The sequence below is a fragment of the Demequina salsinemoris genome, assembly GCF_000974805.1.
In the GTDB taxonomy this organism is placed as follows: Bacteria; Actinomycetota; Actinomycetes; order Actinomycetales; family Demequinaceae; genus Demequina; species Demequina salsinemoris.
The window spans coordinates 224,159-279,830 of sequence record NZ_BBQZ01000004.1; the positions used below are offsets into that span (position 1 = coordinate 224,159).

The following is a 55,672-nucleotide window of genomic DNA, read 5'->3' on the forward strand; positions in this document are numbered from 1 at the left end:
GGCGACGCCGGCGATGCCGAGCAGCGCGGGCCGTCCCTTGCGGCTGCGCCGGGGCTTCCGCGTCGCCGCGCCACTCGGGGTGGGGGGCGCGAGCGTGGCCTGGGTGGGACTCACGAGGACTCCGATTCGTCGATGAATCTGGGGTGGCCGGTGGATCTGACCTGAGGAGATGCCGGGGCCGCGGGGGGTCACGCGGCCCCGGCATCGTCCTACTTCAGGCCGGACAGGTCGGGCGCCTCGGCGAGGAACCCGTCGTCGATCGCGAGCTGCGCGAGCAGGTCCACGGTGTTGGAGTCGATCTCCGTGGGCCACGACGGCAGGACCACCGCCTGCTGCGTCGCCTCGTCCATGCTCGTGTAGTCGGCGAGCGCGGCGCGCACGGCGTCCGGGTTGTCGGTCGCGTACTCGAAGGACTTCGTGAGCGCCTCCTGGAAGGCCGCCACGATGTCGGGATTCGCGTCGGCGTACTCCATCGACGTGAAGTACTCGGCGATCATGAGGTTCGGATCGGTGAGGGCGAAGTTCGAGCCCACCTCCACGAGACCCTGGCCGGCGCCGACCGTCTGGAACGGCTCGACGACCTGACCGGCGTCGACGTCGCCGGACACGATGGCCGGGACGATGTCGGGGAACGCGAGCTCGACGTAGGTGATCGTCGACGGGTCGCCGCCGTCATCCATCACCATCTTGTTCGTGGTCGACGTGTTGATGTTGTTGAGAGTGTTGACGGCGACCTTCTTGCCCTCGAGGTCGGCGGGCGACTCGATGCCGCTGTCGGCGAGCACCATGACCGAGCCGAAGTCGGCGCCGTTCTCGCCCGTCGTGGACACTCCCGGCGCGACGGCCTGGATGTCGATGCCGGTCGAGGTCGCGAGGATCAGCGACGTCGTGTTGCTGAACCCGAAGTCGAACTGACCGCTCGTGACGCCGGGCACGATCGCCGCGCCACCCTGGGCGAGCTCGGTCGTGACCTCGAGTCCGGCGTCCTCGAAGAACCCCTCCGAGATGCCGAGATAGAGCGGCGCGACGTCGAGGATCGGGATGACGCCGACCGTGATCGCGGTCATCTCCATCGCCATCGTGGACTCGGTGGCCTCAGCGGTCATCGCGTCCTCGGACTCGCTGGCGGACTCGGACGTATCCGAGGATCCGGAGTCGCTGCACGCGGCAAGCGTGAGGGCTCCGATCGCGGCGACCGCGACGAATGCGGCCTTGGTTCGTGCGGATGTGGTCGTGGTGTGACGCACGGGCTCCTCCTCGAGACCTTCGACCCCTCCCCATTGAGTGGTCGTGCTCGCTCACGGTAACAGATTGTTGACAATCTTGTCAGCAGGATTGCTGACGCATTCACCGAACCGTGACATCCGGGGTTCGCGAACCTTTCCGCGGACCCGAACGCTCAGGCGATCGCGCGCAGCGCCTCGATCACCGAGGAGATGTGGGCGCGCATCGCGGCCTCGGCCGCCATCGGATCGCGGGCCACCACCGCCGCGATGATGTTCTCGTGCTGCACCACCGAGACCGACGGACGCCCGGGGACCCTGGACAGCGCGAACTGGTGGCGCACCATCTGACCGTGCAGGCGAGCGATGATGCCGTTCGCCTTGTGATGCTGCGCGATGTCGCGCAGCGAGGAATGCAGGACCCCGTTGAGCTCCGAGTACGTGCCGACGTCCCCCACCTCGACGGCCGCGCGCATGCGGCGCCCGACGTCGAGGAGCGCCTCCGCCTGCTCGTCGCTCACGCGCTCGGCCGCTCGCGCGGCGACGAGGCCCTCGACGACCATGCGCACCTCGGTGATCTCGACGGCCTCGTCGATGCCGATCTCCCGGATGCGGGCGCCCTTGTTCGGAAGATGCTCGACGATCCCGTCCGACTCGAGCGTGTGCAGCGCACGGCGCACCTGGAAGCGAGAGGCGCCGAAGTCCTCGCTGAGCTCCACCTCGACGAGCCGCTGCCGGGGCGAGAAGTCGCCGCGCAGGATGGCGGCCTTCAGCTCCTCATAGACCGTGCCGTCACCCGCCACCGTCGCCTCCAGTCTCACGCCCGGACCGGGTCGCCCCTTCGCCACCCGCACCGTCCGACGCCAACAATATTGTTGACAATATCAAGGCGAGGCACGATCTGTCCGCAACCGGTGCCGACAGTCTGAACCAATCTCGCCTGCGGCGCGCGAGCGTGTCGCAGGACGATGCGGCGTGTCACCGGGGTGTCGCGGCTGAGATTGGTTCGAACTGTCGGCAGGGAGGCGATCGGGCGGGGGCAGAGCCGGGCAGGGAGGCGGACGCGCGGGGTCGGGCGCGGCCGGGCAGGGAGGCGATCGGGCGGGGGCAGAGCCGGGCAGGGCGGCCGGGCAGGGCGGAGCCGGAGCCCCGCCGCCGCCGGAAGGGACGATGCGGCAGCCGGAGACGACGAAGGCCGCCCCCGTTCACGGGGGCGGCCTTCCGAAGAATCGGCGAGATCAGCCGGTGACGCGGACGTACACCGGGTTGGACTGCCAGATCGAGCGGAACTGCACCGACTTGCCCGGACGGGGCGCGTCGATCTGCAGGTTCGGGCCGGCGTAGATCGCCACGTGGCCGGGGCTCACGATGATGTCGCCGGGCTGCGGGCTCGAGACGCGCGTGCCGACGCTGTAGTAGGCGCCCGACTGGTGCGGGAGGCTGATGCCCAGCTGTCCGTACACGTACGACACGAAGCCCGAGCAGTCGAAGCCGGTCGACGGCGAGGAGCCGCCGGAGACGTAGGGGGTGCCCACGTACTTGGAGGCCTCTGCGATGACGGCGGATCCGGAGATCGCGGCCTTCACGGCGCTGGAGGACTTGGTGGAGCCGGAGCTCGACGAGCTGCTGCTCGAGGTGCTCGAGCTGGACGTGCCGGAGCTGGAGGTCCCGGTGGTCGACGTCGAGTTGGACACCGTCGTGCCGCTGGTGGTCTGCACCGGCTCAGGCTCGGGCTCGGGGTCCTGGGACACGTCGATCGACGGCTCCTGGAAGTCGTAGTCCGCGTCGCCCTCGGCGATCACGACGGTCGACGCGTCCGCGATGTCCTGCGCGAGGTTCGAGTTGACCTCGGCGACGACGTTGGCGTCTGGAGTCGTCGGTGACTCCTCGGTGGGGGTCATGAGCGCCACAGCGGCGACGCCCGTGAGCGGTGCGACCACGAGGGCGCCACCGGCGGAGACCGCGATGGCACGCGCTCGTGCGCGCTTGTATCCGTACCTCAAATTCCCGTTTCCTTCCGCGCGGGGGAGCGCGTTATCGACGTGGCCCCAACGAACGACGCGTGTCGTGCGTTTCCTCTTTGTGGGGGCATTCCCACGCCTGCGATTCGGTCGATGAACTGCGTCCACCATAACTGGCGAAGGCCGCAGATGCACGTTTCAGGTCACGAAATGGTTACGAAGACGTGCCTCGCGACCGACTTCGACAGGTGGATCTCACCCCCTTCGGAGGTCACGGAGACCCCGTCGTCGTCGCATCGAAGGTCGAACGAAGCCCCTGGAAGCAGACCAGAATCGAGCATCGGCTCAAGGACGTCGGGATGGGCCTGAGGGTGCTCTCCGATGCGCACCAATGTGGCCCGGGTCACATTCTGAGCACAAGCGTCGAGAAGAGAGATGCCCCCCGGCGTGTCGGGCGCCGACTCGCCGAGCTCCTCGAGGCCGGGCACCGGGTTCCCGTAGGGCGAGACGTGGGCGTCGTCGAGCATCGCCAGCACGCGCTTCTCGACTCGCTCGCTCATCACGTGCTCCCACCGGCACGCCTCGTCGTGGGCGTGCGCGAGGTCGAGCCCGATCACGTCCGTCAGCAGCCGCTCGGAGAGCCGATGCTTGCGCATCACCCGCACCGCGAGCCGCTGCCCTTCCTCGGTCAGCTCGAGGTGGCGATCGTCGGTCACCACGACCAGTCCGTCGCGCTCCATCCGCGCGACGGTCTGAGACACGGTCGGCCCCGAATGGCCGAGCTGCTCGACGATCCTGGCCCGCATCGGCACCACGCCATCCTCGACGAGCTCGTAGATCGTCCTCAGGTACATCTCCGTGGTGTCGACGAGGTCATTCACGCGAAGCGCCCGAGCCCGTGGTACTCCCAGCCCGCCTCGATCCACTTCTCGGCCGGCAGGCAGTTGCGACCGTCGATGATCTTCGGCGATGCCACCAGGCCCGCGACCGCGGCCGGATCCGCCTCGCGGAACTCCTGCCACTCCGTGGCGACCAGCACCACATCGGCGCCCTCGAGAGCCTCGGCCATCGAGTCCTTGAACGGGATCGTGGGCCACACGGCCTCGGCGTTGTGACGGGCCTGAGGGTCGTACACCTTCACATCCGCGCCGGCCAGGTGCAGGCGACCCGCGGCGTCCAGGGCCGGCGAGTCGCGCACATCGTCGCTGTTGGGCTTGAACGCCGCACCCAGGACCGCGACCTTCGCGCCCTTCATCTGACCGCCCGCGCAGGTCTCCACGAGGTTCACCACGTGCTCACGGCGGCGCAGGTTGATCTCGTCGACCTCCCGCAGGAAGCTCAGCGCGTCGCCCACACCGAGCTCGCCCGCACGCGCCTGGAACGCCCGGATGTCCTTGGGAAGGCAGCCGCCGCCGAAGCCCAGGCCCGCGCCCAGGAACTTGCGACCGATGCGCTCGTCGTAGCCGATCGCGTCCGCGAGCTGCGCGACGTCGGCGCCGGTGACCTCGCAGATCTCCGCGATCGCGTTGATGAAGGAGATCTTGGTGGCCAGGAACGCGTTGGCGGAGACCTTCACAAGCTCGGCGGTCGCGAGGTCCGTCACGAGGAACGGCGTGCCGCGGCCCAGGATCTCTGCGTACACCTCACGCGCCACCGCCTCCGCACGACCCTCACGGCCCTTCTCCACGCCCAGCACCAGGCGGTCGGGACGCAGCGTGTCCTCCACCGCGAAGCCCTCACGCAGGAACTCGGGGTTCCACGCGAGCTCGGCCTGGTCGCCCACCGGGGCGAGCTCACGCACCTTCGCCGCCAGGCGAGCCGCGGTGCCGACCGGGACGGTCGACTTGCCGAAGATCACCGCGGGGCGCGTGAGGAGGGGTGCGAGCGTGTCGATCACCGCGTCGACGAACCGCATGTCAGCGGCGTTCTCGCCCTTCTTCTGCGGGGTTCCCACGCCGATGAAGTGCACATCGGCCTGCGCCGCCTCCGACGCATCCGTCGTGAAGCGCAGGCGACCGGAGTCGACGTGCTTGCGCAGCAGCTCGGGCAGCCCGGGCTCATAGAACGGCACCTCGCCGCGAGCCAGGCGCTCGATCTTCGCCTCATCGACGTCGACGCCGATGACGGTGTGGCCGAGCTCCGCCATCCCGGCGGCGTGGGTGGCGCCGAGGTACCCGGTGCCGAAGACAGAAACGGTGAGTGACATGTGTATCAGCGTAGTAGTCGAGACATGTCGCGGGGGTTACCCACAGTCCCGCATTCAGGCGGAGGTCATCTGCGCGGGACGGAGGCGACCGCCGCAAGACCGGCCGTCTCGATCGCGGCCGATCCCTCGGAGTGCGCGATGAAGACCGACTCTCCCGCGCCCAGGAGCGCGGTGCGCCCCGCCGCGACGACCGTCGTCGTCCCCTCGAGCGCGAGGACGATGCGGGGGCCCGGCTGGGCGACGATCGCGCCCCTCCTGAGGAAGGACAGGGAGAAGTCCCTCGTGAGCGTCGCGAAGTGCGTGACGGGACCTTCGATGTCCACCGCGGGCAGATCCGGCTCGGACGGCACGGTGTGCGCGAGATAGAGGAGCTGGCCGAGATCGATCGGCTTGCTCGTGAGCCCCGCGCGGATGACGTTGTCCGAGTTCGCCATGATCTCGAGTCCCAGGCCGCTCTGGTACGAGTGCACGATGCCCGCGTCCGTGAAGGAGGCCTGCCCCGGCTCGAGACGCACCACGTTCATCGCGAGCGCGACAAGAGCTCCAGGATCGCCCGGGTGCGCGTCGAGCGCATCCGCGGCGGCGTGCATCGCGTCGGAGCCACGGCCCGCCGCGACCGCGGCCTTGAGCGAGACCAGGACCGGCATCGCGTTGAGGCCGCGCAGGCAGGTGTCCACGTACTCGGAGATCGCGTCCTCGTCGTCGTCGGCATCGTCCAGCACGCCCTCGAGCACACGCGCGCCTCCGTCGTCGAGCAGCGCGAGGTCGGCGCGCAGGTCCTCGACCGGGCGGAACCCTGTGAGCACGACCATCGGGGTCAGCGCGACGACGAGCTCGGGCTTGGCGCTCGCGTCCTTGAAGGTGCGTTCAGGGACGTCACGGGCGATCCCCAGATCCTCCTCGCGAGCGAATCCCGTCGCGGCCTGCTCGGGGTTCGGGTGGACCTGGAGCGACAGCGGCTTGGCGATCGCGAGGACCTTGAGGAGGTACGGAAGGCGCCCGCCGAAGGCCTCGGCGACATCAGGACCGAGCGTGCCGATGGGGTCGGCGGCGATCACCGCGTCGAGCCCTGTGAGGTCATCCTCGCCGCCGGTCATCGCGGGCGAGTTCGGGTGGGCGCCCCACCACGCCTCCGCGACCGGCTCCCCCGTCGCGGGCAGACCGAGCATCGAGGGGATCATCGTGGAGTCGCCCCAGTCGTAGCTCTGGAGGGCGGGAATCAGCGCGCGCACCGCCCTATCCTGACACGGCGCAAGGTCGCATGCGCGTACCCACCGCACTACTAGGCTTGCCGCATGCCCGACACGCTGACGATCCCGACCGAGCTGCTGCCACACGACGGAAGGTTCGGCGCAGGCCCCTCCAAGGTCTCCGCCTTCCAGATCGAGGCGCTGCGCGCCGCCGAGCGCACCCTCCTGGGCACCTCTCACCGCCAGGCGCCCGTACGGAACCTGGTCGGGGACATCCAGGCGATGCTCGGCGCCTTCTTCTCGCTTCCCGACGGCTACGAGGTCGTTCTCGGCAACGGTGGGTCGACGCTGGCGTGGGACGCCGCCGCGTACTCGCTCGTGCAGCGCAAGGCCCAGCACTGCGTGCAGGGCGAGTTCGGCTCCAAGTTCGCCGCCGCGACGCTAGGCGCGCCCCACCTCGACACGTCGAGCGTGCGCCAGGCCGACGCGGGCTCGATCGTGCTCCCGGAGCTCGAGGACGGCGTGGACGTCTACGCGTGGGCGCACAACGAGACCTCGACCGGCGCGATCTCGCCCGTGACCCGCGTCCGCGGCGCCTCGGACGCGCTGATGGTCGTCGACGGCACCTCAGCGGCGGGCGGCACCGAGCTCGATGTCACGCAGACCGACGTCTACTACTTCGCACCACAGAAGAGCTTCGCCTCGGACGGTGGCCTGTGGTTCGCGCTGATGTCCCCCGCGGCCATCGAGCGCATCGACAGGATCGCCGCGGGCGACCGCTACGTCCCCGCGATCCTGTCGCTCCAGGACGCGGTGAAGAACTCGCGGCAGAACCAGACGCTGAACACGCCCGCCATCGCGACGCTCGTGATGATGCGCGCACAGCTCGAGTGGCTGATGTCCAACGGCGGGATGGCGTTCGCCGCGTCGCGGACCGCGGACTCGGCGTCGCGCCTGTACGGCTGGGCTGAGGCCTCGCCGGTCGCGCACCCGTTCGTGTCGCATGAGTCGTACCGCTCTCCCGTGGTCGGGACGATCGACTTCGACCCCTCCGTCGACTCGAACGCACTGCGCGCGGTGCTGCGTGACAACGGCATCGTGGATGTCGACCCCTACCGCAAGCTCGGCCGCAATCAGATGCGTGTCGGGATGTTCCCGGCGGTCGATCCCGAGGACGTGTCGCGCCTGACCGCCTCGGTCGACTGGGTGCTCGAGCGACTGGTCGACTGAGCGTACGAAGAAGCCCCCTGCCACATCGGAGACGATGCGGCAGGGGGCTTCTTCGTACGTTCGTCCTGCTATTCGGCCGGCTTGTCCTGTTCCGCGGGAGCCTCATCCGCGGGAGCCTCGTCAGCAGCCTCGTCGTCAGCGACCTCGTCGGTCGTGGGCTCAGCGGCGCCGACCTCAACGATCGCAGGCTCAGCAGCATCGATCTCGGCGGTCGCGACCACGTCCTCGGTGGCGGGCTCGGCGGCCTCGGCCACCTCCGCGGTGGCAGGCTCGGCGGCCTCGGCCTCGGCCTCGACCGCTGTCTCGCTGTCAGGCGCCACGGCCTCGTCAGCAACGGCCTCGACCACGGCGTCGGCGACAGGCTCATCCACGACGTCATCCGCGCCGGCCTCGGTCAGGGCCTCAGGGACCGGCTCAGGCTCAGGCTCAGGTTCCGGAGCCAGATCAAACGGGTCGCTGGACTCGTCGATGTAGACCGGGTCGTTCGCGGGCCACTGGCTCCCGGGGCGCTCGACGTCCGTCTGGGAGTGCGCGCCGCAGCCATGATCGACCGACACGACGGAGCCGTCCGACGGCGACCACTCGTTCGAGCAGGCCCCGAACTCGGTGCGCATCGAGCCGGTCAGCGGGATGAAGAAGGCGCACGTGGAGCAGGCGGCGGTCGACGCGATCGCGGACGCGGCCGTCGGGCCGTGCGAGCCCCGGTACCAGCGCTCGGCGGCCTCGTCCCGCCCGCGAGGCGCGAGCACCCGCTCGCGGCCGAGGCCGAGCTCCCAGATGGCGAGAGCGTCGGCGTCCTCGTCGCCCGTGGCCTCGTAGCCGGGCATGAGCCGGCCGTCGTTGTCCACGCGCGGGAGCACCATGCTGGGCTCGAGGTCGCCCGGCTGGACGCGATCGGCCCACGGGATCCACGTGGGGGCGAGCAGCGCATCGTCCGCGGGCACCAGGTTGGCCTCGCAGATGTTCGGCGTCTTGAGCCGCGGAGTGCGGGACAGCGTGACCGACCACACCCAGCCGCGATAGCCAGGAAGGGTGCAGCCGAAGAGGTGGGTGACGAGCTTGTCGCCCTCATCGTTCGCCGAGAGGTGCTCACCGACCGCGGCGGCGTCTCCCGCAGCCTCGACGGCAGCCTCACGAGCGACGTCGACGGCGGCGGCCAGGACGGAGTCGACGGCCATCAGGCGTCCAGCTGCTCCGCGACGGCACGCAGCACGGCGGCGACCTGCGCGCCCTTCGCGCCCTCGGGGTAGCGCCCCCGACGCAGGGTGTTCGAGACGCCGTCGAGCATCTTGATGAGGTCCTCGACGATGACCGTCATCTCCTCGGGCTTCTTGCGCATGTTCTGCGACACGGATGCCACGGGCTCCTGGACGGTGACGGAGAGCGCGGAGGGTCCGCGGCGCCCGTCGGCGATCGAGAACTCGACCTTGGTGCCCGGCTTCGGGTTGGCGGCGCCGTCGGGCAGCGCGGAGGCGTGCAGGAACACCTCGCTGCCGTCCTCGCTCGCGATGAAGCCGAACCCCTTGTCGGAGTCGAACCACTTCACTTTCCCGGTGGGCACATCTACCTCGCTGGTCTCGTCGAAGCCGCGTTCACGGCCAGGGCAAGTCTAACGGTCCTGACCGACACGGATGCAGTCGATCCGCGGGGGCGCGCCTACCCTCGAGGGATGACGGTCCTGATCGATCCCCCGCTGTGGCCCAACCACGGCACGATCTGGGGCCACCTCGTGTCGGACGAGTCTCTCGACGAGCTCCACGCGTTCGCGCGCGAGGCGGGCATCCCGGAGCGGGGCTTCGATCGTGACCACTACGACTACCCGCTCGAGCGGCAGGCGCAGCTCGTCGACCTTGGCGCGAGCCTCGTCTCCACGCGCGAGCTGATACGCCGTCTGCGCGCGTCGGGCCTGCGCGTGACCGCCGCGGCCAGGCGCGAAGGCGCCTGACGCATCGTCCCCGCCCCAGCACCGTCCCCGCCCCAGCATCGTCCCCGTTCCGGCGAGAACCCCGCGGGGCATTTGCCGTACACCTGGCCAATTCGCGGCGAACGTGTTTGAGTTGGTATGCCAACCAACGCGCGACGAGGCGCAACCGGCGCCCTCCGCCACGCGTGCAATGACGCACGAGGAGTTCTTCTATGAAGGCATGGCAGTTCACCGGCACCCACCAGCCGCTCGTCCTGAACGAGGTCCCCGATCCGACGCCCGGCCCCGGCGAGGTGGTCATCGACGTCAAGGCCGCGGGCCTGTGCCACTCCGACGTCGGCCTGCTCGAGGACGAGGGCTGGATGGCCCTCATCGCGCACCTGCCGGTCACGATGGGTCACGAGATCGCGGGCGTCGTCTCCGCCGTCGGCGAGGGCGTGACCGACTATGCGATCGGCGACCGCGTCGGCGTGTGCCCGACCGGAGGGTCGGGAGTGGCCCCCGGTTACGGCCGGGACGGTGGCTTCGCGCCCCAGCACCTCGTCCCCGCCGTGGACCTGGTCCCGATGCCTGCGGGCCTGTCGTTCCCGCTCGCGGCCGCGGGCACCGATGCCGGCATGACGTCGTACCACGCGATAGCGGCGATCGGCGGCGTGAAGGCGGGCGACAAGGTCGCGGTCGTCGGGCTGGGAGGCCTGGGCCAGATCGGCGCGCAGATCGCGATCGTCAAGGGAGCCGACGTCACGGTGGCCGAGCCCAACGAGGCCGCGTGGCCGATGGCGAGGCAGATCGGCGCCACGCGCATCGTCAAGGACATCGCGGAGCTCGCCGGCGAGGGCTTCGACCTCGTGGTCGACTACGCGGGCTTCGGCACCACGACATCGGGCGCCGTCGACGCGATCCGCCGGGACGGCACGATCGTCGTGGTCGGCATGGGCCGGCTCGAGGCGACCATCAACACCCGCGACGTGATCCTCAAGCAGGCGCGGATCCTCGGCTCGAACGGCGGCACGCTCCAGGATGTCGCCGACGTCTACGAGCTGTTCGCCTCGGGCCAGGTGATCCCGCAGATCACGGCGATCGACTTCGACGAGATCCCCGACGGGATCGAGAGCCTCCACGAGGGGCGAGCGCGCGGCCGCGTGGTCGCGCTGCTCGACACCGAGGCCGAGACCGACGCCGCAGCCGCCCGGCTCACGGGCGTCGAGGCCGACGACTCGCACCACGCGCACCACTGACGGCGCCCGCCTGCCCGCCATGCGCTCCGCACGGATTCCCGGGAGACACACGAGCGTGTCGCCTCACACGCCGGCGTGTCGACTGCGTGTCGCGCTCAGATCCGTGCGCAGTGCATGGGACAGGGACGATGCGGCCGTCGCCCTGGCACGACGAACGCCCCCGGGGGATCCCCGGGGGCGTTCGCGCTGGCTTGGATCAAGCGGTCGGGCTTAGAAGCCCATGCCGCCCATGTCCGGGCCGCCGGCCGGCATGGCCGGCTCGGGCTCGGGCTTGTCCGCCACGACCGCCTCGGTCGTGAGGAACAGGGCCGCGATCGAGGCGGCGTTCTGCAGCGCGGAACGGGTCACCTTGACCGGGTCGTTGACGCCCGCGGCGAGGAGGTCCTCGTACACACCGGTCGCGGCGTTGAGGCCGTGGCCGATCGGGAGGTCCTTGACCTTCTCCACGACGACGCCACCCTCGAGGCCGGCGTTGACGGCGATCTGACGCAGCGGGGCCGAGACGGCCGCGGCGACGATCGACGCACCGGTGGCCTCGTCACCCTCGAGCACGAGGCCGTCGAAGGCGAGGTTGCCGGCCTGGATGAGCGCGACGCCACCACCGGCGACGATGCCCTCCTCGACGGCAGCCTTCGCGTTGCGGACGGCGTCCTCGATGCGGTGCTTGCGCTCCTTGAGCTCGACCTCGGTGGCCGCGCCCGCCTTGATGACGGCGACGCCGCCTGCGAGCTTGGCGAGACGCTCCTGGAGCTTCTCGCGGTCGTAGTCCGAGTCCGAGTTGTCGATCTCGGCGCGGATCTGACGCACGCGGCCCTCGATCTGCTCCTCGGCGCCGGCGCCCTCGACGATCGTGGTCTCGTCCTTGGTGACGACGACCTTGCGCGCCTGGCCAAGCGAGGTGAGGTCGGCACCGTCGAGCGACAGACCCACCGACTCGGAGATGACGGTACCGCCGGTCAGGATCGCCATGTCCTGCAGCATCGCCTTGCGGCGGTCACCGAAGCCCGGCGCCTTGACGGCGACGGCCTTGAAGGTGCCGCGGATCTTGTTCACGACGAGGGTCGCGAGGGCCTCGGACTCGACGTCCTCGGCGACGATCAGCAGCGGCTTGCCGGTCTGCATGACCTTCTCGAGGACCGGGACGAGGTCCTTGACGTTGTTGATCTTCGACTCGACGAGCAGGACGTAGGCGTCCTCCAGGATGGCCTCCTGGCGCTCCGGGTCGGTCACGAAGTACGCCGACAGGAAGCCCTTGTCGAAGCGCATGCCCTCCGTGAGCTCGAGCTCCAGGCCGAGGGCGTTCGACTCCTCGACCGTAATGACGCCCTCCTTGCCGACCTTGTCCATCGCCTCGGCGATGAGCTCGCCGATCGTGGAGTCGCCGGCCGAGATGCCCGCGGTCGCGGCGATCTGGTCCTTGGTCTCGACCTCCTTGGCCGCCTTGAGCAGCTCGGCGGTCACGGCCTCGACAGCCTTCTCGATGCCCTTCTTGAGGGCGATCGGGTTCGCGCCGGCCGCGACATTGCGCAGGCCCTGCGTGACGAGCGCCTGAGCGAGGACGGTCGCGGTGGTGGTGCCATCACCGGCGACGTCGTCGGTCTTCTTGGCGACCTCCTTGACGAGCTCGGCGCCGATCTTCTCGAAGGGCTCCTCGAGCTCGATCTCCTTGGCGATGGAGACACCGTCGTTGGTGATGGTCGGCGCGCCCCACTTCTTCTCGAGCACGACGTTGCGGCCCTTGGGGCCGAGGGTGACCTTGACGGCGTCGGCGAGGGCGTTCATGCCCCGCTCCATGCCGCGGCGGGCCTCCTCATCGAAGGCAATGATCTTTGCCATGAGTGTGTTCCTCTTCCGATGGGTGGTGGCTCCCGCATCGCCCGCGACGGACGGCGCTCGCCGCGGGATTCCTGTCACCCCGGGGCTCGCGCCTCGACCGGAAGCCGAGGTCTAGTTAGCACTCGAAAGGGTCGAGTGCTAACGCCGATTCTGGCACTCTCACCCTTCGAGTGCAAATGCCGATCGTGAGACCGGGGGCCGGGCGTTCGGCCGCGTGAGCGATGCCTGCTACGCGGCGGGATCCGACGCGAGCAGCACCTCGATCGCGGTGCCGCCGGGCGTGTCCTGCTGAAGCACAGTGTCGATGCCGAGCGCGTCGGCGATCTCCGCGGCGGTGTCCGCGAGAGCCTCATCCGAGTACACGACGGTGTTCTGACCGTCGGGGATGAGCGACAGGTTGATGTTGTTCGCCTCGACGGAGGTGAAGCCCTCACCCTCGAGTACCGCCTGCTGGGTCGCGGCGAGGCCCGCGACGCCGGAGCCGTTGCGGACGGCGATCGCCGTGCCGTACTCGACCACGGGCTCGGCGGTCGCGCTCGCCGAGGCCGAGGCGCTCGGCGACGCCGACTCGGCTGCCGACGCGCTCGGCGTCGCGCTGGCGGACGACGACGCGCTCGCGGACGAGCTCAGGGTGGCGGTCGCGGACGAGCTCACCGTGGCGTCGTCACTCGAGGAGACGTCCTGGCTCCAGTTCCACGCGACGATCGCGAAGGCGAGGAGCGCCGCGAGCAGGAAGACGATGAGTGGCGGCAGCAGCCTCGTCCACCAGGGCCGCGGCGCGCGGTGCACGCCGACGGGGCCCGCCTCCCGGGCGAGCGCGTCGAACTCGTCCTGCTCGTACTTAGCCACGCGCCGATGCTACCGCGCGTTCAGGCGCCCGCGGCGCGGCCCCTGCCGCGCTGACGCGCGGCGCGCATGCGGCGCAGGCGCTTCACCAGCATCGGATCGTGCGCGAGGGCGCGCTCGTCATCGATGAGGGCGTTGAGGATCTGGTAGTACTCGGTGCCGGACAGCGAGAAGAGCTCCCGGACGGCGTCCTCCTTGGCGCCGGCGTACCTCCACCACTGGCGCTCGAAGTCCAGGATCGCGGTGTCACGCTCGGACAGACCGGTCGGAGGAACCTCCTGGCGCTCGAGACGCACCACGGATCCGCTCATGTTCCCCTCCTTCGTACTGCCCCCAGGTTATCCGCGAATCACGTCGATGTCATTCACCGCGGGCGACGACTCCGTCACCCGGTGCGACGCCCGGCGGGAGTCCCGGCGGGCGCCCCGGCGGATGCGGCGCCGAGCAGGGCGCCGGGCGGGGCTCCGAGCGGGGCTCCAGGCAGGGCGCCGCTACCCTGAGCAGATGCCGACGATGTGGCGAGAGCAGGTGGCTCCTGACTGGCTCCCGGTCCTGGCCGAGGTCGAGCCGACGCTGACCTGCCTGAGCGCCTTCCTGAGCGACGAGGTCGCCGAGGGACACGGCTACCTTCCCCCGTCCGCCGCGATCCTGCGCGCCTTCGAGTCCCCGCTGGCGAGCGTGCGCGTCGTCGTCGTGGGGCAGGACCCCTACCCGACCCCCGGGGACGCCGTCGGCCTGTCCTTCTCCGTCCCGCCCGGACACCCGCAGCCTCGCAGCCTGCGCAACATCGCGACCGAGCTGAGCGATGACACGGGCGAGGTGCTCGTGGGCGGCGACCTCAGCCATTGGGAGCGCCAGGGGGTGCTCCTTCTCAACAGGGTGCTCACCGTGCGCCCTGGACTGCCCGGCTCGCATCGCGGGAAGGGCTGGGAACAGGTGACGGAGGCTGCGCTGCGCGCGCTCGCCGCGCGGGGTGGCCCGCTCGTCGCGATCCTGTGGGGGCGCGACGCCCAGGCCGCGGGCTCGCTGCTGGGCTCGACGCCGCGCGTCCAGTCCGCGCACCCGAGCCCGCTGAGCGCGAGGCGGGGCTTCTTCGGCTCCAAGCCGTTCTCGCGGGTCAACGAGCTGCTCGTCGAGCAGGGCGCGGAACCGATCGCATGGGGAACCCCGGCAATCTGACCCGGCCCGCGCATCGTCCCGATGGAGCTGGCAGCGGGACTTGAACCCGCAACCGCCCGATTACAAGTCGGGTGCGCTACCAATTGCGCCATGCCAGCGATGTCCTGAACGGACGCTCAAGGATACCGGGCGGGGGCAGGGCGCTCGCAAACACGGGGCGCGGAGGTCAGCCGAGAGGCCAGGCGCGTCCTCGTGGGAACTGAGTGCAGGATCCACGCCGGATCTTGCACTCAGTTCCCTCCAGCGCGCGCGGGAGGAGGGACGACGACGCCGCACCCCTCGGGAGGGATGCGGCGTCGCGTAAGGCGCTGCGGCGTTACTCGCCGGCGAGCCCCGTGAGATACGAGGCGAGCTCGCCCTCCTGGAGGTAGTTGACCTCGGAGCCGTCGAGCACGGTGCCGTCGATGAAGATCGTCGGGGTGCCGGACACACCATCGACAGACGACTGCTCGGTCGCAGCCTCGACCCACGAGCGGAACTTGTAGTCGGCGAACGTCTCGGCGACATCGGCGGGGACGCCGACGGTGACGGCGATCGCGGCGATCTCCTCGTCCGAGAGCCCCTCGGAGTTCTCCTCGGGCTGGTTGTTGAACAGCGCCTCGGTGAAGGCCACGAAGTACTCGGGCGCGGCGTCCGCGACCGTGGCCGCGGCGTTCGCCGCGCGGGTCGAGTAGTTGGTGCCGCTCGAGTACGCGTCGAGGATCGAGATCGGGTGGTAGTTCACCTGGATGGTGCCCGCGGAGCGGAGCTCGTCGAGGTCGGCGCTGTTCGTCGACTCGAAGTAGCCGCAGTAGGGGCACATGAAGTCGAAGTAGACGTCGACGACGATCGGGTCGCCGTCGTCCGTCTCACCCGCAACGCCGGCGGAGCCGACGGGGATGCCGCCGCTCGCGAGCGAGTTCGCGGGCGAGCCGTCGGCGCCGTCACCGATCTCCTCGAGAGCGCTGTTCTGGTTCACGATGAAGGCGACCAGGCCGCCGAAGATCGCGAGCGCGGCGACGATGCCGAGGACGATCATCATCGTGGTGCGGCGCTCCTGCGCCTTCATGTTGGCCTTGGCCTGGGCGCGCGCCTTGGCGGCCTTGTCGCTGGATGCCATGAGGGGAGTGGTTCCTTCCGTCTGTCCGGGTCAGTCTAGGCGGCGGCCGGCTCGGGGTCTCCGGCCATCCACCTGTCGAGCGAGAACGGTGTGCGGGGGAAGAATGCCAGCCAGAAGCCGAGAATGAGGAATCCGGTCCGTTCGAGCATGTGGAGCGGGTAGTTCGTGGTGCCCTCGGCGACCTCGCCGCCTCCGCCGAAGCAGCCGCAGTCGATGCTGAGCCCGTGCGCCCACGCCCAGATCAGGCCGATCATGAAGCCCGTGATCATGACGAGCCACACGACGGCGGCCCACCGCGTGAACAGGCCCACGAGCAGCACCGCGGCGACCACGAGCTCGAAGATCGGGAGCATCGTCCCGAACAGCGGCACGATCGCCTCGGGAAGCAGCTGGTAGGCCCGGACCGCGCGGATGGACTGGGGGATGTCCATCAGCTTGGGGATCGCCGCGGCGATCAGGGTGCCGGCCATCGAGAGCCGGACGAGCAGGCTGATCCATGGCTGTGCGACCGCGAAACGGTCTCGGAAAGTCATCGCCCCTCCTGGAGGTCGTGTCCCTGCGGCCGAAGGCGCGCACTCTCAGCGGGGACCATGTTCGACGGTACACCGCGCGTGCGCACCGCCCGCCGACTCCTTCGGCCAGGCAACGACCCACCCCGCATTGTTGTTCCCACAACCTTCGAGCGACGCTTGCGAGCACCTGCGACGATGCCTGGCGCGCGGCATCGCGTCACCGCAACGAGGGGAGGTCGGCGAGCGACCAGGTCCACCCCGACACCTCGGACACCGGCCACCACCACGGCTCCGCGCGCATGTACACGGCGACGATCACGACGCCGATCGCGATGATCGAGACCACGACCCACGCGGCGGCGACCCCCGTCGTCGGCGCGAGCCCGTAGGCCAGGCGGCGGCTCCCGTCCCTCGTTCCTTCGGACCAGGGCCCCACCCACATCGTCCCGGCCGCCGCGAGCGCGCCGAAGGCGATGGCTCCGGCGTGGCCCCAGGCCTGACCCGCCTCGGTACCGGACGCGATCAGCTCCGATGAGGCGAGCCACCACATGAGCGCGCCCGCGCCCACCCCGACCAGCGCGCTCAGGAGCACGGACGGCACGAGCTCGAGGATGCCGCGCAGCAGATGCCAGGGCATCCCGATCGTGTGGACCACGGCGTCGCCGCGCCGCTTTCCTCGGCGCGCGCGCGAGGCGGCGAGCGATGCGGCGCGGCGGTGCACCCCGCGCGCGACGATCGCGGTCGCGACCATCCCGAGGAAGACGACGACCGGGGCGAGCGCCGCGCCCGCGCCGACCGCGAGCGCGCCCAACGCCATCATGACGGGCCGTCCCGGGGTAGGGGGCTCCTCCAGGGCCAGGGACGATGAGGCCCGATCCTGGTCCCCGAGGTCGCCTTCGTGCTCGCGAGGGCCGTCCCAGTGCTGGTCTTCCCAGTGCTCGTCGTCCCAGTGCTGGTCGGCGACCTCGGCGTCGGTGTCGTGGTCGACGTCGTCCGCGGCGGGGAAGGGCTCGAGCACCGTGGTGTCGTCGTCGGAGTACGGCTCGAGGACGGCGGTCGCGTCGTCCTGCGCCTCCCACGCGCCGTCGGACGACGCGCCGCCCGCATCGTCCATCGCGGGCAGCACCGCGGTGCTGGCGAGGGCTGCAGCACCGACGCCGAGCACCTGGGTCTCGCCGCGAAGCGCGGCGACGACCTGCGCGGGAGAGGGGCGCGCGTCGATGTCCTTGCCGAGCGCGGCCTCGAGCGCGTCGGCGCCGGGACGATGCGGCAGGTCGACGTGTCCTTCGAGCGTGCGCGAGACGGCGCCGGCACCGGTGCCGAACGGCGCGCGACCGGTCATCGCGTAGGCGACCGTGGCCGCCCAGGCCCACAGATCGGCGACAGGACCGGGCTCCACGCCGTCGATCACCTCGGGCGCGACGTAGCCGGCCGTGCCGCTCACGAGGCCCTCGCGCGTCAGGCGCTGATCGTCCTCGCGATGCGCGAGGCCGAAGTCGATGAGGACCGGGCCGTGCGGCCCCATCATCACGTTGGCCGGGGTGACGTCCCGGTGGACGACCCCCGCCGCATGCGCGGCCTCGAGAGCGGACGCGATCCGCTCGGCAAGGTCGGCCAGCGCCGCGCCGGCGAGCGGGCCATGCTGCTGGACGTGATCGAACAGCGACAGTCCGGGGATGTACTCGGAGACGACGAACGTCTCGTCGCCGTCGACCTCGGCGTCGAGCACCCGCGGGACCGCGGGATGCCGGAGGGACTGCAGGGCGCGAACCTCGCGCGCGAGGCGCTCCCCCGCCACCGGATCCTCGGCCGCGTCGACGAGCTTGAGCGCCGCGCGCTGACCGCCGCCGTCCTCCACCAGGTAGACCGCGCCCGAGCCGCCGCGCCCGAGGGTGTCCCGCACGACGTACCCGCCGATCTCGTCGCCGACCTCGCGTCGCAGTCCCGCCATGCGCCCACGCTACCGGCACGCATCGTCCCCCGGCCGCGCGGCCACCGCATCGTCCCGGCGCGGGCACCCGCGGCGGCCACCGCATCGTCCTGGCGCTGACCCCGCGCGCACGGCACGAAAGGGACGAAGGTCCTTATGTACGCGGCCCGTGAACCTATGACAGAATGGGCCACGCTCTCGGCATCCCTGCCGGGAGCGAAGTGTCAATGTGGACACCACAGGGCACTCTTCACTACGGATCGTCCGGCACGTACCTGCCGGTGAAGGGACCAAGAAACATGGCAACCGTCACTTTCGACAACGCCTCGCGCATCTACCCGGGGACCGAGCGCCCCGCGGTCGACTCGCTCCAGCTGGACATCGCCGACGGCGAGTTCCTCGTGCTGGTCGGACCGTCTGGATGCGGCAAGTCCACCTCCCTGCGCATGCTCGCAGGCCTCGAGGACGTGGACAAGGGATCCATCTGGGTCGGCGACCGCGACGTCACGCACGTCCAGCCGAAGGACCGCGACATCGCGATGGTGTTCCAGTCCTACGCCCTCTACCCGCACATGACCGTCGCGGACAACATGGGCTTCGCGCTCAAGATCGCCAAGACCGACAAGGCGGAGATCCGCAAGCGCGTCGAGGACGCCGCGAAGATCCTCGACCTCACCGAGTACCTGGACCGCAAGCCGAAGGCCCTCTCGGGTGGTCAGCGTCAGCGCGTCGCCATGGGCCGCGCGATCGTGCGTCAGCCCCAGGTGTTCCTCATGGACGAGCCGCTGTCGAACCTCGACGCCAAGCTCCGCGTCCAGACCCGCACCCAGATCGCCGCGCTCCAGCGTCGTCTCGGCACCACCACCGTCTACGTGACCCACGACCAGGTCGAGGCCCTCACGATGGGCGACCGCATCGCGGTCCTCAAGGACGGCGTGCTCCAGCAGGTCGGCACCCCCCGCGACATGTACGACGCTCCGGCGAACGTGTTCGTCGCGGGCTTCATCGGCTCGCCGGCCATGAACATCTCGACCTTCAAGGTCGAGGACGGCAAGGCCATCGTCGGCCCCGCCCGTGTTCCGCTCAAGCGCGAGACGCTCGACAACATGTCGGCTGACGACAACTCCGAGGTCGTCCTCGGCTGGCGTCCGGAGTCCATGGACCGCGTGGCGCCGAACTCCGAGGGCGCGCTGCCCATCGAGGTCGTCGTCGTCGAGGAGCTCGGCTCCGACGCGTTCGTCTACGGCCAGCTCCCGACGCTCGCGACGACGCTCGCCGACCCGAAGTTCGGCGGCACGGGCGAGGTCATCGTCCGCGTCGACCCGCGCGACGTTCCGGAGAAGGGCTCCACGATGTGGGTCACCATCCGCGAGGGCGAGCAGCACGCGTTCTCCGCCACCACCGGCAAGCGCATCAGCCCGTCGGCCGCGTCGACGGCTGCCACGCCGACCGCGTAAGGCACCACAGCAGTTCCGCTGAAGGGGCGGTCCGGGTCTCAGACCCGGGCCGCCCCTTTCGCATGTCCGGGTTGGGTGTCCGGTCCCGACAGTTCGAACCAATCTGAAGCGCGACACCCCGGCGACACGCCGCATCGTCCTGCGACACGCCCGCGTGTCGATCTGAGATTGGTTCAGACTGCCGGCGATGGTCTGAGGAGTCCCGGGTCGGCACCGCCGCCCGCCACTAGGCTGAGCCCATGCCGCTGCTGATCACAGGGGCCGCCGACGCGGGCCTCATGGAGCTTCCCTGGGACGTGCCGTTGAGCGCCTGGCCTGAGGAGCGCATCGCGGCGCTCCCCCGCGGCCTGTCGCGCCACGTGGTCCGGTTCGTCCGCCACGGCGACGGCGTGCTCGCCGTCAAGGAGACCAACCCCGAGATCGCCCACCGCGAGTTCCACATGCTGCGCGAGCTCGAGCGCATGGAGGCGCCGTGCGTGAAGGCGGTCGCGGTGGTCACCGGCAGGCAGAGCCCGTCCGGCGAGGAGCTGCCGGCCGCGCTCGTCACGGAGCACCTCGCCTACTCCCTGCCGTACCGCGCGATCTTCTCGTCTGCGCTGCGCACCGGCACGCTCACCCGGCTCATCGACGCCCTGTCGATCCTCGTCGTGCGGCTGCACCTCGCCGGCTTCTACTGGGGCGACGTGTCGCTGTCGAACGCGCTGTTCCGACGCGACGCCTCCGCGTTCTCCGCGTACCTCGTGGACGCGGAGACCGGGGATCTGCACCCCAAGCTGACGGACGGCCAGCGCGAGTACGACCTCGACACGGCCACGACCAACATCGTCGGCGAGCTGCTCGACCTCCAGGAGTCGGAGGACCTCGACGAGACCGTCGACCCGTTCGACATCGGCACGCGCCTCGAGTCCCGCTACCGCGAGCTGTGGACCGCGCTGACCTCCACGGAGACCATCACGTCGAACGTGCCCTTCCAGGTCGCCGAACGCGTGCGCGCGCTCAACGCCCTCGGCTTCGACCTGGGCGAGATCGACATGCAGCAGACGGAGGACGGCACGGCGGTCACGCTGCGCCCGAAGGTGGTCGACGCGGGCTTCCACTCGCGCCGCCTCATGCGGCTCACTGGCCTGGACGTGCAGGAGAACCAGGCACGACGACTCCTCAACGACATGGAGGAGTACCGCGTGGTCCACGAGAGCGCGCGCGGGCACAAGGCCGACGAGACGTTCGCCGCCCACGAGTGGCTGACCCACGTGTTCGAGCCGACCGTGCGCGCCGTGCCTCGCAAGCTGCGGGGCAAGCTCGAGCCCGCGCAGGTGTTCCACGAGGTCCTCGACCACCGCTGGTACCTCGCGCAGGCCGCGGGCAAGGACGTGCCGATGCCGGTCGCGACCGGGTCCTACGTGAAGAACGTGCTGCCCACCAAGGCCGACGAGCAGGCGGTGCTCGGGCTCTCGATCACCGAGATGACTGCCGAGCTGCCCGCGCTGACCGCCGAGTTCGGCACGAGCTATGCCGTGTCGGACCCGTATGCCAACGACAACACGCACGCGTGGGGCGGCGTACCCGAGCCCGAGGTCGAGGAGCCGCCGACGGTCACGCGCGTCTCGACCCGAGTCACCGCGCCCAAGCGTCAGGCCAGGACGGCAGCCGAGCGCGCCGCGGAGTCCCTCGAGGACGAGGCGGGCACGCTCGACATCGCCGACGGGGAGTAGGCGTCAGGAGATCGCGCGCGACGCCTCGTACAGGGCGATCGACGTCGCGACCGACGCGTTGAGGCTCTCCGTGGTCGCGGCGATCGGGATCGACACGATCTGATCGCACGTCTCCGCGACCAGGCGCGACAGCCCGTCACCCTCGGAGCCGACGACGATCGCGAGCGGACCGTCCAGGAGGTTCGACTCATGGAGGTCGACGTCGCCGCCGCCGTCCAGCCCGATCGCGAAGACGCCGGCCTTCTTGTAGTCCTCGAGCGTGCGCGCGATGTTGGTGGCGCGCGCGACGGGCACGCGCGCGGCGGCGCCCGCGGACACCTTCCACGCCGCGACCGTCACCGAGGCGGAGCGGCGCTCGGGGATCACGACGCCCGAGGCGCCGAAGGCCCCGGCCGAACGCAGGATCGCGCCCAGGTTGCGGGGGTCCTGGATGTGGTCGAGCACGACGATGCGCACCGGCGACGGCGCCTCGAGCAGGTCCAGCGGATCCGCGTAGCTGTACGGCGGTACCTCGAGCGCGACGCCCTGGTGGGGGCTGCCGCCGGCGAGCGCGTCGAGCGTCGCCTTGGTGACCTCGCGCACCTCGATGCCCGCCTCGACGGCGAGCCCGACGATCTCGGTGACGCGGTCGTCGGCGTCGATGCGGTTGAAGACATGGAGCACGTTCGCGGGGATGCCCATCCGCAGCGCCTCGAGCACGCTGTTGCGGCCGATCGCGAGCTCCTCGGACGACGAGGTGCGCTGACGCGGGGCCTGCTTGCCTCGGGGCGCGGGCTTCTTGGCGGCATCCTTCTCGGCGCGCTGCTTCGCCTTGTACGCCTTGTGGTACGGGCGCTCCTCGGCCTTGGGCGTGGGGCCCTTGCCCTCGAGCGCCTTGCGGCCGTGGCCGCCGGTGCCGACCTGCGCGCCCTTCTTGGAGCCCGCGTTGCGGGTCGCGCCTCTGCGCTGTGAGTTCCCTGCCATGTCAGCCCTCCTCGGCCAGCGACCAGCGCGCGCCGTCGGCGCCGTCCTCGATGATGATTCCTGCGGCCTGGAGGCGGTCGCGGATCTCGTCCGCTGCGCTCCAGTCCTTCTCGGCGCGCGCCTCGGCGCGCTTGACCAGATCGGCGCCCACGAGCACCTCGAGCGCCTGGAGCGCGGGCTCCGCGTCCTTCGCCCCGGACGCCCACAGGGACGATGCGGGGTCCAGTCCGAGCGTGTCGAGCATCGCGCGGACGGCCAGGAGCGCGGGCCTCAGCGCGGCGTCGTCGCCCGCGGTGAGCGCGGCGTTGCCGGCGCGCACCGTGTCGTGGAGGTGGGCCATCGCGCGCGGCACGGACAGGTCGTCGTCCATGGCCTCGACGAACGGCTCGGGCAGCTCGGCCGCCGCGACCTCCTCCGAGGTGGGCGCGCCGACCCTCTCCGAGGCGCGCGCAACGAAGCCGGACAGACGTGACCAGGTGGCTTCCGCATCGTCCATGGTCTTGTCCGACCACTCCAGCATGGAGCGGTAGTGCACCTGGCCGAGCGCGAGGCGCAGCGCCGCGGCGCTGTGCTCGGCGAGCACCTCCTCGACGAGCATGCCGTTGCCGAGCGACTTGGACATCTTGGCGCCGGACTGCGTCACCCACGCGGAGTGCAGCCACATCTGCGCGAAGCCGTAGCCGGCCGCGCGCGACTGCGCCTGCTCGTTCTCGTGGTGCGGGAAGCGCAGGTCGAGGCCGCCGCCGTGGATGTCGAAGGTCTCGCCCAGATAGCGCTTCGCCATCGCGGAGCACTCGATGTGCCAGCCGGGCCTGCCGGGGCCCCACGGGGAGTCCCAGGAGGCAGTCTCGGGCTCGCCGGCCTTGGTCGCCTTCCACAGCGCGAAGTCGCGCGGGTCGCGCTTGGCGTCGACGGGCGCATCGGTCGCGGGCTCGAGGTCCTCGAGCGCCTGGCGGGTCAGCGAGCCGTACGCGGGGAACGACTGCACGTCGAAGTACACCGAACCGTCGTGCTCGTACGCGTGGCCGAGCTCGATCAGGCGCGCGGTGAGCGCGACGATCTCGGGCATGTGACCGGTCGCGCGCGGCTCGGCGTCGGGGGCGAGCACGCCGACAGCGGCATACGCGGCCTGGAACTCGCGCTCGTAGCGCAGCGCCCACGCCCACCACTCGACGCCGGCGTCGGCGGCCTTGGTGAGGGTCTTGTCGTCGATGTCGGTGACGTTGCGCACCATCGTGACGTCGAGGCCCTTGCGCATCAGCCAGCGCTGCAGGATGTCGAAGGCGACGGCCGCGCGCAGGTGCCCGATGTGGGGGCTCGACTGCACGGTCGGGCCGCACAGGTAGATGCCGACCTTGCCGGGGGTCACGGGCGTCAGGGGACGCGCCTCGCGGGCGGCGGTGTCGAACAGGTGCAGAGTCACGTCCTCAAGGCTACCTGGCGGGATGCGGCCTCGCGTCAGTCGGGAGGGACGGAGACGATGCTCGGGCCGGGCGGGCGCCGCGGGCCGGCTCAGTCCGCGCGCGCGACGACGAGAGCTGTCGCGATCGCGGCGACCCCCTCGCCCCGGCCGGTGAGCCCGAGGCCGTCGGTCGTGGTCGCGGAGACCGTGACGGGCGCGCCGATCGCGTCGGACATCGCCTTCTCCGCCTCGGCCCGGCGGGGACCGATCTTGGGACGGTTGCCGATCACCTGGACCGCCGCGTTGCCGATGTCGAAGCCGGCCTCGCGCACGCGTCGCGCGGTCTCCGCGAGCAGAGCGGCCCCGGAGGCGCCCTTCCACTCGGGGCGGTCGGTGCCGTAGTTGCTGCCGAGGTCGCCCAGGCCGCTCGCGGATAGCAGCGCGTCGCAGATCGCGTGCGCCGCGACGTCGCCGTCGCTGTGACCGGACAGTCCGCGCTCGTCGGGCCAGGTGAGGCCCGCGACGGACAGCCCCATGGCGTCGCCGAAGGCGTGGACGTCGGTGCCGATGCCGGTACGGATCATGCGCGCGCGAGCCTCCGCTCGAAGTGGTCGACGTCCTCCGGATACGTGATCTTCCGGCCCTCGGGGTCGCCCTCGCACGTGACGACGCGGTAGCCGTATGCGGCAAGGAGCGAGCCGTCGTCGGTTCCCTCGAATCCCTCGGCCTGCGCGCGCGCGTGTGCATCCCTCAGCGCCGAGGCGCGGAAGGCCTGGGGGGTCTGAACCGCGCCCAGCTCGGGACGCTTCAGATAGGTGAGGGCTCCGCCGGCGGTCGAGACGATGGTGTCGACGACCGGGAGGACGGGGATGCAGCCGTCCGCTCCCCCGGCGGCTGCCGCATCGTCCATGGCCGCTGGATCGTCCATGGCCGCCGCATCGTCCATGGCACTGGGGTCTGCGTCGAGCGCCGCGAGCGCGCGGCCCGCGACGGCGACCGGCATGAACGCCCTGGCGGCGTCGTGGACGAGGATCTGCTCCGCATCGTCCCTGACCGAGGCGAGCCCGAGCGCGACCGAGGCCTGACGCGTGTCGCCGCCGGCGACGACGGTCACGTCCGCCGCGACGTGCGCGACGGCGTCACGGAACGCGTCGAGATGCTCGGCGGGCGCGGTAACGACCACCTGCTCGCATACGGCGGCAAGGGAGGATGCGGCCCATGCCACGAGCGGGGTGCCTCCGATGGGCACGAGCGCCTTAGGAAGGTCCCGGCCTAGTCGGGTCCCGGACCCAGCGGCCGTCACGACGGCCGCGACGGTCACGACGCGAGGACCTCGTCGAGTCGAGCCTCGGCGGCGTCCTCGTCGCACTTCTCGGCGAGCGCGAGCTCCGAGACGAGGATCTGGCGCGCCTTGTGGAGCATGCGCTTCTCACCCGCGGACAAGCCCTTGTCGGTGTCGCGGCGGCTCAGGTCGCGAACGACCTCGGCCACGCGGATGACATCGCCCGAGGCGAGCTTCTCACCATTGGCCTTGAAGCGGCGCGACCAGTTGGTCGGCTCCTCCACGTAGGGCTCGCGCAGCACGGCGAACACCTTCTCGAGGCCGGCCTCATCGACGACGTCGCGGACGCCCACGAGGTCGACGTTCTCCGCGGGGACCTTGATGGTCAGGTCGCCCTGTGCGACGCGGAGCTCCAGATACGTCTTCTCCTCGCCCTTGATGGTGCGCTTGAAGATGTCCTGGATGGTGGCCGCACCGTGGTGCGGATAGACGACGGTCTCGCCGACTGCAAAGTTCATTGTGGAGATAGCCCCTTCGTCGCGGAGGGCCAGTCTATCATTCGCGCCCCATGCAATAACAGAGGCCGACATTTCAGGCTAACTCGACACGCCGAGCCGCGCAGTCGCGGCCACCCACTATCCTGAACCTGCAACTGTCCCTGGAAAGGTCCCCTCCGTGAAGCTGCACGCCCCCGCCCGCATCGCCGCGGCCGCGCTCATCGCTCTGTCCATGACCGGCTGCTCGTTCGCCGCGAACATCACCACGTCGAAGCAGTACTCCGCCTCCGACGGCGTCCGCGTCGAGCTCGAGGACGCCACCGGCCTCAACCTGCTCATCGTGTCGACGGCCGCCGACGAGCCCGCCGCGCTGATCGGCTCGTTCGAGAACCCCGGCACCGACCCGATCGAGGTCACCGTGGTGCTCGGCGACGACGCGACGAGCTTCGAGGTCCCCGCGCAGGGCGTGACCGCGCTCGGCACGACCGACGGCGAGACCGAGGTCGTCGGCACCAGCACGGTCGACCCTGGCCTCATCGGCACCATCACGGTGACGACGCCCGGATCGGGCACCACCGACGTCGACGTGCCCGTGCTCGACGGCACGCTCGCCGAGTACGCGCCGACGCTCGAAGCGATCGGCTGAGCGGGGGGCGCCCGGGCGACCCCCGCATCGTCCCTGCGCGCAACCACCAAACCCCCGCGTCGTCCCTGCCCCGACAACCCGGCCGGGCGACTCGCTCGTGGGCGCTCGTTGTCGCTTTTCGGACTCCACTGCGTCCTAGTGGACGCTCAGTGCCGCTTCCGGCACCCCGCCGCGTCCCAACGGACGTATCTGTACCGCCCCGGGTCGGCGCGCCTGCGCACCGCGCAGGCACCCACCCGGCGACCTCATCGTCCCACCCCACCGCCGCCGGGGAGGCTTCCTGGTACAGAAATGTCCACTGGCGCGCGACCCGGGCCCGAAAGCGACCATCAGTGTCCACTGGGGCGCGGCGCAGCGCCCGCCTCCGAGCATGCGAAAGGGCCCCGGGAGATCCCGGGGCCCTTTCGCGTGACGTCAGCGGATCAACCGAAGCGGCCCGAGATGTAGTCCTCGGTGGCCTTCTCGGCGGGCGCGGAGAAGATCGTCGTCGTGTCGTCCATCTCGATGAGCTTGCCGGGCTTGCCGGTGCCCGCGATGTTGAAGAACGCGGTCTTCTCGGACACGCGCGCGGCCTGCTGCATGTTGTGGGTCACGATCACGATCGTGTACTCGGACTTGAGCTCCTGGATGAGGTCCTCGATCGCGAGCGTGGAGATCGGGTCGAGCGCGGAGCAGGGCTCGTCCATGAGGAGCACGTCGGGCTTGATGGCGATCGCGCGCGCGATGCACAGACGCTGCTGCTGACCACCGGAGAGCGAGGAACCCGGCTTGTCGAGGCGGTCCTTGACCTCCTCCCACAGGTTCGCGCCGCGCAGCGAGGACTCGACGAGCTCCTCGGCGTCGCCCTTGGAGATGCGCTTGTTGTTGAGCTTCACGCCCGCGAGCACGTTCTCCGCGATGGACATCGTGGGGAACGGGTTGGGGCGCTGGAACACCATGCCGACGTGGCGGCGCACCGCGACCGGGTCGATCTGGGGGTCGTACAGGTTGAGGCCGTCCATGAGCACCTCGCCCTCGACGCGCGCGCCGGGGATGACCTCGTGCATGCGGTTGAGGGTGCGGAGGAAGGTCGACTTGCCGCAGCCGGACGGGCCGATGAAGGCGGTGACGGACTTCGCCTCGATGGAGAGCGAGACGTCCTCGACCGCGAGGAAGCTGCCGTAGAAGACGTTGAGGTTGTTGACGTCGATGCGCTTGGACATGAAGAGGGGGTCCTTTACCGGCCGGTCTTGGGGCTGAAGTAGCGGGAGATGAGGCGCGCGGCGAGGTTCAGCGCCATGACGATGAGGATCAGCACGAGCGCCGCCGCCCACGCGCGGTACTCGGTGATCTCGACGAGGCACGACGTGTCCGCGGCGTCGCTGCACACCGCGGTGCCCTTGCGCCACTCGGACACGATGTACACCGGGAGGGTCATCATGCGGCCCTCGACGGGATTGAAGTTCATGGAGTCGATGGAACCGACGGCCACGAGGAGCGGCGCGGTCTCACCGATGACGCGCGCGATCGCGAGCGTGACACCCGTGGTGATGCCGGCGATCGCGGTCCGGACGACCACCTTGATCACCGTGAGGTACTTCGGCACGCCGAGCGCGTAAGACGCCTCGCGGAGCTCGTTCGGGACGAGGCGCAGCATCTCCTCGGACGAGCGCACGACCACGGGGATCATCAGCACGGACAGCGCTACGGCGCCGGTGAAGCCGTTCTTGGTGCCGGCTCCGAACACGATCGCGAACAGCGCGTAGGCGAACAGACCGGCGACGATCGACGGGATGCCCGTCATGACGTCGACGAAGAACGTGACCATCCGCTTGAGGCGGCCCTTGCCGTACTCGACCAGGTAGATCGCGGTGAGCAGGCCGATCGGCACCGAGATCAGCGTCGCGAGGCCGGTGATGATCAGCGTGCCCCAGATCGCGTGCAGGATGCCGCCCTGGATCGCGCCGCCGTACACGCCGCGCATGGACTGCTGGAGGAACTCGAAGTTCAGCCCGGTGGACCCGTCGGGCATGATCATGAAACGGTCGATGCCGCGGTCGATGACCGTGACCGACAGCCAGATCAGCGGGATCAGCGCGAGGCCGAAGGCGGCGTAGATGAGCACGCCCATCGCGCCGTTCTTGAGCTTGCGGCCCGTGCTCATCGTGCCGAGCACGGAGCTCGACCTGACGGAGGTGGTGGTCATCAGTTGGCTCCAGAGAACTCAGAGCGACGCGAGACGATCCAGCGCGCGGCCATGTTGACGAGCAAGGTGATGATGAACAGCGCGAGGCCCATCGCGATGAGCGCGCTGACGCCGATCGCGTTGGCCTCGGGGAACTGGCCCGCGATGTAGGACGCGATCGTGTTGTGCTTGCCGGACAGCAGGACGTTCCACGAGTAGCTGAGGCCGACGGAGAGGATCATGTAGACGGCCATCGTCTCGCCGAGCGCGCGACCCAGCCCCAGCATCGTCGCTCCGATGACGCCCGAGCGGCCGAACGGGAACACCGCCATGCGGATCATCTCCCACCGGGTGGCGCCCATCGCGAGCGCGGCCTCCTCGTGCAGCTTGGGCGTCTGGAGGAACACCTCGCGGGAGACGGAGGAGATGATCGGGATCACCATGATCGCGAGCACGAGCGACGCCGACAGCGCGACTCGACCGGTCGCCGACACGGTGCCCGTGGTCGGGTCCGTAGCGAACAGCGGGAACCAGCCGAGGTAGGTGCCGAGGAAGTCGTAGAACGGCTGGAGGACCGGGATCAGCACGATCGAGCCCCACAGGCCGTAGACGACCGAGGGGATCGCGGCGAGCAGGTCGATGATGTAGCCGAGCCCCGAGGCGAGCCGCCGCGGCGCGTAGTGGGAGATGAAGAGCGCGATCCCGATGGAGAGCGGGGTGGCGATCAGCAGCGCCATGGTCGCGATCAGCACCGTGCCGAAGACGAGGTACCCGGTGACCTGGATCAGGCTCTGGCCGTCCTCGGGCTTGATCCACGAGATGCGGTCGCCGAGCTCGGCGGCGTCCATGGTGAGCGCCGGCCAGGCCTCGGTCAGCAGGAACGCGGCGACGGCGGCGAGGACGACGAGGATCAGCGATGCCGCCGCGGCGGAGGCTCCGGTGAACACGCCGTTCGCCACGGATCGCCGATGCGCGGTGAGCTCGACCTTCTCGGCGCCGCTCTTCTCAGTGACAGTCACGCTTCTATCTCTCCATCACAGGGACGACATGAAGGACGGTGGTGGGTCCATCCTTCCGGACGAACCCACCACCGTCCAATCGGCACTTCTTAGACGCCGCTCGCGGCGGCGATGCCCTCGAGGACCGCGATGACCTGGTCCGAGAGGTCGGACGAGAGCGGCGCGTTGCCGGCGGCGTCGACCGACGCGGCCTGGCCCTCCTGCGAGGCGGTGTACTCGAGGAACGAGGTCACCTTGGCGGCCTCGTCAGCGTCGTCGTACTGCTCGCAGACGATGACGTAGGAGAGGACGATGACCGGGTAGGCGCCGGCCTCGGTGGTGGTGCGGTCGAGCTCGTAGGCGAGGTCGTCGTCGCCGTTCACGCCGGCCGGGGTGGCCGCGGTGAGGGCGAGGGCGGCACCGTCGGCGGACGGCGCGACGTACTCGTCGCCGACCTTGACGGAGACGACTCCGAGACCCGAGGTCTGCGAGTGGTCCGCGTAGCCGATGGTGCCCTCGGTGGAGGTGATGATCTGGACCACGCCGGAGGTGCCCTGACCGGACTCGCCGAGGTCGTTGGGCCAGTCACCCGAGGCCTCGTAGCCCCAGGCGCCGTCCGACGCCTGCTCGAGGTAGTCGGTGAAGTTCTTGGTGGTGCCCGACTCGTCCGAGCGGTGGACCATCGTGATGGCCAGGTCGGGGAGCTCGACGCCCTCGTTCTGCGAGGCGATCGCGTCGTCCGACCAGTTGGTGATCTCACCGTCGAAGATGGCGGCGATGGTCGCGGCGTCCATGTTCAGCGAGTCGATGCCCTCGAGGTTGAACGCGACGGCGATCGGCGAGATGTACATCGGCAGGTTGACGGCACCGGCGTCACCGCAGCGGTCCACGGCGGCGTCGTACTCGCCGTCCTCCTCGGACAGCGCGGCGTCAGAGCCGGCCCACGAGACCGAGCCGTCGAGGAACGCGGTGCGGCCACCGCCCGAGCCGACCGGGTCGTAGTTGATGGTGAGGTCGGGGTTCTCGGTCTGGAAGTTGGCGCGCCAGACCTCCATGGCCTTCTCCTGGGTCGACGCGCCCGAGCCGTTGAGCTCGCCAGAGAAGCTCATCGCGGCGTCGGTGGCCTCGTCGGTGGCGGTGTCAGTGGCGGCGGCGTCGGCGGACGAGTCGTCCGCGGCGACCTCGTTCGAGGCCGAGCAGGCGGCCAGCGAGAGCGACAGCACGGCGGCCGCGGCGACGGCTCCGGCGCGAGTGGCAATCTTCACGTTCGTATTCCTCACATGCTGGTGACCCGGCCCTATGCCGGATGACTAGAACGGTAGGAGCGCAAGATGACGCGCCAGCGGCCCCAACCTGAACAGTGGGTGAACATCAGGTGAACTCCCTCACAGTTTGTCACGATGAGGTCACGCGCGAGTGACGAGCAGGTGGACGTCCCTGCGGGACGTCCAGCCAGGGACGATGCGTCCGCGCCCGGTCGGAGCGGTCCCGTTCCAGGGACGATGCGGGGGGCTCGACGGGCGCGCGACCGATCAGGCCGGCGGCTCGAACGTGTAGCCGACGCCGCGCACCGTCTGGATGAGCTGCGGCTTGTGCGGGTCGGCCTCGATGCGGGCGCGCAGGCGCTTGATGTGCACGTCGAGCGTCTTGGTGTCGCCGTAGTAGTCGGCGCCCCAGACGCGGTCGATGATCATCTGACGGGGAAGGACGCGTCCTGCGTTCTGCGCCAGCAGCAGCAGGAGGCCGAACTCCTTGGGTGGGAGCGACATCGTCTGGCCGTCGCGGATCATCGTGAGGCGCTCGGGGTCGATCGTGATGCCGGCGACGGTGACGCGCTCCGGCTCGTCCGACAGCGAGTCGTACGCTGCCGCGGAGCGGCGCAGCACCGAGCGCGCGCGGGCGACGAGCTCGCGCCCGCTGTAGGGCTTCGTGACGTAGTCGTCGGCGCCGAGCTCGAGCCCGATGATCTTGTCGACCTGCTCGTCCTTGGCCGTGACCATGATGATCGGCACCTCGGAGCGCTCGCGGATCCTGCGGAACACGTCGGTGCCGCTCATGCCGGGCAGCATGAGGTCCAGCAGCACCAGGTCCGCACCCTCCCGCTCGAAGATCTCGACGCCGCGCGTGCCGGTCTCCGCGGTCGACACCGTGAACCCCTCGCGGCTCAGCAGGTACTTGAGGGAGTCGCGGTACGACTCCTCGTCCTCCACGATCAGGATGTGGGCCTCGCTCATGCGTTCGTGTCCTCCTCGGTGGTCCGCCCGTCGGGCTGGACGGTCTCCGCCTGCAGCCGGAGCGTGAACGTCGAGCCGACCCCCGGCTGCGACCACAGCTCCACCATGCCCGCGTGCTGCAGCGCGATGTGCTTGACGATGCTCAGCCCCAGCCCGGTGCCGCCTGTCGAGCGGGAGCGGGCGGGGTCGGTCCTGTAGAAGCGCTCGAAGATGCGCTCCTGGTCCTGCTTGTCGATGCCGATGCCGCGGTCGATCACGGAGACCGTCGCGACGCCGTCGTCCTCCCCGACCGTCACCGTGACCTTGGCGCCGTCGTCCGAGTAGGACACCGCGTTGTCGACCAGGTTCCGCACGGCCATGACGAGCAGGTCGTGGTCCCCCATCACCACGGGGGCCGCGTTGAGCGCGTCCACGAGCTCGATGCCCCGCTGCTCGGCGCTGATCCGAGCCCCGTCGATCGCCTCATGCGCGACCGCGACGAGCTCCACGGGCTGGTGATCCCGCACCGACCCGTCGCCCTGAAGCCGTGAGATCTCGATGATCTCCTGGATGAGCTTGGTGAGGCGTCGGGACTCCTTGCGGATCCTGCCGGCGAAGTCGCGCACCATCACGGTGTCGTCAGCGCCCTCCTCGATGGCCTCGGCGAGGAGGGACAGGGCCCCGACCGGGGTCTTGAGCTCGTGCGAGACGTTCGTCGCGAACTCGCGCCGCGACTGCTCGGCGGCGCGCAGCTCGGTGTTGTCGTTCGCGACCGCGAACGCGAGCTCGTCGCCGAGCGGCGTCACCCTCACGTGGACGTGGGTGACGGCGCCGAGGACGCCGCGTCGCACCTCGACCTCGCGCTCACGGGGCTCGTCGTGAGCCCACGCCTCCTCGGCGAGGTCGGCGACGTCGGGCTGGAGCTTGCCGTCGAGTCGCGCGACGCCCATGGCCGCGGCCCTCGCGTTGGCGAACGCGGCGCGCCTGTCGCGGCGGATGATCACCGCGCCCGACTGCATCGCGCTGAGCACCTCGCGGGTCCGATGAGGCACGAGGGTGCGCGCCATCGCCTCCGCCTTGCGGCGTCCGCGGAACGAGAGGACGCCGATGCCGAACCCGACCGCGAGGCCGAGCAGCATCCACACCACGTCGAGGCCGGTCATGGCCACACCGTACCCAGCACCGAGGGAGTTCACCGAATGTTCACGGTCGTCACCGATTGTTCACCCGTGGTCGGGCGGGACCCCTGCAAGTGATGCAAGACTGGGTCCGAACCAGGATCCACAAGGAGCATCATGCGCACGCTGTTCACCGCCGAGCTGTCGGAGCTTGCCGACGACCTCGTCTCGATGAGTCGTCTCGTCGAGGACTCGATCACCCGGGCCAGCGAGGCCCTCCTCACGGCGAACGTCGAGCTCGCCCAGTCCGTCATCGCCGAGGACGAGAAGCTCGACGACCTCGAGGAGACCGTCGACGAGCGCTGCGTGCTCCTCATCGCCCAGCAGCAGCCCGTGGGCCTCGACCTGCGCACGATCATCTCGGCGCTGCGCATCTCCGCCGCGCTCGAGCGCATGGGCGACCTCGCCGAGCACATCGCCGGCATCGCGCGCCGCGTCTACCCCGAGCACGCGATCCCCGAGACCCACCGGAAGATCTTCGAGGGCTTCGCGACCGAGTCGGCTGCGACCGCCGCCGCGATCACGAAGCTCCTCGAGGAGCGCGACCTCAACGTGGCCGCGGCGATCGTGTCGGACGACGACGCGCTCGACAACCTGCACGGCGAGGCCTACGCCGGCATCCTCGCGGACTCGTTCGAGGGCTCGCGTCAGGAGGCACTCGACGTCGCGCTGGCCGCCCGCTACTACGAGCGCTTCGGCGACCACGGCGTCGGCATCTCGCGCCGCATCGTCTACTTGGTCACGGGCGACCACAAGGGCGAGCGCGCGTCGATCTGACGCCTCTCAGCTGACCCGAAGGCCCCCGCCGCACGGCGGGGGCCTTCGCGCGTCCGGGAGAGTCCCGCATCGTCCCACGCCCCGCATCGCCCGGGCTCCCGGCAGCCTCCCACTCGCCTGCCTCCGACAGTACGAACCAATCTCGCGCGCGACACCCCGGCGACACGCCGCGTGATCGCCTGACACGCTGGGGTGTCGGGGCCCACATCGGTTCAAACTGACAGTGACACGGCCGCCCGGACACGACGAAGGGCCCCCGCCTCAGGCGGGGGCCCTTCGTTTACCGGCCGGGCTATGAGAGGCCGACCGGACGTCTCCTAGTTCGAGACTACTTCTTTCCCTGGTTGGCGACAGCCTGAATCGCCGCGGCGGCCGCATCGGCGTCGAGGTAGGTGCCACCGGGGTTGGTCGGCTTCAGCGTCTCCTCGTCCAGGTGGTAGACGAGCGGGATGCCGGTGGGGATGTTCACGCCGACGATCGCGTCGTCCGCGATGCCGTCGAGGTGCTTGACGATCGCGCGCAGCGAGTTGCCGTGCGCCGCGACCATGACGGTCTTGCCGGCCTTGAGGTCCGGGACCACGTCCGACTCCCAGTACGGCAGGGCGCGCTCGAGGACGTCCTTGAGGCACTCGGTCTTCGGGACGGGCTCACCGGCGTAGCGGGGGTCGCCCTCCTGCGTGTAGGTGTTGCCCTCGGAGATGACGGGCGGCGGGACGTCGTACGAACGACGCCAGATCATGAACTGCTCCTCGCCGAACTGCTCGAGGGTCTCCGCCTTGTTCTTGCCCTGGAGGTCACCGTAGTGACGCTCGTTGAGGCGCCAGCTGCGCTTCACGGGGATCCAGTGGCGGTCGGCCGAGTCGAGCGCGAGGTTCGCGGTCATGATGGCCCGACGCAGGAGCGAGGTGTGCAGGACGTCGGGCAGGATGCCCTCAGCCTTGAGGAGCTCGCCGCCGCGGACGGCCTCGCCCCAGCCCTTCTCGTTGAGGGGGACGTCCACCCAGCCGGTGAACAGGTTCTTGGAGTTCCAGTCGCTCTCGCCGTGGCGGAGCAGGATCAGTGTGTACGTCATGCACTCAGAGTAGCGGGATGCGGTGACATCGGTACCGGGACGGATGGCCCGCGATCTGAGGCACAGGGACGATGCGCCACGCGCCTTCCGGCGCGGGTCGCCTCGCCGCGGCACCAGAGCCGGACGATCAGCGCTGGACCGTCAGCGCTGGACCGTCAGCGCTGGACCGTCAGCGCTGGACGATGCAGGCCGGGCTCGTGACCTTCGCCGCGCGGTACGGGAGCTCGGCGATCGCGCCGGTCTCCTGCTCGGGCGGGAGCCGGCGCACGTGCGCGAGCGAGTACGACCGCACCTCGTGCCCGCGCTCGCAGCCCACGTGCAGGCGCTCGTCGATCGCCGCGAAGTAGCGCGGCCAGTGGCCGGCGTCGAGGCTCGCGCGGTAGCGGGGCCATCCCTCGGGGCTGAGGTCGAAGATCGCGATGACGTCGGGGCCGCGCACCCCCACGAGGAGCATGGCGTCGACCACCAGGATGTGCGACGCGGCGACCTCGTCCGCCGAGCGCGGCGCGGCGTGCGTGATCTGCTGCTCGTCGACGAGCACGGCCTCGCGCGCGACCGGGTCCCAGCGCATCGTCCGCAGCATCCCGTCGAGCTCGCACGCGACGTAGATCATCTCGCCCTGCACGGCCATGTGCCGCGGCCCCGCGCCGCCGGGCAGCGTCGCCGCGACGCCGTCGGGCTCGAGCACGCCGCCGGGGCCCACGCGGTAGCGCCGCAGCTCGTCGGTGCCTAGGTCGGCGACGAGCACGTGCCTGCCGTCGGGCGCGAACGTCGCCGAGTGCGCGTGCGAGCGCTCCTGCCGGTCCTTGCGGGGGCCGTGACCCTTGTGCGCGTGGGACTGGATCGGCGACTCGAACGCGGGAAGGCCGTTCGGGAACAGCGGGACGACGGCGACGTCACCCGAGCCGTAGTGGCTCACGTAGAGCTCGTCCGCCTCGGGCGACAGCAGCAGGTGGCACGCGTCGGTGCCGCCCGTCTTGACGGACCCGGCGAGCTTGGGCTCGGCGGCGTCTGACACATCGATCGCGTGCACCATCGACGCCGGCGCCTCGGACACCGCGTACAGCAGCGGCCTGCTCGGATGAGCGACGAGGAACGACGGCGCGGGCAGCTCGAGCACCTGCTCGGCCGCCTCGTCATCGTCCTGTCGCCACAGCCCCTCGCCCTTGCCCACGGGCGTGCCGAGGCCGTCGGCGGGGTAGGTGCCCCACCACAGTGAGGACATCAGTGCGCGGCGTCGTAGGCGTCGCGCAGCTCGCGCGAGACGCGGCCCCGCTCGGGGACCTCCATGCCCTCGGCGCGCGCCCATTCACGGATGTCGTGCGCGTCCGTGCCTGACTTGCGGGTGGAAAGCGAACGGCGCCCGCGGGACACGGTCGAGACCTTTCGCGCTTTGACGGTCCACTTCGCGAGATCGTCGCGCAGCTGCGCGGCATTGTCGGCGTTCAAATCAATTTCGTACTTGGTGCCGTCCACGGCGAAAGAGACGGTCTCGACAGCAGCGCCGCCGTCGATGTCGTCGATAAGAACTACCTGGACCTTCTGAGCCATCGTGGCTCCTTCCGCGGAATCGTGGCGGTCTTCTCAAATTCGGGAGAACCGCGCATCTTGTCCCCTCGAGGCAAGCATAGACACTGCTATCTCGAAAAAGGCGAAGTCTCCGCAATATCTGTGGAGAGCCACAGAGAAGGAGGAATTCCTCCCCACATAAGCAACAGCGCCGGAACTCGCAACTCGAGACGCATTTCCTGTGACAATATCCACACGAAATGCCGGACAGATGACCGACAGAAAATTGGTGAAAATACCCTGCCGGGCATCGTGGACGATGCCAGGGCGACCGCCGCATCGTCCGGGCGGCGCAGCCGAGGCTAGGCCGCGTCGGTGCCCTGGGTGGGCTCGGCGGCCGGTGTCTGCGTCGCCCCCGCGCTCCGAGCCGCCTCGGCGGCCTCCTGCTCGGCGATCGCGGCGCGCTCGTTGCGGTCCGCGCGGATGATCGTGCGCATCACGAACCAGAACAGCAGCCCGACGCCGATGCTCGGGATGATGCCGACCGCGATCGCGATCATGGTGCTGTCCACGTCAGCCCTCGCTGGGCTTCACGAGCGGGAAGGTGATGGTCTCGCGGATGCCGAGGCCCGTGAGCGCCATGAGCAGGCGGTCGATGCCCATGCCCATGCCGCCGCTCGGGGGCATCGCGTACTCCATCGCGGCGAGGAAGTCCTCGTCGAGGCGCATCGCCTCGTCGTCGCCCTGCGCGGCCATGCGGGCCTGCTGCTCGAAGCGCTCGCGCTGGATGACCGGGTCGACGAGCTCGGAGTACGCGGTCGCGAGCTCGAAGCCGCGCACGTACAGGTCCCACTTCTCGACGATCCCCTTCTTGGTGCGGTGATCGCGCGTGAGGGGGCTGGTCTCGACGGGGAAGTCGCGCACGAAGGTCGGCGCGCTGAGGGTCGCGCCGACGTGGTGCTCCCACAACTCCTCGACGAGCTTGCCGTGGTTGACGCGCTTGGGGTCGACCGAGATCTCGAAGCGGTCGCACAGCATCTCGAGGTCCGCGACCGAGGTGTCGTGCGTGATCTCCTCGCCGATCGCCTCGGACAGCGAGCCGTACATGTCGAGCGTGGTCCAGTCGCCGGAGAGGTCGTACTCCGTGCCGTCGACGAGCGTCACGACCTGCGTTCCGAAGATGTCGTCGGCGGCACCCTGGACCAGGCTGCGCGTGAGCTCGGCCATCGTGTCGTAGCTGCCGTACGCCTCGTAGGCCTCGAGCATCGAGAACTCGGGACTGTGCGAGCTGTCCGCGCCCTCGTTACGGAAGTTGCGGTTGATCTCGAAGACCTTCTCGACGCCGCCGACGGCCGCGCGCTTGAGGAACAGCTCGGGCGCGATGCGCATGTAGAGGTCGATGTCGTACGCGTTCATGTGCGTGACGAACGGACGCGCCGCGGCGCCGCCGGGCTGGGTCTGGAGCATCGGGGTCTCGACCTCGATGAAGCCGCGGCTGTGCAGGCTCTCACGCAGGCTGCGGTTCAGCGTCGCGCGCTGGCGGACGGTGTCGCGGGCCAGCGGGCGCGCGATGAGGTCCACGTAGCGCTGGCGCACGCGGGTGTCCTCGGCCAGGTCCTTGTGCAGGACCGGCAGGGGGCGCAGCGCCTTGGACGCGATGGCCCACTCCGACGCGAAGACGGAGACCTCGCCGCGCTTGGACTTGATCGCGCGGCCCTTGGCGAACAGGTGGTCGCCCAGGTCGACGTCGCCCTTGAAGGCGGCGAGCGAGTCCTCGCCGACCTCGGCGAGGCTCAGCATGATCTGGAGGCGCTCGCCCGCGCCGTCCTGGATGGACGCGAAGCACAGCTTGCCCGTGTTGCGGATGAAGACGACGCGGCCCGCGACGCCCACGACGTCCTCGGTCTCCTCGCCTGCCTCGAGGTGGTCGTACGACTTCTTGACGTCCGCGATCTCGTGCGTGCGGTCCACGACCACGGGGTACGCCTCGCCGCCGGCCTCGATGAGGCGGTCGCGCTTGGCGCGCCGCACACGCATCTGGTCGGGGAGGTCGTCATCAGCGGGGAGAGCAGGCTGGTCAGTCACGCCCTCTAGGGTACCGGCGGCACCGGCCGCCGCATTTCGCGGGGGTCCCGGGCCCGGCCTGCCTACCTCCGCATCGTCCCCGCCTCTGCATCGTCCAAGCTTCCCGCCATGCACTACGCACGGATTCACGCGCGACACGCGAGCGTGTCGCGGGTTGGAGTCGGCGCGTCGTCGGGGTGTCGGATTCAGATCCGTGCGGAGTGCATGGGAGAGGAACGATGCTGGGGCAGGGACGATGCGGCAGTTGCCTCGGGTGCCTCGGGCTCGGCGAGCGCCTTCGCTGCCCGGGCCCGCTCGGCCGGCCCGGCTCAGTCCAGGTCGAGGCCCAGGTCGATGATCGGCGAGCTGTGCGTGAGCGCGCCGACCGACATGTAGTCCACGCCGGTCGCCGCGACGTCGGCGGCGTTCTTGAGCGTGAGCCCGCCGGTCGCCTCGATGAGCACCGGCCCGATCTTCTTCTCGCGCGCGCGGACGTCCGCGACGAGCGCGGTCATCTCCTCGATCGGCATGTTGTCGAGCATGAGGAACCTCGCGCCGGCCTTGAGCGCCTCGCGCGCGCCCGCGGCGTCCTCGACCTCGACCTGCACGGGGACGTCGGGGAAGGCCTCGCGGATGGCCTCGATCGCGCCGGTGATCGATCCGGCGGCGGCGATGTGGTTGTCCTTGATCATCGCGCAGTCGTACAGCCCGATCCGCTTGTTGACGCCGCCGCCGCAGCGGACCGCGTACTTCTCGAGCTCGCGCAGGCCGGGGGTGGTCTTGCGGGTGTCGAGCACCTTGGCGCCGGTGCCGGTGAGCGCGGTCGCCCAGCGTGCGGTGTGGGTCGCGACGCCGCACGCGCGCGAGACGAGGTTGAGCATGGTGCGCTCGGCGATCAGCACGACGTGGCCCGCGCCCTCGATCGTGGCGATCGTCGTGCCCGCGGCGAGGCGGTCGCCGTCGGCGACGAGAAGCTCGACCTGGGGCCGCGGCAGCCCGAGCCGCACCGCCACCTCGGCGAGCGCGACCGGGATCACGTCGATGCCGGCGACGACCCCGTCCTCGCGCATGACGATGCGCGCGGACACCTGGGTGGTCGCGGGGATGGTCGCCTGGGTCGTCACGTCGCGACCGGGGAAGCCGCCGAGGTCCTCGCTCAGCGTGCGCCGCACGACGTCGGCCAGCCATGACGCCGACAGGGGACGGTCCTGAGGCTGCTGCTCGGGGTGGACGGGGACGGTGCCCTGGTCGGCGAGAGTGTCACTCGGAGCGCTCATGGGGACATCGTGGCACGAAAAGGGCGCACGTCCTTGGGAAGGGGGTACGGGGAGGGGTATCCTTTGCTGTCATCTAGTGCTTTGGAGGCCCGAATGTCCGAGGTCCACCTCTCCGCCGAGGAGCTCGAGCCCGTCGTCAAGCGTCTGCGCCGCGCGCACGGACAGCTCGCGGGCGTGCTGCGCATGGTCGAAGAGGGTCGCGAGTGCGGTGACATCGTCACGCAGCTCGCCGCCGTGTCCAAGGCGATCGATCGCGCGGGCTTCACGATGATCGCGTCGGGCCTGCAGCAGTGCATCCTCGAGGGAGAGGACGCGGCGGATGCCAAGGTCCGCCTCGAGAAGATGTTCATGGCGCTGTCCTGACACCTGGACGATGCGGCGCGTGCCGCATCGTCCCTGTTCCCTTCCACGTCGCCAAGGTTGACACCTCACCTACCCGCGAACGCATCGTCCCTGGTATTACCGTTGAGAACACGGGACTTCGCGCACTGCTGACGGACCTGGAGGACCAAGGTCTCGCATACCCCCTGGGGTATCTGTTACCGTGGGGTCATCACTCTGTGGAAGGAACACCATGCGCATCGTCATCGTCGGAGGAGTCGCCGGAGGCATGAGCGCCGCCGCGCGCGCCCGCCGCCTCAACGAGTCGGCCGAGATCATCGTCTTCGAGAAGGGCCCGGACGTCTCGTTCGCGAACTGCGGCCTGCCGTACCACGTGGGCGGGGACATCGAGTCCCGCGACGCCCTCCTCCTGCACACCCCCAGGACGCTGGGCGCCTCGCTCGGCCTCGACGTGCGGGTGGACACCGAGGTCACCTCGATCGACCGCGAGGCCAAGACCGTGACCGTCATCGGCCCCGAGGGCAGCGAGGTCGTCTCGTACGACGCGCTCGTGCTCTCCCCCGGCGCCACCGCGTTCACCCCGCCGATCCCCGGCATGGACCTGCCCGAGGTCACGCACCTGCGCACCGTCGACGACGCGACCGCCCTCGCGGCCCGCGTCGGCTCCGCGAAGACCGCGGCCGTCCTGGGCGCCGGCTTCATCGGGCTCGAGACCGCCGAGGCGCTGCGCGAGCGCGGCCTCGAGGTCGCGCTGATCGAGATGGCGCCCCAGGTGCTGCCGCCGCTCGCGCCCGAGATGGCGCGCCTGGTCGAGCTCGAGCTCACCGCGAACGGCGTCGACGTCGTCACGGGCCTCGCCGCCGCGGGCGTCGCGCCCGCCGAGTCCGGCGCCGGCGTCACCGTCACCCTCACCAATGGCGCCTCGGCCGACGTCGACATCGTCGTCGTCTCCGTGGGCGTCCGCCCGAACTCCTCGCTCGCGGCCGACGCCGGCCTCGAGGTCGACGAGCGCGGCGCGATCATCGTCGACGACGAGCAGCGCACCGCCGACCCGAGCATCTGGGCCGTCGGCGACGCGATCGCCGTGAAGAACCAGGTGACTGGCGTCACCGGACCCGTGCCGCTCGCCGGCCCCGCGAACCGTCAGGGACGACGCGCCGCCGAGTCGATCATGGGCGTCGCCAAGCCGGCCAAGCCCGTGCTCGGCACCGCGATCGTCAAGGTCTTCGGCCTCACCGCCGCGATGACCGGCGCCTCGCCCCGCATGCTCGACCAGGCAGGCATCGAGCACGTCGTGCACCACACCCACCACCTCAACCACGCGGGCTACTACCCCGGCGCGGACCAGGTGCACCTCATGGCCGTGTTCTCCCCCGAGGGCAAGCTGCTCGGCGCCCAGGGCGTCGGCCGCGCCGGCGTGGACAAGCGCATCGACGTGCTCGCGACCTCGCTGCGCGCCGAGTTCGACGCCGACGACCTGGCCGAGCTCGAGCTCGCCTACGCGCCGCCCTTCGGCTCCGCGAAGGACCCCGTCAACATGCTCGGCTTCATGATGCAGAACACGGTGCTCGGCACGCTCAAGCTGTGGCACGCGTCCGACGTCGAGTGGGCGCGCGAGAACGCGTTCATCCTCGACGTCCGCTCGCCCGGCGAGTTCACCCGCGGGCACCTGCCCGAGGCCGTGAACATCCCCCACGACCAGATCCGCGAGAACCTGGACCGCATCCGGTCGCTTGCGGACGGGCGGCCGGTGCGCGTCCACTGCGCTTCCGGCTTCCGGTCCTATCTCGCGCACCGCATCCTCGACCAGGAGGGCTTCGACTCCGCGAACTTCGACGGCGGAATGCTCACGATGAACACCGCGCTGCCGGACCTCGAGCTCGTCACCGGCGTCGCGGAGCACGCGACCGCCTGACGCGAACTCCCGCCGCCGACAGTTTGAACCAATCTCGATCCGACACGCCGCGCCACGCGGCGCGACCGGCCTGATCGCCGGGGTGTCGCCGCTGAGATTGGCTCAGACTGTCCGGCGTACCGAACCGTCCCGGGCCCCCATTCCGTCCGACCCGCTCACGCGGCGCGGGCGTCGTGAGGGCCCGGGCGCCGGTTCGGCTCGGCCGCGTGCGCGGTGCGCTGCGCCTCAGCTGAGGTCGAGCGGGACCTTCATCATCGACAGCGCGCCGTCCGGGTCGAGCGTCGCGGCCTGCCGCACCTCCCAGCGCTCGTCGCGCTTCGGGTGGTCGGTGCGCAGGTGCCCGCCGCGGGTCTCCTCGCGCGCATAGGCGGTGCGGACCAGGACCGATGCGGCCTGGAGGACGTTCGACGTCTCCCACTCGGCGACCTGCGGGGCGCCGCCCACGGCCTCCTCGGAGTGGAACTGCTCGCGCAGCCTCTCGAGCTTCACGTCGGAGCGCTCGAGCCCGGCCGCGTCGCGCACCGGCCCCGCACCGTGGTGCGCGAGCTTCTGGATGCGCGGACGCTGCGTCGCGGGCACGAGCGCGTCGGGTCCGGGGCGGACCACCGGCTCGTGCTGCGTGACCACCCCGTCCGCGACCACGGCCGCCGCGTCCTTCGCCGCGCGCGTACCGAAGACCAGGCCCTCGAGCAGGGAATTCGAGGCGAGCCGGTTCGCGCCGTGCACGCCCGAGCACGCGGCCTCGCCGACCGCGTACAGCCCCTGCCTGGTCGAGCGTCCGCGCAGGTCCGTAAGGACTCCGCCCGAGTGGAAGTGCTGCGCGGGCGCGACCGGGATGAGGTCGTGGCCCATGTCGATGCCGCGCGACGCGAGCCGCGCGTGGATGGTCGGGAAGCGCTCCTTGAGGAAGTCGGCGCCGAGGTGGCGGCAGTCGAGGAAGACGTTGTCGGACTCCTCGTCGGCCATCATCCGCACGATCGCCTTGGACACCACGTCGCGCGGCGCGAGCTCGGCGAGCTCGTGCTGGCCGACCATGAACCGCTCGCCCTCGGCGTTGAGCAGGTAGGCGCCCTCGCCGCGCACGGCCTCGGAGATGAGCGGCAGCTGACCCAGCGCGGACGATCCCTCCCACAGGACGGTCGGGTGGAACTGGACGAACTCGATGTCGGCGATCGCGGCGCCGGCACGCAGCGCGGCGCCAAGGCCGTCGGCCGTCGCCGAGGACGGGTTCGTCGACGACAGGAACACCTGGCCGATGCCGCCGGTCGCGAGGATGACGGCCTTGGCGAGCGCGGCGCCGACGCCGTCGCGCGAGCCTTCGCCGATCACGTGCAGGGTGACGCCGCAGATGGGACCGGGGAAGCCCTCGGCGTCTGGCGCCGCGGTGAGCAGGTCGACGACCATCGCATGCTCGATGACCTCGATACCAGGGTCGCCCAGCACGGCATCGAGCTGCGCGATGAGCGCGCGCGAGATCTCGGCGCCGGTCGCGTCGCCGCCCGCGTGCGCGATGCGGTCGCGGTGGTGGCCGCCCTCACGGGTGAGCGTGATCGAGCCGTCGGCCTGGGTGTCGAAGTTCGCTCCGCGGGCGACGAGCTCGCGCACGCGGTCCGGCCCCTCGGTGACGAGCGCGCGCACGGCCCCGGGCGAGCACGTGCCCGCGCCGGCGACGAGGGTGTCCTCGAGGTGCTCGTCGGGCGTGTCCTCGGGGTCGAGCGCGGCGGCGATGCCGCCCTGCGCCCACATGGTCGAGCCGGACAGCAGCTCGCCCTTGGTGACGACGAGGACGCGGTCGACCTTCTGGCGCAGCTCGAGCGCGGCGGTCAGGCCGGCGATCCCGGACCCGACGACGATGACGTCGGCCTGGGCAGTCCATCCGGGCTCGGGGGAACGCAGGCGCTGCACGAAACGGGTCATGCGCCTCAGACTATGCCCGCGCGGGGTGCCTCAGTGTCACGGTCGCCCGGTCGCGATCGCCGGGTCACGGCCGCCCGGCCGGGCTCGCACAGTCAGGCTTGCACAGGGACGATGCGGCGGGACGGCGCCCGTCGCGCGTCACCGCAGGTGCGTGAGGACGTTGTCGATCAGTCGGGTCGCGCCGACGTGCGCCGCGACGGCGATCACGACGTCGCCGCGATACCCGGAGGGCACGGGCTGCGCGTCGGCGGGGTCGAGCGCCTCGAGGTAGTCGACCTCGACCCCCGAGGTGGAGGCGAGGATCTCGCGCCCGGCGGCGAGCGCATCGTCCCTGGAGGCGCCGGTCTCGGCGGCCGCGCGCGCCGCGTTGAGCGCGCGCGACAGCGACAGCGCGCGGGCGCGCTCGTCGTCGGTCAGGTGGACGTTGCGCGAGCTGAGCGCGAGGCCGTCGGAGTCGCGCACGGTCGGCACGGGGACGATGCTGACGGGAAGGTCCAGGTCCCTCACCATCGCGCGGATCGCGATGAGCTGCTGCGCGTCCTTCTGGCCGAAGAACGCGACGTCGGGCTGGACGAGGTGCATGAGCTTGAGGACGACGGTCAGCATGCCGTCGAAGTGCCCGGGACGATGCGCGCCTTCCAGGATGTCGCCGATCGCGCCTGCGTTCACGGTGACGGTGGGATCGCCGTCGGGGTACATGGTGGTCAGGTCGGGAGCGAAGAGGACGTCGACGCCGACCCCCTCGAGCAGCGCGGCGTCCGCCTCGAGCGTGCGCGGGTAGTTGTCGAGGTCGTCCGCGTCGTTGAACTGGAGCGGGTTGACGAAGATGGTCGCGACCACCTGGTCGGCCGAGGTGCGCGCGGTGCGCATGAGCGCGAGGTGGCCCGCGTGGAGGGCTCCCATGGTCATCACGACGGCGCGCCGGCCGGGACTCTCGCCGTGGCGCGGCGGCTCGAGCGCGCGCAGCTCCTCGAGCGTGGTGATGATCCTCATCGGTCCTCCTGGTCGTGCCCCGCAGCACCGGTGTCCTCGGCACCGAGGTCGTCGGGCCCCAGTCCGAGCGCCGCGATGACGGCCGCGTAGCCGTCGGGGCCCAGCCGCCCGCCCGCGAAGGCGAGGTCGGCGGTGGCCTGAGCCATCGCACGGTACGCGGCGAGGGTGTCGGGCGTGCTCGCGAGCGCCGCGAGATGCGCAGCCACGGTACCGGAGTCGCCGCGGACCACGGGACCGGTGAGGGTGGTGACGGCCCCGGGGGCGTCGCCGAGCGCGCCGTCGACCGACGCGTGGGTGAGCGGGCCGAGCACGCGGCCGGGGTTGTCGAATCCGAGGCGAGCGAGCACGGCGCTCGCCTGCGCGACCGCGGTCACGACGTGGTTCGCGCCGTGCACGAGCGCGGCGTGATAAGCGGCGCGGTCGCTTTCGGCGACGACGACGGGCTCGCCTCCCATCTCGACCGCGAGGGCCTGGGCGATGGGCAGGACCGGGGCCGATGCCGTGACGGCGAACGCGGCGTCGCGCAGCCGGGCGCGGTCCAGGCTCGTGCCGGTGAAGGTCATCGCGGGATGGATCGCGAGCGGGATCGCGCCGGCCGCGGCCGCGTCGGAGAGGATCCCCGTGCCGTGGCGGCCGGCGCAGTGGACGACGAGCTGCCCCGCGCGCCAGGCGCCGAGCGTCGCGAGGCCCGCGACGAGCGGCTCGATCTGGTCGTCGGGCACGGTGAGCAGGACGAGGTCGCTCGCGCGGACCACCTCGTCGGGGTCCCTGCGCGGGACGCCCGGCAGGAGGGTGTCGATGCGTTCGATCGACTCCTCGGACGAGCCCGAGGCGCCGACGACCTCGTGGCCGGCCTCGCGCAGCAGGGAGCCGAGAACCGCGCCCACCTTGCCCGCGCCGACGATGCCGATCGCGAGCCGGCCGGGACGCTGAGACGGTTCGGTCATCGCTCGCCTCCGGGCGTGTGCTGGGTCGGATCGGGCACCTGGTTGTCCGTCAGCCCGCCGCTGCCCGGCGCGTCACCCCGCTGCGCAGGTCGCTCGCCGTCGGGCGCGACCGTCACATCGTCCCCCGCGAGCACCTCGTCGACGGCAGGGACGACCGTCGCGAGCCACTGCTCGGGCGTCTGGCGCTTGCGCGACGTCGCGGCCCGCGCGGCCTGCTCCTCGAGCAGGGCGAACGCATCGTCCCGGGAGAGATGGCAGGCGACCGGCGAGACTGGCCCAGGCGTCGAATGGACGACGACGGTGGCGACCTCCGCGGCGCGCTGCAGCGGTCCCTGCGAGAGCCCGAGCGACTGGGTGCGCTCGTGGGGCACGACGACGAGCTCGCGCACCCACCGTCCCTGCCGGATGAGCAGCGCGGTGTCGGTCGCGCGCACGCCGCGATGCTTCCACTGGAACGGGTCGAACCAGCGGGAGCTCCGGGGCGACGCCGTGAACCCGCCTTCCGCGCCCGTGCCGGTCATCGCGCGCGCGATGGTGCCCGCGGGATCGGGGTCGCCGAGGTCGGGCAGCACGAGCCACAGCGCGGCGAGCGCGTCGGCCTGGGTGCCGACGGGCAGCAGGGTCGAGACGTTCGCCTCGCTCTCCTGATAGCCGGCGACGTTGACGCTCAGGCGCCACCACCCGCGCCGGCGCCACAGCAGCGGCTGATGCATCTGCACCGCCTGCACGCGGCCCGGCGGCACGGTCTGGCGGCGGGTCTCGAGCAGCCCGTGGCGCAGCCGCACCCCGTCCGCGGAGATGCCGGCGACGAAGCCGAAGCCGGTGTTGAGGCGGCTCCACACGAATCCCGCCCCCGCGAACAGGACCGGGATGAGGCCCGCGAACGAGCTGCCGATGATCGCGAACAGCATGTGCTCGACCTCGGAGGTCAGCACGAGCACCGCGACGAGCAGGCCGAGCGGGATCGCGGCGAGCCACAGGAACGGGCCCGACAGGACGATCGATCCGATCAGCCTGCCGGGAGGCACCACGAGCAGGTCGCGCTCGGCCGCGGCCGCGATCGCCGGGACTCCCTGATCCGCGCCGGGGATGAAGTCGCGCAGGACCGCGCCGTGATCCGAACCGTGCTCAGATCCGTGCTCGGACGCCTCGGCGCCGCCGGAGAACCCGGCGCCCGCTGGCCCGGCACCCGCGAGCCCGGCGCCCACGCTGGGACCCGACCCCAGCATCGTCCCTGTGCCCGGCATCGTCCCTGGGATCGCCGTTCCCTGGCGGGCCTGCTTGATGCCCGCCGCGAGCGCGAGGATCTCGTTGCGCAGCGCCTCGGCGTCGCCGAGGCGGAGGTACTCGAGCGCGACGGTCGAGCCCTCGCCGCCGGCGACCTCGATGCGCACGGCCGCGAAGCCGAAGACGCGCGCGAGCAGCGGCTGGACCACGTCGACCGCCTGGAGCCGGTCGAGCCTCGCCTGCTTGCTCTGCCGGAACAGGATGCCCTTGCGCAGCTCGACCGAGTCGTCGGTGATCCGGTAGGTCGTCATGCGCCACGACAGGTACGCGCCCGCGACCACGAAGACCGCGATGACGAGGCCGATCAGGACGAGCGTGATGATCGCCGGGCGCCACCCGTCGCCCCCGCCGCCGGCCCACTCGGGCGCGTTGTTGAAGAACCAGTAGGCGCCGATCGCGCCGAACACCGACCACGCGCCGAGGAACGGCGAGACGGGATGCATCCGCGTCCACTCGCGCGGCGCGGTGTTGACCATGGTCGTCACAGTCCCGCCAGCGTCGCCTCGCCGCGGGCCGTGAGGCGGTCGCGCAGGCGCGCGGCCTCCTGGGTCGGCACGCCGGAGATCGACGCGTCGGTGCCTGGGGAGGCGGTGTGCAGCTGGACGCGCGCGAGGCCGAGGGCGCGCGCGACCGGGCCGGCCTCGACCTCCACGAACTGCATGCGGCCGTAGGGCACCACCGTGACGCGCCTGAACATGCGCCCGCGCTTGACGAGCAGGTCGTCGTCCCGCTCGGCCCACGCGTGCGCGCCCACCTGCCGCACGATCACCCACGTGGTCCACGCGACGCCCACGGCGACGACCGCGGGCGCGATCCACACCGCGCCGCCGAAGATCACGGCCGGCACGACGGTCGCGGCGAGCATCAGCAGCGCGGGTACCGCGAACGTGATCAGCCGGGCGGGGATCAGCTTGCGATCCACGTACGTCCACGAGGCGCCCTCGGGCTCGAACCAGGTCATGGGTCCAGTCTGCCAAAGGGGTCCGACGCTGGGGATCCGTCCTGGGGACGATGCGCAGGTGGGGCACGTCGTTGAGCCCGGGACGACGACGGCGAGCTCCGCCGCACCGGTGCTTCCTACGGAAGATACCTGCGGGATCCCGACGCATTGACACCGTTAGGATTCAGCGTCATGGGGGATCAGAAGCAGCGACATCGGTCGCACCTCTGGATCGTCCTAGCGGTCGGGAGCGTAGCGTTCGCCACGCGCTTCATGCCCTATCTCGCCCCAGGGGCCATCTTCACGAAGCAGGAGTACGACGACGGCGTCATGTTCGCCGGCGCGCTCTCGCTGTTGTCGGGCGAGCTGCCGTACCACGACTTCGTCTACCTGCACCCGCCTGGTTCGCTCCTGTGGCTCACGCCGTGGGCATCGCTCGCCGACGTATGGGGCGAGCCCGTCGCGTTCGCGACCACCCGGGTTCTCGGAGCGTTGACCGCCGTCGGGTCCACGGTCCTCATCGCCCTGCTCCTGCGCAGGTTCGGAGCCCCAGCGATGATCGTCGGCTCGGGGCTCTACGCCATCTGGCCGGCGGCGGTGGACACCGAGCAGAAGTACATGCTCGAGCCGGTGCTCAACCTCCTGCTGCTGGCCGCGCTGCTCCTGATGAGCCGAGGCACGCGCCGCGCCGCACTGTCCGCCGGGATGCTCGTGGGGCTGGCGCTCAGCGTGAAGTACTGGGCGATCCTGGACGTCGCGCTCCTCGCGGGAATGGCCTATGCGCGCCTGGGATGGCATGGCGCGTGGCGATTCATCACCGGCGCGGCGGCTGCCGCGGGCGTCGTGGCTCTGCCGTTCTTCATCGCCGCTCCCACCCAGATGTGGGAGCAGACGGTCGTGACTCAGCTCCTGCGCCCCGATGAGGGCAGATCCTTCGTCACGCGCATGGAGTTCTTCGCAACCGCAGACGCATCCTTGTCATGGTTCGTCGCTGGTCTCGTGTTCGCGGTGTTCACCCTGCTGGCGCTGCTTCCCGGGATACGCGCCTTGGTGCGGCGCACGCCTGCCGCCACGTGGGACGACCCGGTGTTCTGGGGTCTGCTCGCGATCACCCATCTGATCGCCGTCCTGCTGAGCAACACCTTCTACTATCACTACGCCACATGGGTCATCGCGCCCCTCTCGCTGTCGATCGGTCACGCCGTGGGCCTGATTCGCCGCCAGCCGCTCCAGATCGCACTGGCGACGGCAGCGGCACTCGTCGCGATGCTCGCCGTGGCCAAGAGCGCACTCAGCATCGAGAGCTCCGACCTCAGACCAGCCGAGATCGCCGCGTGGAGCTCAACGAGGTCGTGCGTGTGGGGATATCCGACCGAGCTCATCCAGGCCGACGCGGTGCGGAAGAACATTCAGAACGGCTGCGCCTTCGACGTCGACCCCTTGGGATTCTGGCTCGTCAGCATTGCCGGATCCGACCCAGAGGCCGTCGACTTCCGAACGCCGGCGGACCTCGAGAGGATCGCACAGCAGATCGAATCCGCGGACGGCGTCATCCAGTACGACCGTGAGACGATCCCTGATGGCTTCTCCATCGCGTCGGACAGCGCAGGAGTGCTGCTGCTCAACCGCGACGGAACCTGATCGGCGGAGCCACTGGCTGGCCCGTCGTGGCGCGGCTCATCACCGTCGGGCGGGTCGCTCCTAGGCGGGCGCGGCCCCGGCGTCGGCGCCCGACGCATCGTCCGAGTCGTCGTCGATCCTGCACCACCGCTCGGCGACGATGCCCGCGACGAGCATGAGCAGCGCGGCGCCTGCCGCGACGAACGCCTCGATCGCCACCTGTCGGCGCGGCGCGTGGTCCCAGTAGGCCAGCAGCGACAGCGCGTAGCCGCCGAAGACGCCGCCCAGCACCGCGCCCGTGTAGGCGCACGCCTGCGCGAACGCGGCGGTCCTGAGCGCGCGCAGCGGCGCGAGGTGATGCCGGTCGCCCCGCTGGTAGGAGCGCACCGTCCACCCCGTCCAGATCGCGATGCCGCCAGCGATGAGGCAGCCGAGGGGCAGCGACAGGGGCACGGTCACGGGCGGGTTGCCGCGGCCGAGGAGCAGCGCGCCGAGCGCCCACGCGAGCGCGAGCGAGACGCCCGCCCAGGCGGCGAGCCGACGCCAGGTCAGGTGGGACACGTCAGGGCTGCGGGCTCTCGCCCTGCTGCGGCTCGGCGACCGTGGTCACCCCGGAGGTGTCGACGTGCTGGACCAGGTCCCCGACGCGACCGCCGTCGTCGCCGGCGAGCACCGCATCGGGCGCGAGCGCCGCCCACGGCACCAGCACGAACCCGCGCTCGCGCGCGCGAGGATGCGGGATCACGAGGTCCTCGGACTCGTCGGCGAGGTCGGCGTACTGGAGGATGTCGATGTCGAGCGTGCGAGGCCCGTTGACCTCGGTGCGGTCGCGGCCGCCGTAGACCATCTCGATGCCCTGGCACGCGGCGAGCAGCTCGCGCGGCGCGAGCGACGTCTCGATGCGGATGACCGCATTGAGGTAGTCCGGCTGCGGGGGTCCGCCGACGGGCGTGGTCTGCACGAGCGGCGACGCGCCGGTCACGGTGATCCCGCTGATGCGGTGCAGGTCCGCGACAGCGCTGGACAGCGTCGTCGCCATGTCGCCGAGGTTCGCGCCGAGCGCGAGGTACGCGTCGACCGGCTGGAAGGGGCGCTTGTCGAAGACGTCGTGCGCGGGGCCGATGCCGTCGGCCGAGAGCGGGTCGTCGCCCTTGCCTGCCGACGATCCGATGCGCTTGTCCGACCACAGCCCGCCGGTGCGGACGTCGCGGCGGATCCGCACGGTCACGTCGCCGAACTCGACGTGCAGCGGCGCCTGGGGCTTGTGCACGACGACGTCCACGCAGAACACGCCGTCCATCTCGAGCACCGCGCGCGCGATCTGCTCGGCGACGGTCTCGAGCAGGTTCGCCGGGTCGCCCCCGAGGACCTCGGCGGCGCGGTCGGCGATGTCGGAGTAGTTGATGGTCTTGGTGAGGTCGTCGGACGCGGCGGCGGCGCGCGTCGAGGTGTGCGCGACGACGTCGGCGAAGAACAGCTGCCCCGTCTCCTGCTCGTTGGCGTTGACGCCGTGGAAGCCGGTGACGCGGATGCCGTGCACCGCGATCTGGTCCAGCTCCCGGCCATTCTTCACGTAGGGAAGCGCATCCATCGTCATCTCCTCATCGTGCCTTGTACCCGGCTGTTGTCAATCGCGACGCGACCGAGATCGCGTCACGTGCGGCGGCGGCGTCGTGGACGCGCACGGCCCACGCTCCCTCGAGCGCGCACACGGTCGTGACGGCCGTCGTCGCGGCCTCGCGGTTGGACGGGTCCGCGCCGTCTCCCCCGCCGCTCGCGATGGCCGCGCCGAGGAATCGCTTGCGCGAGGCGCCGATCAGGACGCGGTGGCCCTGGGACCAGTCCTGCCAGCGCGCGATGAGCGGCCAGTTGGAGTCGGTGACCTTCGCGAAGCCCAGTCCCGGGTCCAGGACGATGCGGTCGCTTGCGACGCCTGCCTTGGTGAGGGCGTCGACGCGCTGGCTCAGCTCGTCGCGCACCTCTTGGACGACGTCGTCGTAGCGGTCGGCCTTGTCCATCTCGGTCGAGTGCGCGCGCCAGTGCATCGCGACGTAGTCGCAGCCGAGGTCGGCGACGGTGCTCGCCATGTCGGCGTCCGCGAGGCCGCCCGAGACGTCGTTGACGATGCTCGCGCCGGCCTCCACCGCCGCGCGCGCGGTGGCTGCGTGCATCGTGTCGATGCTGAGAGTCACGCCCTCCTGCGCGAGGGATCGGATCACGGGGACGACGCGGTCCTGCTCCTCGGCCGGTTCGATGCGGCCCGCGCCGGGGCGCGTGGACTCGCCTCCCACGTCGACGATGCTCGCGCCCTGGTGCCGCAGCTCGAGCCCGCGCGCGATCGCGGCGTCGACGGTGTCCCAGCGGCCGCCGTCCGAGAACGAGTCCGGGGTGACGTTGAGGATGCCCATGACGAGCGTGCTCATCGTGCTCCCGTCACCTGCCCGCGATGAGGCTCATCGCCTCCGCGCGTGTGGCCGCGTGGCGCATGATGCCGCGCACCGCCGAGGTGACGGTGCGGGAGCCGGGCTTGCGGACGCCGCGCATCGACATGCACAGGTGCTCGGCCTCGACCACGACGATCACGCCGCGCGCGCCGAGCTCGTCGACGAGGGCGTCTGCCACCTGGGTCGTGAGGCGCTCCTGCACCTGCGGGCGGCGGGCGTAGAGCTCGACGAGGCGCGCGAGCTTGCTCAGCCCCGTGATGCGGCCGTCGGTGCCGGGGATGTAGGCGACGTGCGCGACGCCGTGGAACGGAACGAGGTGGTGCTCGCACATCGAGTACAGCTCGATGTCCTTGACGAGGATCATCTCCTCGTGGCCGAGCTCGAACACCGTGGACAGCACGTCCGCGGGGTCCTGTCCGATCCCCGAGAAGAACTCGGCGTAGGCACGCGCGACGCGGGCGGGCGTCTCCTGCAGACCGTCGCGCTCAGGGTCGTCGCCGATGGCGACGAGGATCTCGCGCACCGCAGCCTCGATGCGTGGCTGGTCCACCGCCATCGTCAGCGCCGCCCTGAGGTGCGAGGGCCGGTGACGGCCTGGCGCATCGTCCCCATCAGTCCTGCCCGAGGGTCTCGGTCGCGCCGGTGCCCGGCGCATCGTCCTGGCCGTCGGCCTCGCTCTCGGCGACCTCCTCCACGGGGGCGGTGGCCGGGGCCTCCTCCTCCGGCAGCGGCGCCGGGGCGTCCTTGGGCGCCCACTCGCCGCTCACCCAGTGGTCGCGGCGGTCGAGGTGGACGACGTCGGCGAAGATGTCCGCCAGCTCGGCCTCGTTGAGGGTCTCCTTCTCGAGGAGCTCCGCCGCGAGACGGTCGAGGACCGCGCGGTTGTTCTGGAGCGACCAGGTCGCCTCGGCCATCGCGTTGTCGAGCAGCTTGCGCATCTCGTCGTCGACGATCGCGGCCATGCGCTCGGAGTACTCGCGCCCGTGGCCCATGTCGCGGCCCAGGAACACCTCACCCGAGCTGCCGGACAGGCGGACCGAGCCGATCTCCGTGCTCATGCCGTACTCGGTGACCATCTGCTTGGCGATGTCGGTCGCCTGCGAGATGTCGTTCGACGCGCCCGTGCTCGGGTCGCCGAACACGAGCTCCTCGGCCACGCGACCGCCCATCGCGTACGCGAGGTTGTCGAGCAGCTGGTTGCGGGTCTTCGAGTAGCGGTCCTCGGCGGGCATCACCATCGTGTAGCCCAGCGCGCGGCCGCGCGGCAGGATCGTCACCTTGGTGACCGGGTCCGTGTGGTTCATGGCCGCCGCCACGAGCGCGTGACCGCCCTCGTGGTACGCCGTGACGCGCTTGTCGTGGTCGTTCATGACGCGGGTGCGCTTCTGCGGGCCGGCGATGACGCGGTCGATCGCCTCGTCGAGCTCGCCGGGGCCGATGCGCTTCTCGTCGCGGCGGGCCGTGAGCAGCGCGGCCTCGTTGAGGACGTTCGCGAGGTCCGCGCCGGTGAAGCCCGGGGTGCGGCGCGCGACGGACTCGAGGTCCACCTCGGGCGCGATCGGCTTGCCCTTCGCGTGCACCTCGAGCACCTTGCGTCGTCCCTTGAGATCCGGCGCGTCCACGCCCACCTGACGGTCGAAGCGGCCCGGGCGCAGGAGCGCGGGATCGAGGATGTCGGGGCGGTTGGTCGCCGCGATCATGATGATGTTCGTGTTGATGTCGAAGCCGTCCATCTCGACGAGCATCTGGTTGAGGGTCTGCTCGCGCTCGTCGTGACCGCCGCCGAGGCCGGCGCCGCGGTGGCGTCCGACGGCGTCGATCTCGTCGACGAAGATGATGGCGGGCGCGTTCTTCTTGGCCTGCTCGAACAGGTCGCGCACGCGGCTCGCGCCGACGCCGACGAACATCTCGACGAAGTCGGAGCCCGAGATGGAGAAGAACGGCACACCCGCCTCGCCCGCGACGGCGCGCGCGAGCAGGGTCTTGCCCGTTCCGGGAGGGCCGTAGAGGAGGACGCCCTTGGGGATCTTCGCACCGACGGCCTGGAACTTGGCCGGGTGCTCGAGGAACTCCTCGATCTCGCGCAGCTCGTCGACCGCCTCGTCCACGCCGGCGACGTCGTCGAACTTCACCTTCGGCATGTCCGGGTTGACCATCGAGGCCTTCGACTTGCCGAACTGCATGAGCCGGCCGCCGCCGCCCTGCATGCTCGACAGCAGGAACCAGAACACCACGACGATCAGCAGCAGTGGGATGAAGGTGATGAGGAGGCTGGTCCAGATGCTCGTGGTCGCGAGCTCGGCGTCGTAGCTGGTCGCGCTTGAGTCCTCGACCGCCGCGACGACGTCCTGCCCCTGCGGCTCCGCATACGTGAAGTAGACGACGTCGGACAGGTCCGCCCAGTCGTCGGGAGCGCCGTCAGGCAGGTTGTCGGCCAGGTTCTCGATGAGGGTCAGCTCGACCCGCTGGTCGCCGTCGACGATCTTGGCCTGCTCGACGACGCCCGAGCTCAGCAGCTCGAACCCCTCCGAGGTGTCGACGCGGTCCGTGCGCGGGCTGAAGAAGCCGGAGACGATCCAGCCGAGGGCGATGATCAGCACCGCGAGGAGCAGGAGGCGAGGGAGATTCTTCATCGTGTTACGACTCTAACCGAGGCCCCCGACAAGCAGGCCACGGTTTCGCCCCAGGCAGACACCTCGTGCCTGCCCGTGCACTCCGCACGGATTCCCGGCCGACGCGCCAGCGTGTCGGCCTCCGACGCGGCGTGTCACCGGGGTGTCGCGGCCAGATCCGTGCGGAGTGCATGGAGGGAGAAGGGTCGGAAGTGCCGCCCAGCGCACCGGTCAGCCTTCCGAGCGGACTCGCCAAACGGTCGCGAGTACGTCCGCGAGCACCTCGTCCGGTCGGTCACGCACCTCCGCGAACGTGAACCGGAGGAAGTCCCGGCCGTTGATGGTGTGGGTCCGGTCGCGGTGGCGATCGTTGAGAAACGCCTGAGGGTCAGAGTGATACGTGGCACCGTCGATCTCGATCACGATGCCCTCGACGACGAGGTCGACACGTCCGATGGCCGGATACCGCCGTTGAACGACCGGCTTGAATCCAGCCTCGACGAGCAGGACGCGAGCGAAGGTCTCACCGGGGCTCTCACTTCGCGGGTCGACGTGGGCGTCCAACCAATCGCGTTGAGCCCTCGGAGTGATCGTGAAGCGCCGCGCGATCCGGAGCGGGACGAGACCCTGACGAACAGCAGCGTCCAGAGCAGCGAGCTGCGCCCTCGGCTCAAGACAGCGAGACGATAGGTCGAGTGCCGTCGCGACCGAGGCCCACGAGAGCTCTCCGTACCGATCCGTCCGGTGGATCACGACGTCCTCCATCGGACGCAACCCCGGACGCGCCTCGCTCCGTGACATCGGCACGACAAGGTGGGTTCTGAGATCAGACGGCACGACCGGCAGGCCCGCGTCGGCAAGGACCGTCAGGCAGCTCGGGACGGCCCGGAAGACGGTCGCGCGCTTGTCACTCTCGCGAGCCGACGTCAGGGCGTAGCAGCCTCGGTGAACACGGACGATTCGGCCCTCGGCCACAGCGGTCGCCAGACGCTGCCGACTGACCCCACTGTCAACGAGGTCCTTCCAGCGGGCGGCGCCGCCGGCGGCGAGGAGAGCTCGAACGGGGTCCA

Annotated in this window: 54 protein-coding genes, 1 tRNA gene and 1 pseudogene (2 of these 56 cut by a window edge); 11 read left to right on the forward strand and 45 right to left on the reverse strand. The window is 70.6% G+C overall.

Translation table 11 applies throughout. The features are described 5' to 3' along the window. The 7 genes from AOP78_RS09755 to manA all read right to left on the reverse strand — a co-directional run. On the reverse strand, positions 1–114 hold the beginning of the coding sequence (locus AOP78_RS09755; RefSeq protein ID WP_062203699.1) for an ABC transporter permease. 729 nt of this gene lie to the left of the window's left edge; the window shows 114 of its 843 coding nt (coding positions 1–114); the start codon lies at positions 112–114; its stop codon lies off the left edge, out of view. A gap of 95 nt (positions 115–209) precedes the next feature. Next, the gene (locus tag AOP78_RS09760; RefSeq protein WP_062203702.1) at positions 210–1,247 is read right to left on the reverse strand and encodes an ABC transporter substrate-binding protein; all 1,038 of its coding nucleotides are present in this window, start codon (positions 1,245–1,247) and stop codon (positions 210–212) included. Between the two features lie 152 nt (positions 1,248–1,399). Further along, positions 1,400–2,044 carry a GntR family transcriptional regulator gene (locus tag AOP78_RS09765; protein ID WP_236685352.1) on the reverse strand — a complete coding sequence of 215 codons (645 nt, stop codon included), beginning with the start codon at positions 2,042–2,044 and terminating at the stop codon, positions 1,400–1,402. A 417-nt stretch (positions 2,045–2,461) separates the two neighbouring features. Next, positions 2,462–3,226: a C40 family peptidase gene (locus tag AOP78_RS15585; protein WP_062203704.1), complete on the reverse strand. Its 765-nt coding sequence runs from the start codon at positions 3,224–3,226 to the stop codon at positions 2,462–2,464. A 161-nt stretch (positions 3,227–3,387) separates the two neighbouring features. Further along, positions 3,388–4,065 carry an iron-dependent transcriptional repressor DtxR gene (locus tag AOP78_RS09775; RefSeq protein ID WP_062203707.1) on the reverse strand — a complete coding sequence of 226 codons (678 nt, stop codon included), beginning with the start codon at positions 4,063–4,065 and terminating at the stop codon, positions 3,388–3,390. Further along, positions 4,062–5,390 carry a UDP-glucose dehydrogenase family protein gene (locus AOP78_RS09780; protein WP_062203710.1) on the reverse strand — a complete coding sequence of 443 codons (1,329 nt, stop codon included), beginning with the start codon at positions 5,388–5,390 and terminating at the stop codon, positions 4,062–4,064. Before AOP78_RS09780 ends, AOP78_RS09775 begins: the two co-directional genes overlap by 4 nt. A gap of 65 nt (positions 5,391–5,455) precedes the next feature. Further along, positions 5,456–6,622 (reverse strand): mannose-6-phosphate isomerase, class I, encoded by a 1,167-nt coding sequence (gene manA, locus AOP78_RS09785; RefSeq protein ID WP_062203713.1) that lies wholly within the window; start codon positions 6,620–6,622, stop codon positions 5,456–5,458. A gap of 63 nt (positions 6,623–6,685) precedes the next feature. Between manA and serC the strand changes: the two genes are divergently transcribed. Further along, positions 6,686–7,810, forward strand: a complete 1,125-nt coding sequence (gene serC, locus AOP78_RS09790; protein ID WP_062203716.1) for a phosphoserine transaminase — start codon at positions 6,686–6,688, stop codon at positions 7,808–7,810. Positions 7,811–7,878: 68 nt separating this feature from the next. Here the strand turns inward: serC and AOP78_RS09795 are convergent, their stop codons facing one another. Together AOP78_RS09795 and AOP78_RS09800 are read right to left on the reverse strand one after the other, a co-directional pair. Continuing rightward, positions 7,879–8,988 carry a DUF3027 domain-containing protein gene (locus AOP78_RS09795; RefSeq protein WP_083979996.1) on the reverse strand — a complete coding sequence of 370 codons (1,110 nt, stop codon included), beginning with the start codon at positions 8,986–8,988 and terminating at the stop codon, positions 7,879–7,881. Beyond that, on the reverse strand, positions 8,988–9,371 hold the full coding sequence (locus AOP78_RS09800) for a cold-shock protein (RefSeq protein ID WP_062203719.1): 384 nt from the start codon (positions 9,369–9,371) through the stop codon (positions 8,988–8,990). The genes AOP78_RS09795 and AOP78_RS09800 overlap by 1 nt, the downstream gene beginning before the upstream one ends. A 108-nt stretch (positions 9,372–9,479) precedes the next feature. On the opposite strand from AOP78_RS09800, the gene AOP78_RS09805 reads away from it, so the two are divergent. Then, the gene (locus AOP78_RS09805) at positions 9,480–9,755 is read left to right on the forward strand and encodes a DUF4031 domain-containing protein (RefSeq protein ID WP_062203721.1); all 276 of its coding nucleotides are present in this window, start codon (positions 9,480–9,482) and stop codon (positions 9,753–9,755) included. A 191-nt stretch (positions 9,756–9,946) separates the two neighbouring features. Beyond that, positions 9,947–10,972 (forward strand): zinc-binding dehydrogenase, encoded by a 1,026-nt coding sequence (locus AOP78_RS09810; RefSeq protein WP_083979997.1) that lies wholly within the window; start codon positions 9,947–9,949, stop codon positions 10,970–10,972. A 210-nt stretch (positions 10,973–11,182) separates the two neighbouring features. Here AOP78_RS09810 and groL read toward each other — a convergent pair whose 3' ends face one another. The 3 genes from groL to AOP78_RS09825 all read right to left on the reverse strand — a co-directional run bounded on the left by groL (position 11,183) and on the right by AOP78_RS09825 (position 13,965). Beyond that, entirely contained in the window at positions 11,183–12,808 is a 1,626-nt protein-coding gene (groL, locus tag AOP78_RS09815) for a chaperonin GroEL (protein ID WP_062203724.1), read from the reverse strand. Between the two features lie 228 nt (positions 12,809–13,036). Beyond that, positions 13,037–13,657 carry a LytR C-terminal domain-containing protein gene (locus tag AOP78_RS09820; protein WP_062203727.1) on the reverse strand — a complete coding sequence of 207 codons (621 nt, stop codon included), beginning with the start codon at positions 13,655–13,657 and terminating at the stop codon, positions 13,037–13,039. A 20-nt stretch (positions 13,658–13,677) separates the two neighbouring features. Further along, positions 13,678–13,965, reverse strand: coding sequence for a DUF3263 domain-containing protein (locus tag AOP78_RS09825; RefSeq protein WP_062203730.1), 288 nt, complete (start codon positions 13,963–13,965; stop codon positions 13,678–13,680). 193 nt (positions 13,966–14,158) lie between these two features. On the opposite strand from AOP78_RS09825, the gene AOP78_RS09830 reads away from it, so the two are divergent. Beyond that, positions 14,159–14,833: a uracil-DNA glycosylase gene (locus AOP78_RS09830; protein ID WP_062203733.1), complete on the forward strand. Its 675-nt coding sequence runs from the start codon at positions 14,159–14,161 to the stop codon at positions 14,831–14,833. A gap of 22 nt (positions 14,834–14,855) precedes the next feature. Here the strand turns inward: AOP78_RS09830 and AOP78_RS09835 are convergent. The 4 genes from AOP78_RS09835 to AOP78_RS09850 all read right to left on the reverse strand — a co-directional run bounded on the left by AOP78_RS09835 (position 14,856) and on the right by AOP78_RS09850 (position 18,395). Continuing rightward, positions 14,856–14,931, reverse strand: a tRNA-Thr gene (locus tag AOP78_RS09835). A gap of 218 nt (positions 14,932–15,149) precedes the next feature. Further along, complete coding sequence (locus AOP78_RS09840) at positions 15,150–15,932, reverse strand: DsbA family protein (protein WP_062203736.1); 783 nt, start codon at positions 15,930–15,932, stop codon at positions 15,150–15,152. A 35-nt stretch (positions 15,933–15,967) separates the two neighbouring features. Further along, positions 15,968–16,465, reverse strand: a complete 498-nt coding sequence (locus tag AOP78_RS09845; protein ID WP_062203738.1) for a MauE/DoxX family redox-associated membrane protein — start codon at positions 16,463–16,465, stop codon at positions 15,968–15,970. Positions 16,466–16,661: 196 nt separating this feature from the next. Continuing rightward, on the reverse strand, positions 16,662–18,395 hold the full coding sequence (locus AOP78_RS09850; RefSeq protein WP_062203740.1) for a serine/threonine-protein kinase: 1,734 nt from the start codon (positions 18,393–18,395) through the stop codon (positions 16,662–16,664). 278 nt (positions 18,396–18,673) lie between these two features. Between AOP78_RS09850 and AOP78_RS09855 the strand changes: the two genes are divergently transcribed. Further along, positions 18,674–19,831 (forward strand): ABC transporter ATP-binding protein, encoded by a 1,158-nt coding sequence (locus AOP78_RS09855; RefSeq protein ID WP_062203742.1) that lies wholly within the window; start codon positions 18,674–18,676, stop codon positions 19,829–19,831. A 239-nt stretch (positions 19,832–20,070) separates the two neighbouring features. Continuing rightward, on the forward strand, positions 20,071–21,543 hold the full coding sequence (locus tag AOP78_RS09860) for a DUF4032 domain-containing protein (protein WP_083979998.1): 1,473 nt from the start codon (positions 20,071–20,073) through the stop codon (positions 21,541–21,543). Between the two features lie 3 nt (positions 21,544–21,546). Here AOP78_RS09860 and rlmB read toward each other — a convergent pair whose 3' ends face one another. The 5 genes from rlmB to AOP78_RS09885 form a co-directional block, all read right to left on the reverse strand. Beyond that, positions 21,547–22,506 (reverse strand): 23S rRNA (guanosine(2251)-2'-O)-methyltransferase RlmB, encoded by a 960-nt coding sequence (gene rlmB, locus AOP78_RS09865; RefSeq protein WP_062203745.1) that lies wholly within the window; start codon positions 22,504–22,506, stop codon positions 21,547–21,549. A 1-nt stretch (position 22,507) separates the two neighbouring features. Further along, positions 22,508–23,929 carry a cysteine--tRNA ligase gene (gene cysS, locus AOP78_RS09870; protein WP_062203748.1) on the reverse strand — a complete coding sequence of 474 codons (1,422 nt, stop codon included), beginning with the start codon at positions 23,927–23,929 and terminating at the stop codon, positions 22,508–22,510. Positions 23,930–24,018: 89 nt separating this feature from the next. Beyond that, positions 24,019–24,492: a 2-C-methyl-D-erythritol 2,4-cyclodiphosphate synthase gene (gene ispF / locus AOP78_RS09875; protein ID WP_062203751.1), complete on the reverse strand. Its 474-nt coding sequence runs from the start codon at positions 24,490–24,492 to the stop codon at positions 24,019–24,021. After that, positions 24,489–25,277, reverse strand: coding sequence for an IspD/TarI family cytidylyltransferase (locus AOP78_RS09880; RefSeq protein WP_152659490.1), 789 nt, complete (start codon positions 25,275–25,277; stop codon positions 24,489–24,491). The genes ispF and AOP78_RS09880 overlap by 4 nt, the downstream gene beginning before the upstream one ends. Next, the gene (locus AOP78_RS09885; protein WP_062203756.1) at positions 25,226–25,708 is read right to left on the reverse strand and encodes a CarD family transcriptional regulator; all 483 of its coding nucleotides are present in this window, start codon (positions 25,706–25,708) and stop codon (positions 25,226–25,228) included. Before AOP78_RS09885 ends, AOP78_RS09880 begins: the two co-directional genes overlap by 52 nt. Before the next feature lie 157 nt (positions 25,709–25,865). Between AOP78_RS09885 and AOP78_RS09890 the strand changes: the two genes are divergently transcribed. Further along, complete coding sequence (locus AOP78_RS09890; RefSeq protein WP_062203759.1) at positions 25,866–26,333, forward strand: hypothetical protein; 468 nt, start codon at positions 25,866–25,868, stop codon at positions 26,331–26,333. A 422-nt stretch (positions 26,334–26,755) separates the two neighbouring features. On the opposite strand, the gene pstB is transcribed toward AOP78_RS09890, so the two are convergent. The 6 genes from pstB to AOP78_RS09920 all read right to left on the reverse strand — a co-directional run bounded on the left by pstB (position 26,756) and on the right by AOP78_RS09920 (position 32,871). Continuing rightward, positions 26,756–27,535 carry a phosphate ABC transporter ATP-binding protein PstB gene (gene pstB / locus AOP78_RS09895; RefSeq protein ID WP_062203762.1) on the reverse strand — a complete coding sequence of 260 codons (780 nt, stop codon included), beginning with the start codon at positions 27,533–27,535 and terminating at the stop codon, positions 26,756–26,758. A gap of 14 nt (positions 27,536–27,549) precedes the next feature. Next, positions 27,550–28,518 carry a phosphate ABC transporter permease PstA gene (pstA, locus tag AOP78_RS09900; protein WP_062203764.1) on the reverse strand — a complete coding sequence of 323 codons (969 nt, stop codon included), beginning with the start codon at positions 28,516–28,518 and terminating at the stop codon, positions 27,550–27,552. After that, a complete protein-coding gene (pstC, locus tag AOP78_RS09905; RefSeq protein ID WP_062203766.1) occupies positions 28,518–29,516 on the reverse strand; it encodes a phosphate ABC transporter permease subunit PstC in 999 nt (332 codons plus the stop codon). The genes pstA and pstC overlap by 1 nt, the downstream gene beginning before the upstream one ends. Before the next feature lie 89 nt (positions 29,517–29,605). Then, positions 29,606–30,760, reverse strand: a complete 1,155-nt coding sequence (pstS, locus tag AOP78_RS09910) for a phosphate ABC transporter substrate-binding protein PstS (RefSeq protein ID WP_062203769.1) — start codon at positions 30,758–30,760, stop codon at positions 29,606–29,608. A gap of 267 nt (positions 30,761–31,027) precedes the next feature. Beyond that, positions 31,028–31,729, reverse strand: a complete 702-nt coding sequence (locus AOP78_RS09915; RefSeq protein WP_062203772.1) for a response regulator — start codon at positions 31,727–31,729, stop codon at positions 31,028–31,030. Next, positions 31,726–32,871, reverse strand: a complete 1,146-nt coding sequence (locus AOP78_RS09920) for a sensor histidine kinase (RefSeq protein ID WP_083980000.1) — start codon at positions 32,869–32,871, stop codon at positions 31,726–31,728. The genes AOP78_RS09915 and AOP78_RS09920 overlap by 4 nt, the downstream gene beginning before the upstream one ends. Positions 32,872–33,003: 132 nt before the next feature. On the opposite strand from AOP78_RS09920, the gene phoU reads away from it, so the two are divergent. Next, positions 33,004–33,663 carry a phosphate signaling complex protein PhoU gene (gene phoU / locus AOP78_RS09925; protein WP_062203775.1) on the forward strand — a complete coding sequence of 220 codons (660 nt, stop codon included), beginning with the start codon at positions 33,004–33,006 and terminating at the stop codon, positions 33,661–33,663. A gap of 328 nt (positions 33,664–33,991) precedes the next feature. On the opposite strand, the gene AOP78_RS09930 is transcribed toward phoU, so the two are convergent. The 6 genes from AOP78_RS09930 to nadC form a co-directional block, all read right to left on the reverse strand. Further along, positions 33,992–34,735: a phosphoglyceromutase gene (locus AOP78_RS09930; RefSeq protein ID WP_062203778.1), complete on the reverse strand. Its 744-nt coding sequence runs from the start codon at positions 34,733–34,735 to the stop codon at positions 33,992–33,994. Between the two features lie 169 nt (positions 34,736–34,904). Next, complete coding sequence (locus AOP78_RS09935; RefSeq protein ID WP_062203780.1) at positions 34,905–35,960, reverse strand: lactonase family protein; 1,056 nt, start codon at positions 35,958–35,960, stop codon at positions 34,905–34,907. Beyond that, on the reverse strand, positions 35,960–36,286 hold the full coding sequence (locus AOP78_RS09940) for a histone-like nucleoid-structuring protein Lsr2 (RefSeq protein WP_062203783.1): 327 nt from the start codon (positions 36,284–36,286) through the stop codon (positions 35,960–35,962). Before AOP78_RS09940 ends, AOP78_RS09935 begins: the two co-directional genes overlap by 1 nt. Positions 36,287–36,606: 320 nt before the next feature. Beyond that, the gene (locus AOP78_RS09945; protein ID WP_439645035.1) at positions 36,607–36,816 is read right to left on the reverse strand and encodes a hypothetical protein; all 210 of its coding nucleotides are present in this window, start codon (positions 36,814–36,816) and stop codon (positions 36,607–36,609) included. A 1-nt stretch (position 36,817) separates the two neighbouring features. Then, entirely contained in the window at positions 36,818–38,281 is a 1,464-nt protein-coding gene (gene lysS / locus AOP78_RS09950) for a lysine--tRNA ligase (protein ID WP_083980002.1), read from the reverse strand. A gap of 356 nt (positions 38,282–38,637) precedes the next feature. Further along, the gene (gene nadC, locus AOP78_RS09955; protein WP_083980003.1) at positions 38,638–39,585 is read right to left on the reverse strand and encodes a carboxylating nicotinate-nucleotide diphosphorylase; all 948 of its coding nucleotides are present in this window, start codon (positions 39,583–39,585) and stop codon (positions 38,638–38,640) included. A gap of 93 nt (positions 39,586–39,678) precedes the next feature. Here nadC and AOP78_RS09960 point away from each other — a divergent pair, with 93 nt between their 5' ends. Together AOP78_RS09960 and AOP78_RS09965 are read left to right on the forward strand one after the other, a co-directional pair. Then, a complete protein-coding gene (locus AOP78_RS09960; RefSeq protein WP_062203789.1) occupies positions 39,679–39,948 on the forward strand; it encodes a metal-sensitive transcriptional regulator in 270 nt (89 codons plus the stop codon). Between the two features lie 211 nt (positions 39,949–40,159). After that, positions 40,160–41,842, forward strand: a complete 1,683-nt coding sequence (locus tag AOP78_RS09965) for an FAD-dependent oxidoreductase (protein ID WP_062203793.1) — start codon at positions 40,160–40,162, stop codon at positions 41,840–41,842. Positions 41,843–42,067: 225 nt separating this feature from the next. On the opposite strand, the gene AOP78_RS09970 is transcribed toward AOP78_RS09965, so the two are convergent. The 5 genes from AOP78_RS09970 to AOP78_RS09990 form a co-directional block, all read right to left on the reverse strand. Further along, positions 42,068–43,759 (reverse strand): L-aspartate oxidase, encoded by a 1,692-nt coding sequence (locus AOP78_RS09970; protein ID WP_062203796.1) that lies wholly within the window; start codon positions 43,757–43,759, stop codon positions 42,068–42,070. Positions 43,760–43,897: 138 nt separating this feature from the next. Then, entirely contained in the window at positions 43,898–44,752 is an 855-nt protein-coding gene (gene panC / locus AOP78_RS09975; RefSeq protein ID WP_062203799.1) for a pantoate--beta-alanine ligase, read from the reverse strand. Further along, the gene (locus AOP78_RS09980; RefSeq protein WP_062203802.1) at positions 44,749–45,699 is read right to left on the reverse strand and encodes a Rossmann-like and DUF2520 domain-containing protein; all 951 of its coding nucleotides are present in this window, start codon (positions 45,697–45,699) and stop codon (positions 44,749–44,751) included. Before AOP78_RS09980 ends, panC begins: the two co-directional genes overlap by 4 nt. Further along, entirely contained in the window at positions 45,696–47,462 is a 1,767-nt protein-coding gene (locus tag AOP78_RS09985; RefSeq protein WP_152659491.1) for a PH domain-containing protein, read from the reverse strand. The genes AOP78_RS09980 and AOP78_RS09985 overlap by 4 nt, the downstream gene beginning before the upstream one ends. A gap of 5 nt (positions 47,463–47,467) precedes the next feature. Next, positions 47,468–47,947, reverse strand: a complete 480-nt coding sequence (locus AOP78_RS09990) for a PH domain-containing protein (RefSeq protein WP_062203806.1) — start codon at positions 47,945–47,947, stop codon at positions 47,468–47,470. Positions 47,948–48,199: 252 nt separating this feature from the next. On the opposite strand from AOP78_RS09990, the gene AOP78_RS09995 reads away from it, so the two are divergent. After that, the gene (locus AOP78_RS09995) at positions 48,200–49,567 is read left to right on the forward strand and encodes a hypothetical protein (protein WP_152659492.1); all 1,368 of its coding nucleotides are present in this window, start codon (positions 48,200–48,202) and stop codon (positions 49,565–49,567) included. 60 nt (positions 49,568–49,627) lie between these two features. Here the strand turns inward: AOP78_RS09995 and AOP78_RS10000 are convergent, their stop codons facing one another. From AOP78_RS10000 to AOP78_RS15615, 7 genes and pseudogenes are all read right to left on the reverse strand, one after another. Continuing rightward, the gene (locus tag AOP78_RS10000) at positions 49,628–50,107 is read right to left on the reverse strand and encodes a DUF3180 domain-containing protein (protein WP_062203809.1); all 480 of its coding nucleotides are present in this window, start codon (positions 50,105–50,107) and stop codon (positions 49,628–49,630) included. 1 nt (position 50,108) lies between these two features. Then, positions 50,109–51,137 carry a 2-amino-4-hydroxy-6-hydroxymethyldihydropteridine diphosphokinase gene (gene folK / locus AOP78_RS10005; RefSeq protein WP_160297618.1) on the reverse strand — a complete coding sequence of 343 codons (1,029 nt, stop codon included), beginning with the start codon at positions 51,135–51,137 and terminating at the stop codon, positions 50,109–50,111. A 10-nt stretch (positions 51,138–51,147) separates the two neighbouring features. After that, positions 51,148–51,969, reverse strand: coding sequence for a dihydropteroate synthase (gene folP / locus AOP78_RS10010; RefSeq protein ID WP_236685353.1), 822 nt, complete (start codon positions 51,967–51,969; stop codon positions 51,148–51,150). A 10-nt stretch (positions 51,970–51,979) separates the two neighbouring features. Further along, positions 51,980–52,546 (reverse strand): GTP cyclohydrolase I FolE, encoded by a 567-nt coding sequence (gene folE, locus AOP78_RS10015; RefSeq protein WP_062203946.1) that lies wholly within the window; start codon positions 52,544–52,546, stop codon positions 51,980–51,982. A 55-nt stretch (positions 52,547–52,601) separates the two neighbouring features. Continuing rightward, entirely contained in the window at positions 52,602–54,623 is a 2,022-nt protein-coding gene (ftsH, locus tag AOP78_RS10020) for an ATP-dependent zinc metalloprotease FtsH (RefSeq protein ID WP_083980005.1), read from the reverse strand. Between the two features lie 210 nt (positions 54,624–54,833). Then, positions 54,834–55,367, reverse strand: a complete 534-nt coding sequence (locus tag AOP78_RS15515; protein ID WP_236685354.1) for an endonuclease domain-containing protein — start codon at positions 55,365–55,367, stop codon at positions 54,834–54,836. 171 nt (positions 55,368–55,538) lie between these two features. Then, a pseudogene (locus AOP78_RS15615) lies at positions 55,539–55,672 on the reverse strand (type IV toxin-antitoxin system AbiEi family antitoxin domain-containing protein) (its annotated part continues 1 nt past the right edge of the window); the annotation flags it as partial.

What these genes read in the sequence shown, in the direction of transcription:
- AOP78_RS09780 (WP_062203710.1), bottom strand. Translation starts at nt 5,390, where the DNA reads ATGTCACTCACCGTTTCTGTCTTCGGCACCGGGTACCTCGGCGCCACC.
- serC (WP_062203716.1), top strand. Translation starts at nt 6,686, where the DNA reads ATGCCCGACACGCTGACGATCCCGACCGAGCTGCTGCCACACGACGGA.
- AOP78_RS09795 (WP_083979996.1), bottom strand. Translation starts at nt 8,988, where the DNA reads ATGGCCGTCGACTCCGTCCTGGCCGCCGCCGTCGACGTCGCTCGTGAG.
- AOP78_RS09805 (WP_062203721.1), top strand. Translation starts at nt 9,480, where the DNA reads ATGACGGTCCTGATCGATCCCCCGCTGTGGCCCAACCACGGCACGATC.
- AOP78_RS09810 (WP_083979997.1), top strand. Translation starts at nt 9,947, where the DNA reads ATGAAGGCATGGCAGTTCACCGGCACCCACCAGCCGCTCGTCCTGAAC.
- groL (WP_062203724.1), bottom strand. Translation starts at nt 12,808, where the DNA reads ATGGCAAAGATCATTGCCTTCGATGAGGAGGCCCGCCGCGGCATGGAG.
- AOP78_RS09825 (WP_062203730.1), bottom strand. Translation starts at nt 13,965, where the DNA reads ATGAGCGGATCCGTGGTGCGTCTCGAGCGCCAGGAGGTTCCTCCGACC.
- AOP78_RS09830 (WP_062203733.1), top strand. Translation starts at nt 14,159, where the DNA reads ATGCCGACGATGTGGCGAGAGCAGGTGGCTCCTGACTGGCTCCCGGTC.
- AOP78_RS09840 (WP_062203736.1), bottom strand. Translation starts at nt 15,932, where the DNA reads ATGGCATCCAGCGACAAGGCCGCCAAGGCGCGCGCCCAGGCCAAGGCC.
- AOP78_RS09845 (WP_062203738.1), bottom strand. Translation starts at nt 16,465, where the DNA reads ATGACTTTCCGAGACCGTTTCGCGGTCGCACAGCCATGGATCAGCCTG.
- AOP78_RS09850 (WP_062203740.1), bottom strand. Translation starts at nt 18,395, where the DNA reads ATGGCGGGACTGCGACGCGAGGTCGGCGACGAGATCGGCGGGTACGTC.
- AOP78_RS09855 (WP_062203742.1), top strand. Translation starts at nt 18,674, where the DNA reads ATGGCAACCGTCACTTTCGACAACGCCTCGCGCATCTACCCGGGGACC.
- AOP78_RS09860 (WP_083979998.1), top strand. Translation starts at nt 20,071, where the DNA reads ATGCCGCTGCTGATCACAGGGGCCGCCGACGCGGGCCTCATGGAGCTT.
- rlmB (WP_062203745.1), bottom strand. Translation starts at nt 22,506, where the DNA reads ATGGCAGGGAACTCACAGCGCAGAGGCGCGACCCGCAACGCGGGCTCC.
- ispF (WP_062203751.1), bottom strand. Translation starts at nt 24,492, where the DNA reads ATGATCCGTACCGGCATCGGCACCGACGTCCACGCCTTCGGCGACGCC.
- AOP78_RS09885 (WP_062203756.1), bottom strand. Translation starts at nt 25,708, where the DNA reads ATGAACTTTGCAGTCGGCGAGACCGTCGTCTATCCGCACCACGGTGCG.
- pstB (WP_062203762.1), bottom strand. Translation starts at nt 27,535, where the DNA reads ATGTCCAAGCGCATCGACGTCAACAACCTCAACGTCTTCTACGGCAGC.
- pstA (WP_062203764.1), bottom strand. Translation starts at nt 28,518, where the DNA reads ATGACCACCACCTCCGTCAGGTCGAGCTCCGTGCTCGGCACGATGAGC.
- AOP78_RS09915 (WP_062203772.1), bottom strand. Translation starts at nt 31,729, where the DNA reads ATGAGCGAGGCCCACATCCTGATCGTGGAGGACGAGGAGTCGTACCGC.
- AOP78_RS09920 (WP_083980000.1), bottom strand. Translation starts at nt 32,871, where the DNA reads ATGACCGGCCTCGACGTGGTGTGGATGCTGCTCGGCCTCGCGGTCGGG.
- phoU (WP_062203775.1), top strand. Translation starts at nt 33,004, where the DNA reads ATGCGCACGCTGTTCACCGCCGAGCTGTCGGAGCTTGCCGACGACCTC.
- AOP78_RS09930 (WP_062203778.1), bottom strand. Translation starts at nt 34,735, where the DNA reads ATGACGTACACACTGATCCTGCTCCGCCACGGCGAGAGCGACTGGAAC.
- AOP78_RS09935 (WP_062203780.1), bottom strand. Translation starts at nt 35,960, where the DNA reads ATGTCCTCACTGTGGTGGGGCACCTACCCCGCCGACGGCCTCGGCACG.
- AOP78_RS09940 (WP_062203783.1), bottom strand. Translation starts at nt 36,286, where the DNA reads ATGGCTCAGAAGGTCCAGGTAGTTCTTATCGACGACATCGACGGCGGC.
- lysS (WP_083980002.1), bottom strand. Translation starts at nt 38,281, where the DNA reads ATGCGTGTGCGGCGCGCCAAGCGCGACCGCCTCATCGAGGCCGGCGGC.
- nadC (WP_083980003.1), bottom strand. Translation starts at nt 39,585, where the DNA reads ATGAGCGCTCCGAGTGACACTCTCGCCGACCAGGGCACCGTCCCCGTC.
- AOP78_RS09960 (WP_062203789.1), top strand. Translation starts at nt 39,679, where the DNA reads ATGTCCGAGGTCCACCTCTCCGCCGAGGAGCTCGAGCCCGTCGTCAAG.
- AOP78_RS09965 (WP_062203793.1), top strand. Translation starts at nt 40,160, where the DNA reads ATGCGCATCGTCATCGTCGGAGGAGTCGCCGGAGGCATGAGCGCCGCC.
- AOP78_RS09970 (WP_062203796.1), bottom strand. Translation starts at nt 43,759, where the DNA reads ATGACCCGTTTCGTGCAGCGCCTGCGTTCCCCCGAGCCCGGATGGACT.
- panC (WP_062203799.1), bottom strand. Translation starts at nt 44,752, where the DNA reads ATGAGGATCATCACCACGCTCGAGGAGCTGCGCGCGCTCGAGCCGCCG.
- AOP78_RS09980 (WP_062203802.1), bottom strand. Translation starts at nt 45,699, where the DNA reads ATGACCGAACCGTCTCAGCGTCCCGGCCGGCTCGCGATCGGCATCGTC.
- AOP78_RS09985 (WP_152659491.1), bottom strand. Translation starts at nt 47,462, where the DNA reads ATGGTCAACACCGCGCCGCGCGAGTGGACGCGGATGCATCCCGTCTCG.
- AOP78_RS09990 (WP_062203806.1), bottom strand. Translation starts at nt 47,947, where the DNA reads ATGACCTGGTTCGAGCCCGAGGGCGCCTCGTGGACGTACGTGGATCGC.
- AOP78_RS09995 (WP_152659492.1), top strand. Translation starts at nt 48,200, where the DNA reads ATGCCCTATCTCGCCCCAGGGGCCATCTTCACGAAGCAGGAGTACGAC.
- folK (WP_160297618.1), bottom strand. Translation starts at nt 51,137, where the DNA reads ATGGATGCGCTTCCCTACGTGAAGAATGGCCGGGAGCTGGACCAGATC.
- folP (WP_236685353.1), bottom strand. Translation starts at nt 51,969, where the DNA reads ATGAGCACGCTCGTCATGGGCATCCTCAACGTCACCCCGGACTCGTTC.
- folE (WP_062203946.1), bottom strand. Translation starts at nt 52,546, where the DNA reads ATGGCGGTGGACCAGCCACGCATCGAGGCTGCGGTGCGCGAGATCCTC.
- ftsH (WP_083980005.1), bottom strand. Translation starts at nt 54,623, where the DNA reads ATGAAGAATCTCCCTCGCCTCCTGCTCCTCGCGGTGCTGATCATCGCC.
- AOP78_RS15515 (WP_236685354.1), bottom strand. Translation starts at nt 55,367, where the DNA reads ATGGAGGACGTCGTGATCCACCGGACGGATCGGTACGGAGAGCTCTCG.